This window comes from Pseudomonas sp. TR47, from assembly GCF_044143025.1.
GTDB classification, from domain to species: Bacteria; Pseudomonadota; Gammaproteobacteria; order Pseudomonadales; family Pseudomonadaceae; genus Aquipseudomonas; species Aquipseudomonas putida_E.
The window spans coordinates 168,595-225,674 of record NZ_JBHFCS010000003.1 but is presented as its reverse complement, the minus strand read 5'-3'; the positions used below and the strand labels follow the sequence as shown (position 1 = coordinate 225,674).

46 protein-coding genes, 1 pseudogene and 1 riboswitch (2 of these 48 only partly in view) are annotated in these 57,080 nt (G+C 62.7%); of the genes and pseudogenes, 24 read left to right on the top strand and 23 right to left on the bottom strand.

Going from position 1 to position 57,080, the window contains the following annotated elements:
* The 4 genes in view from ACEWE8_RS05140 to ACEWE8_RS05125 are tightly spaced (at most 57 nt apart) and all read left to right on the top strand, a layout consistent with a single transcriptional unit that may run on beyond the window.
* On the top strand, positions 1-284 hold the 3' portion of the coding sequence (locus tag ACEWE8_RS05140) for a methyl-accepting chemotaxis protein (protein WP_218176341.1). It extends 1,741 nt beyond the left edge of the window; 284 of the gene's 2,025 nt are visible here — the last part of the coding sequence; the start codon falls outside the window, past its left edge; its stop codon occupies positions 282-284.
* A gap of 9 nt (positions 285-293) precedes the next feature.
* Complete coding sequence (locus ACEWE8_RS05135; protein WP_046785028.1) at positions 294-5,183, top strand: Hpt domain-containing protein; 4,890 nt, start codon at positions 294-296, stop codon at positions 5,181-5,183.
* A complete protein-coding gene (locus ACEWE8_RS05130; RefSeq protein WP_012312419.1) occupies positions 5,176-5,637 on the top strand; it encodes a chemotaxis protein CheW in 462 nt (153 codons plus the stop codon). The genes ACEWE8_RS05135 and ACEWE8_RS05130 overlap by 8 nt, the downstream gene beginning before the upstream one ends.
* A gap of 57 nt (positions 5,638-5,694) precedes the next feature.
* Complete coding sequence (locus tag ACEWE8_RS05125; RefSeq protein WP_046785029.1) at positions 5,695-6,312, top strand: hemolysin III family protein; 618 nt, start codon at positions 5,695-5,697, stop codon at positions 6,310-6,312.
* On the opposite strand, the gene ACEWE8_RS05120 is transcribed toward ACEWE8_RS05125, so the two are convergent.
* The 3 genes from ACEWE8_RS05120 to ACEWE8_RS05110 form a co-directional block, all read right to left on the bottom strand.
* Positions 6,309-7,028, bottom strand: a complete 720-nt coding sequence (locus tag ACEWE8_RS05120; protein ID WP_046785030.1) for a 16S rRNA (uracil(1498)-N(3))-methyltransferase — start codon at positions 7,026-7,028, stop codon at positions 6,309-6,311. The two genes, ACEWE8_RS05125 and ACEWE8_RS05120, sit on opposite strands and share 4 nt — an antisense overlap.
* Before the next feature lie 171 nt (positions 7,029-7,199).
* Positions 7,200-8,606 carry an adenosylmethionine--8-amino-7-oxononanoate transaminase gene (locus ACEWE8_RS05115; protein WP_046785031.1) on the bottom strand — a complete coding sequence of 469 codons (1,407 nt, stop codon included), beginning with the start codon at positions 8,604-8,606 and terminating at the stop codon, positions 7,200-7,202.
* Positions 8,607-8,684: 78 nt separating this feature from the next.
* On the bottom strand, positions 8,685-9,176 hold the full coding sequence (locus ACEWE8_RS05110) for a hypothetical protein (RefSeq protein ID WP_046785032.1): 492 nt from the start codon (positions 9,174-9,176) through the stop codon (positions 8,685-8,687).
* A 209-nt stretch (positions 9,177-9,385) separates the two neighbouring features.
* Here ACEWE8_RS05110 and ACEWE8_RS05105 point away from each other — a divergent pair, with 209 nt between their 5' ends.
* The 3 genes from ACEWE8_RS05105 (at position 9,386) to ACEWE8_RS05095 (ending at position 12,447) form a co-directional block, all read left to right on the top strand.
* Positions 9,386-11,077, top strand: coding sequence for a flavin monoamine oxidase family protein (locus tag ACEWE8_RS05105; protein WP_046785033.1), 1,692 nt, complete (start codon positions 9,386-9,388; stop codon positions 11,075-11,077).
* Positions 11,078-11,285: 208 nt separating this feature from the next.
* Positions 11,286-11,837: a cytochrome b gene (locus ACEWE8_RS05100; protein ID WP_046785034.1), complete on the top strand. Its 552-nt coding sequence runs from the start codon at positions 11,286-11,288 to the stop codon at positions 11,835-11,837.
* Positions 11,838-11,868: 31 nt separating this feature from the next.
* Positions 11,869-12,447 carry a YceI family protein gene (locus ACEWE8_RS05095; protein ID WP_012312426.1) on the top strand — a complete coding sequence of 193 codons (579 nt, stop codon included), beginning with the start codon at positions 11,869-11,871 and terminating at the stop codon, positions 12,445-12,447.
* Positions 12,448-12,507: 60 nt separating this feature from the next.
* Here ACEWE8_RS05095 and ACEWE8_RS05090 read toward each other — a convergent pair whose 3' ends face one another.
* The 5 genes from ACEWE8_RS05090 to ahcY form a co-directional block, all read right to left on the bottom strand.
* A complete protein-coding gene (locus ACEWE8_RS05090; protein WP_046785035.1) occupies positions 12,508-14,418 on the bottom strand; it encodes a DEAD/DEAH box helicase in 1,911 nt (636 codons plus the stop codon).
* A 216-nt stretch (positions 14,419-14,634) separates the two neighbouring features.
* Positions 14,635-15,423 carry an ABC transporter substrate-binding protein gene (locus ACEWE8_RS05085; protein WP_046785036.1) on the bottom strand — a complete coding sequence of 263 codons (789 nt, stop codon included), beginning with the start codon at positions 15,421-15,423 and terminating at the stop codon, positions 14,635-14,637.
* Positions 15,424-15,499: 76 nt separating this feature from the next.
* Positions 15,500-16,576, bottom strand: a complete 1,077-nt coding sequence (locus ACEWE8_RS05080) for a hypothetical protein (RefSeq protein WP_046785037.1) — start codon at positions 16,574-16,576, stop codon at positions 15,500-15,502.
* A gap of 94 nt (positions 16,577-16,670) precedes the next feature.
* Entirely contained in the window at positions 16,671-17,516 is an 846-nt protein-coding gene (metF, locus tag ACEWE8_RS05075; protein ID WP_046785038.1) for a methylenetetrahydrofolate reductase [NAD(P)H], read from the bottom strand.
* Between the two features lie 165 nt (positions 17,517-17,681).
* Positions 17,682-19,091 (bottom strand): adenosylhomocysteinase, encoded by a 1,410-nt coding sequence (ahcY, locus tag ACEWE8_RS05070; protein WP_046785039.1) that lies wholly within the window; start codon positions 19,089-19,091, stop codon positions 17,682-17,684.
* A gap of 20 nt (positions 19,092-19,111) precedes the next feature.
* Positions 19,112-19,208, bottom strand: a riboswitch (S-adenosyl-L-homocysteine riboswitch).
* 179 nt (positions 19,209-19,387) lie between these two features.
* Between ahcY and ACEWE8_RS05065 the strand changes: the two genes are divergently transcribed.
* Positions 19,388-19,789 (top strand): acyl-CoA thioesterase, encoded by a 402-nt coding sequence (locus ACEWE8_RS05065; RefSeq protein WP_012312432.1) that lies wholly within the window; start codon positions 19,388-19,390, stop codon positions 19,787-19,789.
* A 51-nt stretch (positions 19,790-19,840) separates the two neighbouring features.
* Here ACEWE8_RS05065 and ACEWE8_RS05060 read toward each other — a convergent pair whose 3' ends face one another.
* Complete coding sequence (locus ACEWE8_RS05060) at positions 19,841-21,076, bottom strand: sodium:proton antiporter (protein WP_046785040.1); 1,236 nt, start codon at positions 21,074-21,076, stop codon at positions 19,841-19,843.
* A gap of 202 nt (positions 21,077-21,278) precedes the next feature.
* Between ACEWE8_RS05060 and ACEWE8_RS05055 the strand changes: the two genes are divergently transcribed.
* Complete coding sequence (locus tag ACEWE8_RS05055) at positions 21,279-22,112, top strand: EamA family transporter (protein WP_012312434.1); 834 nt, start codon at positions 21,279-21,281, stop codon at positions 22,110-22,112.
* 25 nt (positions 22,113-22,137) lie between these two features.
* On the top strand, positions 22,138-22,524 hold the full coding sequence (locus ACEWE8_RS05050; RefSeq protein WP_012312435.1) for an MAPEG family protein: 387 nt from the start codon (positions 22,138-22,140) through the stop codon (positions 22,522-22,524).
* A 49-nt stretch (positions 22,525-22,573) separates the two neighbouring features.
* On the opposite strand, the gene ACEWE8_RS05045 is transcribed toward ACEWE8_RS05050, so the two are convergent.
* The gene (locus ACEWE8_RS05045) at positions 22,574-23,725 is read right to left on the bottom strand and encodes a murein transglycosylase A (protein ID WP_046785041.1); all 1,152 of its coding nucleotides are present in this window, start codon (positions 23,723-23,725) and stop codon (positions 22,574-22,576) included.
* A 115-nt stretch (positions 23,726-23,840) separates the two neighbouring features.
* Between ACEWE8_RS05045 and ACEWE8_RS05040 the strand changes: the two genes are divergently transcribed.
* The gene (locus ACEWE8_RS05040) at positions 23,841-24,287 is read left to right on the top strand and encodes a cytochrome c (protein ID WP_046785042.1); all 447 of its coding nucleotides are present in this window, start codon (positions 23,841-23,843) and stop codon (positions 24,285-24,287) included.
* A gap of 92 nt (positions 24,288-24,379) precedes the next feature.
* On the opposite strand, the gene ACEWE8_RS05035 is transcribed toward ACEWE8_RS05040, so the two are convergent.
* From ACEWE8_RS05035 to ACEWE8_RS05020, 4 genes are all read right to left on the bottom strand, one after another.
* Complete coding sequence (locus ACEWE8_RS05035) at positions 24,380-24,775, bottom strand: DUF1090 domain-containing protein (protein ID WP_046785043.1); 396 nt, start codon at positions 24,773-24,775, stop codon at positions 24,380-24,382.
* Between the two features lie 132 nt (positions 24,776-24,907).
* Positions 24,908-26,611, bottom strand: a complete 1,704-nt coding sequence (gene ligB, locus ACEWE8_RS05030) for an NAD-dependent DNA ligase LigB (protein ID WP_046785044.1) — start codon at positions 26,609-26,611, stop codon at positions 24,908-24,910.
* A gap of 167 nt (positions 26,612-26,778) precedes the next feature.
* Positions 26,779-27,969: a methionine adenosyltransferase gene (metK, locus tag ACEWE8_RS05025; RefSeq protein ID WP_046785045.1), complete on the bottom strand. Its 1,191-nt coding sequence runs from the start codon at positions 27,967-27,969 to the stop codon at positions 26,779-26,781.
* Positions 27,970-27,988: 19 nt separating this feature from the next.
* Positions 27,989-28,981 carry a metalloregulator ArsR/SmtB family transcription factor gene (locus ACEWE8_RS05020; protein ID WP_046785046.1) on the bottom strand — a complete coding sequence of 331 codons (993 nt, stop codon included), beginning with the start codon at positions 28,979-28,981 and terminating at the stop codon, positions 27,989-27,991.
* A 226-nt stretch (positions 28,982-29,207) separates the two neighbouring features.
* Here ACEWE8_RS05020 and tkt point away from each other — a divergent pair, with 226 nt between their 5' ends.
* The 10 genes from tkt (at position 29,208) to ACEWE8_RS04970 (ending at position 39,465) form a co-directional block, all read left to right on the top strand.
* Positions 29,208-31,205: a transketolase gene (gene tkt, locus ACEWE8_RS05015; RefSeq protein WP_046785047.1), complete on the top strand. Its 1,998-nt coding sequence runs from the start codon at positions 29,208-29,210 to the stop codon at positions 31,203-31,205.
* Between the two features lie 157 nt (positions 31,206-31,362).
* Positions 31,363-32,424, top strand: coding sequence for an erythrose-4-phosphate dehydrogenase (gene epd / locus ACEWE8_RS05010; RefSeq protein WP_046785048.1), 1,062 nt, complete (start codon positions 31,363-31,365; stop codon positions 32,422-32,424).
* Between the two features lie 12 nt (positions 32,425-32,436).
* A complete protein-coding gene (locus ACEWE8_RS05005) occupies positions 32,437-33,600 on the top strand; it encodes a phosphoglycerate kinase (RefSeq protein WP_046785049.1) in 1,164 nt (387 codons plus the stop codon).
* A gap of 32 nt (positions 33,601-33,632) precedes the next feature.
* A complete protein-coding gene (locus ACEWE8_RS05000) occupies positions 33,633-33,851 on the top strand; it encodes a hypothetical protein (RefSeq protein ID WP_012312446.1) in 219 nt (72 codons plus the stop codon).
* A gap of 64 nt (positions 33,852-33,915) precedes the next feature.
* Positions 33,916-34,245, top strand: coding sequence for an MliC family protein (locus ACEWE8_RS04995; protein WP_046785050.1), 330 nt, complete (start codon positions 33,916-33,918; stop codon positions 34,243-34,245).
* Between the two features lie 101 nt (positions 34,246-34,346).
* The gene (gene fba / locus ACEWE8_RS04990; RefSeq protein WP_008093958.1) at positions 34,347-35,411 is read left to right on the top strand and encodes a class II fructose-bisphosphate aldolase; all 1,065 of its coding nucleotides are present in this window, start codon (positions 34,347-34,349) and stop codon (positions 35,409-35,411) included.
* Positions 35,412-35,608: 197 nt separating this feature from the next.
* Positions 35,609-37,729 (top strand): bifunctional diguanylate cyclase/phosphodiesterase, encoded by a 2,121-nt coding sequence (locus ACEWE8_RS04985; RefSeq protein WP_046785051.1) that lies wholly within the window; start codon positions 35,609-35,611, stop codon positions 37,727-37,729.
* Positions 37,730-37,768: 39 nt separating this feature from the next.
* Entirely contained in the window at positions 37,769-38,269 is a 501-nt protein-coding gene (locus ACEWE8_RS04980) for a M48 family metallopeptidase (RefSeq protein ID WP_046785052.1), read from the top strand.
* Positions 38,270-38,281: 12 nt separating this feature from the next.
* Positions 38,282-38,578 (top strand): helix-turn-helix domain-containing protein, encoded by a 297-nt coding sequence (locus tag ACEWE8_RS04975; RefSeq protein ID WP_012312450.1) that lies wholly within the window; start codon positions 38,282-38,284, stop codon positions 38,576-38,578.
* Positions 38,579-38,727: 149 nt separating this feature from the next.
* Positions 38,728-39,465: an ABC transporter substrate-binding protein gene (locus tag ACEWE8_RS04970; RefSeq protein WP_046785053.1), complete on the top strand. Its 738-nt coding sequence runs from the start codon at positions 38,728-38,730 to the stop codon at positions 39,463-39,465.
* Between the two features lie 23 nt (positions 39,466-39,488).
* Here the strand turns inward: ACEWE8_RS04970 and yccS are convergent, their stop codons facing one another.
* The 7 genes from yccS to ACEWE8_RS04935 form a co-directional block, all read right to left on the bottom strand.
* Entirely contained in the window at positions 39,489-41,672 is a 2,184-nt protein-coding gene (gene yccS, locus ACEWE8_RS04965) for a YccS family putative transporter (RefSeq protein WP_046785174.1), read from the bottom strand.
* A gap of 83 nt (positions 41,673-41,755) precedes the next feature.
* Positions 41,756-42,937, bottom strand: a complete 1,182-nt coding sequence (locus ACEWE8_RS04960; RefSeq protein ID WP_046785054.1) for an NAD(P)/FAD-dependent oxidoreductase — start codon at positions 42,935-42,937, stop codon at positions 41,756-41,758.
* Positions 42,938-43,067: 130 nt separating this feature from the next.
* Complete coding sequence (gene dbpA / locus ACEWE8_RS04955; protein WP_262982424.1) at positions 43,068-44,405, bottom strand: ATP-dependent RNA helicase DbpA; 1,338 nt, start codon at positions 44,403-44,405, stop codon at positions 43,068-43,070.
* 112 nt (positions 44,406-44,517) lie between these two features.
* On the bottom strand, positions 44,518-45,945 hold the full coding sequence (gene mdtD, locus ACEWE8_RS04950) for a multidrug transporter subunit MdtD (protein ID WP_039604767.1): 1,428 nt from the start codon (positions 45,943-45,945) through the stop codon (positions 44,518-44,520).
* Between the two features lie 74 nt (positions 45,946-46,019).
* A complete protein-coding gene (locus tag ACEWE8_RS04945; protein ID WP_367903674.1) occupies positions 46,020-47,351 on the bottom strand; it encodes a TldD/PmbA family protein in 1,332 nt (443 codons plus the stop codon).
* Positions 47,351-48,793 carry a TldD/PmbA family protein gene (locus tag ACEWE8_RS04940; protein ID WP_046785057.1) on the bottom strand — a complete coding sequence of 481 codons (1,443 nt, stop codon included), beginning with the start codon at positions 48,791-48,793 and terminating at the stop codon, positions 47,351-47,353. Before ACEWE8_RS04940 ends, ACEWE8_RS04945 begins: the two co-directional genes overlap by 1 nt.
* Before the next feature lie 30 nt (positions 48,794-48,823).
* Positions 48,824-50,626, bottom strand: coding sequence for an acyl-CoA dehydrogenase (locus ACEWE8_RS04935; protein ID WP_367903675.1), 1,803 nt, complete (start codon positions 50,624-50,626; stop codon positions 48,824-48,826).
* Positions 50,627-50,970: 344 nt separating this feature from the next.
* Here ACEWE8_RS04935 and ACEWE8_RS04930 point away from each other — a divergent pair, with 344 nt between their 5' ends.
* A complete protein-coding gene (locus tag ACEWE8_RS04930) occupies positions 50,971-51,699 on the top strand; it encodes a hypothetical protein (protein WP_144415439.1) in 729 nt (242 codons plus the stop codon).
* Positions 51,700-51,760: 61 nt separating this feature from the next.
* Here the strand turns inward: ACEWE8_RS04930 and ACEWE8_RS04925 are convergent, their stop codons facing one another.
* A complete protein-coding gene (locus tag ACEWE8_RS04925) occupies positions 51,761-52,168 on the bottom strand; it encodes a hypothetical protein (protein ID WP_158621129.1) in 408 nt (135 codons plus the stop codon).
* A gap of 539 nt (positions 52,169-52,707) precedes the next feature.
* On the opposite strand from ACEWE8_RS04925, the pseudogene ACEWE8_RS04920 reads away from it, so the two are divergent.
* Together ACEWE8_RS04920 and ACEWE8_RS04915 are read left to right on the top strand one after the other, a co-directional pair.
* Positions 52,708-52,948: pseudogene (locus tag ACEWE8_RS04920) on the top strand (hypothetical protein).
* A 93-nt stretch (positions 52,949-53,041) separates the two neighbouring features.
* Positions 53,042-53,305, top strand: coding sequence for a DUF3077 domain-containing protein (locus ACEWE8_RS04915; RefSeq protein ID WP_012312461.1), 264 nt, complete (start codon positions 53,042-53,044; stop codon positions 53,303-53,305).
* 170 nt (positions 53,306-53,475) lie between these two features.
* Here the strand turns inward: ACEWE8_RS04915 and putA are convergent, their stop codons facing one another.
* A protein-coding gene (putA, locus tag ACEWE8_RS04910; protein WP_046785059.1) for a trifunctional transcriptional regulator/proline dehydrogenase/L-glutamate gamma-semialdehyde dehydrogenase crosses the window boundary here: on the bottom strand, positions 53,476-57,080 show its 3' portion. It continues 349 nt past the right edge of the window; the window shows 3,605 of its 3,954 coding nt (coding positions 350-3,954); its start codon lies beyond the right edge, outside the window; the stop codon is at positions 53,476-53,478.

Below are 57,080 nucleotides of genomic sequence, written 5' to 3'. Positions count from 1 at the left end.
GTGCGCGCCTGGCGCAGGATGCCGGGGTGGCGCTGGCCGAAATCGAAGGGGTGTCGCAGAACCTCGCCGAACTTATCCACAGCATCTCCGACGCCGCCCAGTTGCAGACCTCTTCGGCAGGGCAGATCTCCCACACCATGTCGGTGATCCAGCAGATTACCGCGCAGACCTCCGCTGGCTCCGGCGCAACCGCCGACAGTATCCGCCACCTGGCGCGAATGGCCAGCGAGATGCGCCGCTCCGTGTCCGGTTTCACCCTGCCTGCACCTGCCGAGCGGCGCTGAGGAGTCATGATGGCTGCAGCAGTAAGCCCCGAGCGCCACGATACCGTCGCCCTGGCCTGGACCAAGGCGGCCATCCTCGATTGCCTGGGCCAGGCACGCCAGGCCCTTGAGCGCTTTGCCGGGGAGACGGACGATTTGTCCATGCTGGCGTTCGTGGTGGATAACCTGCACCAGGTTCACGGCTGCCTGCGCATGCTCGAACTGCGCGGTGCCACGCGCCTGGCCGAAGAGCTGGAGTTGCTGGCCAGGGCCTTGGCCGAGGGCCAGGTCAGCCCCCGCGGCGACTGCCTGGGCCCGCTGTTCCGCGGCCTTGAGCAACTGCCCTCGTACCTGGAGCGGCTGCGCGGAGCGCGGCATGACTTGCCGTTGGTCATGCTGCCGCTGCTTAACCAGTTGCGGGCTTGCAGGGGGGTAGAGCCCTTGGCTCAAGGCAGCCTGGTCAGTGGTGCGGCGCAGCGCTTTGCAGGCTCGGACGACCTGGCCAATCTAGACCTGTCGCTGGGCAATTGGCGTGAGCAGGTTCAGGCAGGGCCTGGGCGTGACGCCCTGCGTTCGGTGATCAGCGCATTGTGCGACGACCTGATGCGTATCAAGGAGCGTCTGGACCAGTTCGTACGCGGGGATCGTCAGCACAGCGAACAGCTGGACGCCCTGTTGGCCCCCTTGCGTCATGTGGCCGATACCCTTGCGGTCCTGGGCTTTCAGCAGCCTCGGCGGGTCATCATCGATCAGGTACTGGCCCTGCAGGCGTTGGCCCAGGGTGAACGCGTGGCGGATGACGCCGCACTCATGGATGTGGCGGGCGCCTTGTTGTATGTGGAGGCGAGCCTCAATGGCATGGTCGGCCCGCTGGAGCAGGGCGGGCAGGGGGGCTTGCCCGGCTCGGACCTGGCCGAGATTCGCCAACTGGTGTTGAACGAGTCGCTGAACGTGTTGCAGCAGGCCAAAGACCTGATCGGAGATTGCCTGGAGTCCGGTTGGCCGCGTCAGCGCCTGCAACCACTGCCGGGGTTGCTGCAGCAAGTGCGAGGGGCCTTGGCGATGCTGATGCTGCCGGCAGTTGCCGAAGTCTTGGCCGGTTGTGCAGGTTACGTGCACGGCTGGTTGCAGCACCTGGACGTCGAGCCGCCGCCGGAGGAGCTTGACCACCTGGCCGATGCCCTCAGCGCCAGTGAGTGTTACCTGCAATGGCGGGTGGCCGACCCTCTTGCCGATGCCCAACCTTTCCTCGACAGGGCGCGCGCCAGCCTGGCGGCGCTCGGTGTGCAGTGCTCGCTTGGCGAAGGCGTCATTGCCCAGGACGGCAGTACCGACGGGGTTGATGACGAGTTGCGCGAGGTTTTCCTTGAAGAGGCCGGCGAGCTGCTGCCGCAGATCGAGCGGCACTGGTTGCGCTGGCGCGCCGACAACAGCCTGCGGGATGCCTTGCTGGAGGTGCGCCGGGACTTGCATACGCTCAAAGGCAGTGGCCGGATGGTCCATGCCCAGGCGGTCGCCGAATTGGCATGGGGCGGTGAGCACCTGCTCAACCGGGTACTGGAAGGGCGTATGGCGCTGGCCCCGGAGGGTGTGGTGGCCCTGCAGCAGGTCGTGGTTCATTTGCCCGACCTGCTGGCTGACTTTGCCGCCGGCCAGATGCCACAGGTGACCGAGATCGAGCAGCTGGCGAGCCATCTGCATGCGCTGGCGGAAAACGATTCGCCGGCAGGTGCCGAAATCGATGGCCTCGATCCGCTGTTGCTGGACATATTCCGTAATGAAGCGCAGGGCCATCTGGCCAGCCTGGAGGCATTTCTGCAGGGCGCCGGGGGCCATGACACCGATGTCAGCGACACCCTGCAACGCACCTTGCATACCCTCAAGGGTAGCGCTGCGATGGCCGGCGTTTTGCCGATCGCCGAGCTGGCCACCGCGTTCGACCGGCTGGTACGCGAATACCGGGGCCACCACTTGCCTTTGCAAATGGCCGAGCTGGAATGGCTGGAAGCGGCGCGCGCACTGTTGCACCTGGGCCTCGCGCAATTGGGCAGCAGCCCGCTGGCTCCCATTCCGGGCGCGGCGCAGTTGATCGAGCAGGTCGGTGAGGCCGTGGACATGCGCTTGGCCAGCTTGCATGAGGAGCCGCAGCATGGGCGCCGGGGCAAGCGTGATCCACAGGTGATCGCCAGCTTCCTCGCCCAGTCGATGGACATTCTGCTGGATGCCGAGGCCCTGTTGTCGCGCTGGCAGGAGCAGCCTGGGCAACGCCAGTCGCTGGACAGCTTGCTCGATGAGCTGACCACCCTCTGTCACGGTGCGCACCTGGCCGACCTGAGGCAGATGGACGATGTCTGCGAAGCGTTGCTGGACCTGTATGGCGCGGTGGAAGAGGGCAGCCTTGCTGCTGATGAACGCTTCTTCGCCCAGGCACGGCAAGCCCATGGGGTACTCCTCGACATGCTCGACGAGATCGCTGCCGGCCAGGAACCGTCCGCCCGCCCAGCCTGCATCGACGGCTTGCGTGGCTTGCTGGACGACGCACTGGCACCCGATGCTACCGGCCTGGTGGCACCCGGGTCGGTCACGCGCCTTGATGGTCCCCCGGCACTGGCCGAAGAGGCCGAAAACCAGGGCGACAAGGAGCTGCTTGAAGTCTTCCTCGAAGAAAGCTCTGACATTGTTGAAAGCGCCGCCGCCGCACTTGCGCGCTGGCAGGCCGACCCGCGCAACAGCGCCGAGGTGGACAACCTGCTGCGTGATTTGCACACACTCAAGGGCGGGGCGCGCATGGTGGAAATCGCCGCCATCGGCGACCTGGCCCACGAACTGGAGTTCTTGTACGAACTGCTGGCTGCCGGGCGCTTGCCGCCTGGTGCCCCGTTGTTCGCCCTGTTGCAGAACTGCCATGACCGCCTGGCGCACATGCTTGACGCCGTGCGCCTGGGGCAGCCGCTGCATGCGGCTACCGCGTTGATCGACTACATCCGCAACTTCAGCAGCGCTGCCCTGACCGACAGCGCTGCCGGGCAGGCCCCGGCCGGGGCTGCACCTGCCGACGCACCTGCCGCTACGCCGGAGCGGGCTCCCGGTGACCTGGTCAAGGTGGACGCCGAACTGCTCGATGACCTGGGCAATCTGGCGGGTGAGCACTCGGTCATCCGTGGGCGTATCGAGCAACAGGTCAATGACGCCCAGTTCGCCTTGAGCGAGATGGAAACCACCCTGGAGCGCATGCGCGACCAGTTGCTGCGCCTGGATATGGAAACCCAAGGGCGAATCAGCAGCCGTCAGCCGTTCGAAGGTGACGCCTACGAGGATTTCGACCCGCTGGAAATGGACCGCCATTCCCAGCTGCAGCAATTGTCACGGGCGTTGTTCGAATCGGCTTCTGACCTGCTTGACCTGAAAGAGACGTTGGCCCAGCGCGCGCAGGAGGCGCAGGCCCTGCTGCAGCAGCAGGCGAGGGTGAACAGCCAGTTGCAGGAAGGCCTTACCGCCACGTTGATGGTGCCGTTCGAGCGCCTGGTGCCGCGCCTGCAGAGGGTGGTGCGCCAAGTGGCCAGCGAGTTGGGCAAGCAGGTCGAGCTGGTGGTCGGCAACGCCGAAGGCGAGCTTGATCGCAGTGTGCTCGAACGTATGGTTGCACCTTTGGAGCACATGCTGCGCAATGCTGTCGATCATGGCCTTGAAACCCGTGAAGCGCGTTTGGCTGCCGGCAAGCCTGAGCTGGGCACCATCCAGCTGAATTTGCTCCATGAGGGCGCCGATATCGTCATCGAGATGACCGACGACGGTGCCGGCGTGCCGCTGGAGGCTGTGCGGCGCAAGGCGATCAAGCGTGGCCTGCTGGACCCCCAGGCACACCTGAGCGACCACGAGATACTGCAGTTCATCTTGCGCCCGGGGTTTTCCACCGCAGAGAAAATCACCCAGATTTCCGGGCGTGGGTTGGGCATGGACGTGGTGCACGAAGAGGTCAAGCAACTGGGCGGCTCGATGAGTATCGAGTCGGCGCAGGGCAAAGGTGCGCGCTTTCTGATTCGCCTGCCGTTCACCGTGTCGATCAACCGTGCGGTGATGGTCCACCTGGGTGAGGAGCAATATGCCATCCCGCTCAACACCATCGAAGGTATCGTGCGCGTGCCGCCGGCCGAGCTGGCTCTCTCTTACCAGCGGGATGTGCCGCGCTATGGCTATGCTGGCCATGAATACGATTTGCGCTACCTGGGCGAGTTGCTGCAAGGCCTGCCACGGCCAAGCCTTCTGGGCCAGAGCGTGCCGTTGCCGGTGTTGCTGGTGCATTCGCAGGAACAGTCGTTCGCCATTCAGGTCGATAGCCTGTCGCCGAGCCGCGAGATTGTGGTGAAGAGCCTGGGCCCGCAGTTCGCCGCCGTGCCTGGGTTGTCTGGCGCGACCCTGCTCGGTGATGGTCGGGTGGTACTGATTCTTGATCTGCTTGGCCAGTTGCGCGGCCAACAGCGTCGCCTGGCGCGGCTGCCGGGGGGTAGCGGGGTGCAGCGCACGCTGTTCGGCCCGGCGCCGCGCCGGGCGTCGCTGGTGATGGTGGTGGACGATTCGGTGACCGTGCGCAAGGTCACCAGCCGCCTGCTGGAGCGCCATGGCATGAGTGTGCTGACGGCCAAGGACGGTGTCGATGCCATGGCGTTGCTGGAGGAGCACCGCCCGGATGTGTTGCTGCTGGACATCGAAATGCCGCGCATGGATGGCTTTGAAGTGGCTACCCGTATTCGTCGCGACGAGCGCCTCAAAGACCTGCCGATCATCATGATCACCTCGCGCACCGGGCAGAAACACCGCGACCGGGCCATGGCCATCGGCGTCAACGACTACCTGGGCAAGCCTTATCAGGAGTCGGTGCTGCTGCAGAGTATCGCCCATTGGAGCCAAACCCATGCTTGAGTTGATCGCAGGCCAGCGCAGCAGCCTGACCGGCCTGCTGTTGCCCTTGGGCGACCGAACCCTGGTGTTGCCCAATGTGGCGGTGGCCGAGCTGATCGGCCAGCGCAACCTGGTGTGCCAGCGTGCCGAGCCGGCCTGGCACCTGGGGTGGATCGATTGGCGCCAGCAGCACCTGCCGCTGATCGGCTTCGAGGCAGCGTGCGGTGGTGAAACTCCGTGCGGCGAGCGGGCGCGTATCGTGGTGCTGAACGCTTTGGGCGATACCGGGCTGCGATATCTGGCGGTGTTGCTGCAGGACATTCCACGCTCGTGCAAGCTCGACAGCCAGCTCAATTATGTGGATGTGGCGCTGGGTAGCCTGGAATTGGCGGCTGTGCAGGTGGGCGAGCAGGTGGCACGGGTGCCAGACTTGGTTGGGCTGGAAAGGCTGGTGCGTGACGCGCAGCTGCAATGACTGAAGCTGTAAGCTTGCAGCTTGAACCTTGCAGGTGCTTGGGAGGTCTGTGTTTGCATGTATCACGGTGAACGCTTCAACGCTTGGACCCATCTGGTCGGTGCCGTTCTGGCCTGCATCGGCGCCATCTGGCTGATCGTCGCTGCAGGCCTGCAGGGCGACCCCTGGAAGATCGTCAGCTTCTCCATCTACGGCGGCACGCTGTTGCTGCTCTACAGCATCTCGACCCTCTACCACAGCACCCGCGGCCGGGCGAAGGTGATCATGCGCAAGCTCGATCACCTGTCCATCTACCTGCTGATCGCCGGCAGCTACACACCCTTCTGCCTGGTGAGCCTGCGCGGGCCTTGGGGCTGGAGCCTGTTCGGGGTGGTCTGGGGGCTGGCGGTGATCGGCATACTGCAGGAAATCAAGCCACGCTCGGAGGCGCGGGTCCTATCGATCATCATCTATGCGGTGATGGGGTGGATCGTGCTGGTGGCGGTCAAGCCGCTGCTGCAAAGCCTGGGCACCGCCGGCTTTGCCTGGCTGGCGGCGGGCGGTGTGTTTTACACCGTGGGCATCATTTTCTTCGCATTTGACAGCCGATTCCGCCACTGGCACGGCATCTGGCACCTGTTCGTCATCGCTGGCAGCCTGATGCACTTCGTGGCGGTATCGCTCTACGTGCGTTAAAAATCGCCCCACAGCTGTTGCGCCACCGAAAGGGCCACCACCGGCGCTGTTTCAGTGCGCAACACGCGAGGGCCAAGGCGGGCAGCTTGGAAGCCTGCCCCCTTGGCCTGTTCGACTTCGGCATCGCTCAAACCACCCTCGGGGCCAATCAGGAACGCCAGGCGTGCCGGTTTGTCATGACTGGTCAGCGGCTCTGCGACAGGGTGCAAGACCAGTTTCAGGTCAGCATCGCTGCCCTTGATCCAGTCGGCCAAGGTCACCGGTGGGTGGATGATCGGCAGCGTCGAGCGGCCGCATTGCTCGCAGGCGCTGATCGCGACCTGGCGCCAGTGGGCGAGGCGCTTGTCGGCGCGCTCGTCTTTGAGGCGCACTTCGCAGCGTTCGCTGACGATCGGGGTGATTTCATTGGCACCCAGTTCGGTGGCCTTCTGGATGGCCCAGTCCATGCGCTCGCCGCGGGAAAGGCCTTGGCCGAGATGAATGTGCAATGGCGACTCGGCCTGGCCGGCAACGGCCTGGTCGAGGCTGACGCGCACGGTCTTCTTGCCCACTTCGAGCAATTGGCCCAGGTATTCCTGGCCGCTGCCGTCGAACAGTTGCACGGCAGCGCCGGGGGCCATGCGCAGTACGCGGCCGATATAGTGGGCCTGGGCTTCGGGCAGGTCGTGCTCGCCGAGGCTCAGGGGGGCGTCGATGAAGAAGCGGGACAGTCTCATGGTTCTGCTCAGGAAGAAGGTTGGACATCGTCCTTGTAGGCGCGGCCTTGTGTCACCAAAGGGCCGCACAGTAGCTCCGGTCATTTGGCGGCGCTGCTGATCCTTGGGGCTGCTGTGCAGCCCGTTCGCGACGCGAAGCCGCTCCTACAAGGCGTTGCGATTGCTGTGCTGTTAGCCCGGATCGCGGAAGTCGGGGTGGAAGTTTGCCGGTACCGCCACGCTGACGCTGTCTCGCGTGGCAATATCGATGCCTTCACTGGCCACCTCGGCAAGGAAGTCGATCTGCTCGGGCGTGATCACGTACGGCGGCAGGAAGTACACCACGCTGCCCAGCGGGCGCAGCAGGGCGCCGCGGGTCAGGGCATGCTCGAACACTTTCAGGCCGCGGCGCTCCTGCCACGGGTAGGCGACCTTGCTCGCCTTGTCCTGGACCATTTCGATCGCCAGGGCCATGCCGGTCTGGCGGATTTCGGCAACATGGGCATGATCGGCCAGGTGCGCAGTGGCGCTGGCCATGCGTGCGGACAACGCCTTGTTGGCCTCGATGACGTTGTCCTGTTCGAAGATGTCCAGGGTCGCCAGGGCCGCCGCGCAGGCCAGCGGGTTGCCGGTGTAGCTGTGCGAATGCAGGAACGCGCGCAGGGTCGGGTAGTCGTCGTAGAACGCCTGGTACACCGTGTCGGTGGTCAGGCACGCGGCCAGCGGCAGGTAGCCGCCGGTCAGCGCCTTGGACAGGCACAGGAAATCGGGGCGGATGCCAGCCTGCTCACAAGCGAACATCGTGCCGGTGCGCCCAAAGCCCACGGCAATCTCGTCGTGGATCAGGTGCACGCCATAGCGGTCGCAAGCCTCGCGCAGCAGCTTGAGGTAGACCGGGTGGTACATGCGCATGCCGCCTGCACCCTGGATCAACGGCTCGATTATTACCGCCGAGAGGGTCTCGTGGTGTTCGGCCAGGGTCTGTTCCATGGCTGCGAACATGTTGCGCGAATGTTCTTCCCAGCCCATGCCCTCGGGGCGCAGGTAGCAATCCGGGCTGGGGACTTTGATGGTATCGAGCAGCAGCGCCTTGTAGGTCTCGGTGAACAGTGGCACATCGCCCACCGACATGGCGGCGATGGTCTCGCCGTGGTAGCTGTTGGTCAGGGTGACGAAGCGCTTTTTTGCCGGCTTGCCGATGTTCTGCCAGTAATGGAAGCTCATTTTCAGCGCCACTTCGATGCACGACGAGCCATTGTCGGCATAGAACACCCGGTCCAGACCGGCAGGCGTCATCGCGACCAGGCGCTCGGACAGCTCGATCACCGGCTGGTGGCTGAAGCCCGCGAGGATCACATGCTCCAGCTGGTCGACCTGGTCCTTGATGCGCTGGTTGATGCGCGGGTTGGCGTGGCCAAACACATTGACCCACCAGCTACTGACCGCATCCAGGTAGCGTTTGCCTTCGAAGTCCTCGAGCCACACGCCTTCCCCGCGCTTGATCGGGATCAGCGCAAGCTGCTCGTGGTCTTTCATCTGGGTGCAGGGGTGCCACAAGACCTTCAGGTCACGCTGCATCCACTGATCATTGAGGCCCATTGGCACTTCTCCTGGCGTTACGGCATGTTTGACCGCGTAAGCCTAAGCAATGCCGGGAGGCAGGACAACCGCTGCGGGTCAATGACGACAGGTGCGGGTCCATTCGAGCTTGCGGATATGCACGGTGCCGGCTTTGGAGGTGGAGATGGTCAGGCGTCGAAACGGCCCGGGGAGGTGCTGGTAGCAGGGTTGAGTGCAGAAATGGCCAGGCATGAACTCGGTGTATCCGCTGCCCGAAAGCGTCAGCCAGTAAAAATTGTGCGGGGTCGGGGCAATCCCGTCCCAATCGACGCCCTCGGTATCCATGAGCATTGTCACATCTTCGAAATGCTGGTCGCTGACGACGTAGCATTCCAGGCGTAGGCTTTCGACTTCCTGGCTGAAGCTGATTTCCACTTCACTCTGCTCGCCAATCACCAGCTCGGTGCCATCTTCACCTTTGAAGGCTTCATGAACACCGGCCCATGAAGTGCCATTGCTGCGGATACGCAAGCCTGAGGGCGTCAGTAACGTTTGTTTGTGCCACAGGAGCTGCCTTTTGATGTGGGCAAAATGCTCCTCATAGATCATGCGCAGTTCCTTTTGTCGGTTTTTCCAGTCACCCAGACCAGCGTTGCGCAAGGGCAGCAGGCTCGTCTACTGACAAAAATGCCAGTTGCCAAAAGGACTTGATGGCGCTGTGGTGGCAGGGTCGGCATACCTGACGTATTCTTAACGCATCATCTCGGGGCGTCTTTGCCTCTTCCCATTTCTGTAACGTCAACTCGGAGTTCGCCATCATGGCTGCTGCTTGGGTGCGCCTGTGCGCGTTGGTATTGATCGGTGTGTCCAGCGGCGCCGCGCTGGCAAAGGACAAGACACCTTCGGCAATCGTGGTGGGTGGCGGCCTGGCAGGCCTGACGGCAGCCTACGAGCTGCAGAGCAAGGGGTGGCAGGTGACCTTGCTGGAAGCCAAGGCGGGTATGGGCGGCCGCTCGGGCCTGGCCACCAGTGAGTGGGTCGGCAACAGCAAGGCTCAGCCGGTGCTCAACCAGTACCTCGAGCGTTTCAAACTTGAAACACTGCCCGCGCCTGAGTTCGTACGTACTCCAGGGTATCTGATCGACGGTGAGTACTTCAGCGCCAGCGACCTGGCTACCAGGCAGCCGGCTACCGCCCAAGCCCTCAAGCGCTACGAGAAGACGCTCGATGACCTGGCCCGTTCGATCGATGACCCGCTCAAGCCACAGGCGACCAGTACGCTGTTCGCCCTCGACCAGATGAACGTTTCCACCTGGCTCGACAAGCTGCAGTTGCCCAGCACTGCACGGCAGCTGATCAACCAGCAGATCCGTACCCGCTACGATGAACCGTCGCGTCTCTCACTGCTTTACTTCGCCCAGCAGAGCCGTGTCTACCGCGGCGTCAGCGACCGTGACCTGCGTGCCGCCCGCTTGCCTGGTGGCAGCCCGGTACTGGCCCAGGCTTTCGTCAAGCAGCTGAAAACCATCAAGACCAGCTCGCCAGTCACCTCCATCGTCCAGGACAGCGGCGGGGTCACCGTCAAGGTCGGCAGCGCCAGCTATCAGGCCGATTACCTGGTCATGGCCGTACCGCTGCGTGCCCTGGCCAAGATCCAGATCACCCCTGGCCTGGACACCCAGCACGTCGCGGCGCTGAGGGGCACCAACTATGGTTGGCGCGATCAGCTGCTGCTCAAATTCAAGCAGCCAGTCTGGGAAAGCCGCGCGCGCATGTCTGGCGAAATCTTCAGCAACGCAGGCCTTGGCATGCTATGGATCGAGCCAGCACTCAAAGGTGGCGCCAACGTGGTGATCAACCTGTCGGGTGACAACGCCCGTCTGCTGCAGGCCTTCGGTGACAAACAGATGGTCGACCAGGTATTGATCCGCCTGCATGCCTTCTATCCAAAGGCCCGTGGCGCGTTCACCGGTTATGAGGTCAAGCGCTACAGCGCCGACGCCGGGACTGGCGGTGCTTACCTGGCTTTTGGCCCCGGGCAGATCAGCAAGTACTGGCGCCTGTGGGAGCGCCCGGTGCAACGCATTGCATTTGCCGGTGAGCACACCGACGCGCTGTACCCAGGCACCCTCGAAGGTGCCCTGCGCAGTGGCCAGCGTGCCGCCAGCCAGGTGCAGGACCTGCTGGCCGGCAAGTCGTTCGACCCCGTCAAAGCTGCCCCTGTAGCGGCAACTGCTGGGTCGCAGAAGGACAAAGGTGGGTTCTTCTCCAACATGTTTGGTGGTTCATCCGACAAAGAAGACAACGCCGAAAAGGCACCTGCCAAAGCCGAGCCGGTAAAGGCCGAGGAGGCGCGGGTGGACAAGCCTGGTTTCTTCTCGCGGCTGTTCGGCAGCGCTGGCAAGCCCGAAGCCAAGGCTGCTCCGGCGCCTGTCGAGGCAAAAAAGGCCCCAGCCAAATCGGAGCCTGAAACACAGGCCGTTACCCACTCCCAGGCCAAGGCTGGCTGATGGGTGATCGCCTGGCCCTGTCACCGTCAAGCGGACGGCAGGGCCAGGGCTGACAACCTGGAATTACCCGCTATCGTTAATGTTTCCTTAATAGCCAACTCGGACAATTACTATCGGATTTATCGATAATCCAAAGCAATTTTTTGTGCTTTTATTCGATACGTTACGCGTTAGTCTGTGCATAGCTTTCACGGGGAAACACGGCATCATGCAACTGCGCAATTCACCCTCTCGCTATGGCGTGGTCAGCATCCTCCTGCATTGGGGCGTTGCGCTGGCGGTCTTTGGCCTGTTCGGTCTTGGTCTGTGGATGGTCGGTCTCGATTATTACAGCCCTTGGCGCAAGGCAGGCCCGGACCTGCACAAGAGCATCGGCCTGGTGCTGCTGGCTGTCATGCTTGTGCGTGTGCTGTGGCGCTTCATCAGCCCACCGCCGCCGGCGCCTGCCAGCCACGGGGCATTTACCCGCCTGGCCGCCAGGTTGGGGCATTTGGCGCTGTACACAGGCCTGTTCGCGGTGATGATCGCCGGCTACCTGATCTCTACCGCCGACGGTGTCGGTATTCCGGTATTTGGCTTGTTTGAAGTACCTGCCCTTGTCAGTGACCTGCCTGATCAGGCAGACCTGGCCGGCGTTATTCATTTGTGGCTGGCGTGGGGCCTGGTGATTTTCGCCGCGCTGCATGCCCTGGCTGCCCTGAAGCACCATTACATCGACCGTGACGCGACCCTGGTTCGCATGCTGGGCCGCAAAGCTTGACTCTCAACCTCAATTGCAAGGAACTGAAAGGATGTTGAAAAAGACTTTTGCCGCTCTGGCGCTCGGTACCGCTCTGCTCAGTGCTGGTCAGGCCATGGCCGCCGAGTACAAGATCGACAAGGAAGGCCAGCACGCGTTCGTCGACTGGAAAATCAGCCACCTGGGCTACAGCTTCATTCACGGTACCTTCAAGGACTTCGACGGCAACTTCACTTGGGATAGCGCCAAGCCTGAAGCCAGCAAGATCAGCGTCGATCTGAAAACCGCCAGCCTGTGGTCGAATCACGCCGAGCGCGACAAGCATATCGCCAGCGCTGACTTCCTGGACGTGAAGAAGTACCCGGAAGCGAAATTCGTTTCCACCGCCGTCAAATCGACCGGCGAAAAGACCGCGGACGTGACCGGTGACCTGACACTGCATGGTGTGACCAAGCCTGTGACCTTCAAGGCCACCTTCAACGGTGAGGGCAAGGACCCATGGGGCGGTGAGCGTGCGGGCTTCAACGCTACCACCACGCTGAACCTGAACGACTTCGGTATCAAGGGCCCTGGCGCAACCTCGCAGACCCTGGACCTGGACATCAGCGTCGAAGGTGTGAAGCAGAAGTGATCATTGCCTGAGCAATAAAAACGCCGCCCCATGGGGCGGCGTTTTTATTTGCCGGTAGCGTTAGCCGCCTTTGCGGGTCAGTAACGCAGGCCGCTCACCACGTGGGCGGCTTGGCAGGTCTTCCAGTTGCTCAGGCGTTGGGAAACGATCGAGCTTGGATTCCTTGCGGATGATCACAGGCTGGTTTTGCGGCTCTCGCGAGCTACGTACTGCCGGCTCCTGACGGGATGCGTCATCACGGCCGGCCGAACGGTTGCGGCCACCACCGTTGCTATCGCGGCGCGCATCACCTCCCTTGTTGTTGCGCGGCGGGCGTTTCTCGCCACTGGCGCTGCGCGGCTGGCCGCCGTTACGCCCTTGGCCACCACCACTGTTACTGCCACCACTGTTGCTGCGCCCAGGGTTGGCCTGGCCTTGGCCAGCGCCGGCATTGGCACCCGGGCGGCGGTTGCGGCCCTGGTTCTTGGCATTCTGGTAGGGGCTGACGTAGTCGGCACGATTACCGAAGTTGTCGATTTCGTCGTCCAGGAATTCATCCGGAGCACGGTCGGCCGGTGCCTTAGGTACAGTGTTCTGGCTGGCTTGCTGTTGGCGCGGCTTCTTGTCACGCGGCTTGCGCGGCTGTTGCTGCTTGTCGGCGGACTTTTCCTTGTCGGCAGGCTTGTCGGCGGCCTGCTGCTTGGCCTTGCCTTTATCCTTGCCCTTGTCCTTGCGGCCGCCACTGCCATCTTTGCCACCGTCACCACGGGCCTGCTGATTGCGCCCGCCGCGACCGTTGTTCTGCGGGCGTTCACGCACCTCAGGCTTCTCGGCCTCCACTTGGCTTGGGTCGAAGCCCATCAGGTCGCCATCGGCGATCTTCTGCCTGGTGACCCGCTCAATGCTCTTGAGCAGTTTTTCTTCGTCCGGCGCGACCAGGGAAATGGCCTCGCCCGAGCGGCCGGCACGGCCGGTGCGGCCGATACGGTGAACGTAGTCTTCTTCGACATTGGGCAGTTCGAAGTTGACCACATGCGGCAGTTGGTCGATGTCCAGGCCACGGGCGGCAATGTCGGTGGCGACCAGTACGCGTACGCTGTTGGCCTTGAAGTCGGCCAGTGCCTTGGTACGAGCGTTCTGGCTCTTGTTGCCGTGGATGGCCGCGGCGCTCAGGCCGTGCTTTTCCAGGTACTCGGCCAGACGGTTGGCACCGTGCTTGGTACGGGTGAATACCAGTACCTGCTCCCAGGCGCCGAGCGTGATCAGGTGGGCCAGCAGCGCGCGCTTGTGGCTGGCGGGCAGGCGGTAGACGCGCTGCTCGATACGCTCGACGGTGGTGTTCGGTGGGGTGACCTCGATGCGCTCAGGGTTGTGCAGGAGCTTGTCGGCCAGGTCGGTGATGTCTTTGGAGAACGTCGCCGAGAACAGCAGGTTCTGCCGTTTGGCCGGCAGGCGGGCGAGGACCTTCTTGACGTCGTGGATGAAGCCCATGTCGAGCATGCGGTCGGCTTCGTCCAGGACCAGGATTTCCACGTGGGCCAGGTCGACGCGGCCTTGCCCTGCCAGGTCGAGCAGACGGCCCGGGCAGGCCACCAGGACGTCGACACCCTTGGCAATGGCCTGGATTTGCGGGTTCATGCCAACGCCGCCGAAAATGCAGGCACTGACCAGCGGCAGGTCGCGAGCGTAAACCTTGAAGCTGTCGTGTACCTGAGCCGCCAGTTCGCGGGTCGGGGTCAGGACCAGCACGCGCGGTTGGCGCGGGCCGTGGCGCTGGGATTTGTCCGGGTGGCCTGCCGGGAACAGGCGCTCAAGGATCGGTAGGGCGAAACCGCCGGTTTTACCAGTACCTGTCTGTGCGGCGACCATCAGGTCGCGGCCTTGCAACACGGCGGGAATCGCCCGCTGTTGCACCGGAGTCGGCTGGGTATAGCCCGCAGCCTCGATAGCGCGGACAAGTGCCTCGGAGAGACCGAGGGAAGCAAAGGACATGGGCAATCCTGTTCTGTGGGGGCTGGGCCCGTAGGGATATTCTGCCTGGCGCGACGGGCATCGGTGAGATGCGATCGCGTCCGGTCCAGCTGGGCTTTCACTGCACATCCGGAAAACGGAGTTAGGACGCAAGGTGCGTCGGTGCCGATCGGGATGCCTGTTGCGAGGCCGAGCGTCCGGGCGTGAGCCGGGCGGGAAGGCCCGAGTATAACAGAGCTATCGCTGTGTGCTGCTTTCCTGCTGCTCAACGGTGTGAGGAAGGTGGTCAGTGCTGCCGATATAGCGTTCGATTATCGCTAGGTAAGCGGGCTCCTGCTTGAAGCGCCGCAGCCCTTCGGTAAACGCCAGCGCCAAGGCATCGCGGCCAGGTTTGCGTGCCAGCCCCAGGTATTGCGCTTGACGGCTGATGACCAGTGGCAGTTCCTCTACCTGTTGCTCCAGGCCGAGTTGGCGGCGCAGGTAGCGCCCGACCAGGCGGTCGGTAACCAGCAAATCGATGCGCCCGAGCACCAGCTTGCCAAAATTGGCTTCGTGGCTTGGCGCCGCTTCACGCCGAAAGCCTGATGCATCGTTGAACTGTGCTCCATAGGCATAGCCCGGTGAGGTGCCGACAGTCAGGTCGGTGAGGTCGCTCAGTCGGGTTATGGCATGGCGACGGCGGCTGGATTGATACAGCACGAATTCGACATCCGACATGGGCTCCAGCGGGTAGACCATGTATGCCTGGCGCGAGTCCACTTTGAAGATGTCCATGACCCCGTCGGCCTGGCCCTGTTCGATCATGGCCAGGCATCGCTTCCAAGGCATGAATTCCCACTCCAGCTCGACACCCAGGCGCCTGAACACCTCAGTGGTGACTTCGTAATCTATGCCCTTGGGCTGGCCGTTGTGCTGGTACACATAAGGCGCCCAGTCATCGGTAACCAGGCGCAGGCGTTCGGCCTGCGCCATGGGGCTCAGGCAGGCGAGCAGCAGGATGCAGAAGAAGCGGACGATGAACGGCATGAGGCGAGATTACGCGCTCGGCTTGGGTAAGGCCAGTTGCAGGCGCTGAGGCAGCACCTTCGCGGGAGTAGTACGCTCAACGCTGTGCGGACTGCAGCAGATGCGCTTCGATTTCCTTGCGTTGGGCGCCGAGCGAGAGGCGCAGGCATGGGTGGCGCAGGCACTGGCGTAATTGCTCCGGCTCCATCGGGCCATAACGCTCATTGAGATTCTGCAGTGCCTTGTCCCACCAGGCGGGTGCGCAGGCACGGTCAAATTCGTTGGGGTAGGGGTAGCTGCCATACAACAGTTCGCGGGCAAACTGGCGCTCGCGGCTGGGCAGCGTCAGGCTCATGGCCTTGTAACCCAGGCGTTGCAAGGTCGGCGGGCGCGGCAACTGGTCATTCACCAACAGCACGTCGGCCAAGGCGGCGGCGCTAAGTGGCTGGTCTGCGTGCTTGCGCAGCCAGGCCTGTATCTTGGCCCGGAACTGAGCCTTGCGGCTCCAGTAGTGATGGATGACATCGGTGCATTCAGCCAGCGCCAGCTTGCGGTAGGCGGCGACCGCCAGGCAGAACTCTTCCAGCGTATAGGCCGTGCGAACCAGTGGATGGAATTCGTCCATCATCGCGATCGAGTGGTCCAGTATCCCCGCATCTTCTGCAGTCAGGCCAATCACCCCGGAGTTGACCATAGGCATCTGGCCGTCTGCCAAGCCCCGCGCCTGGAGAATGTTCTGCAGGTTCTGGTAGAGCAGGCACTGCTGATTTGCGCCGTAGCGCCCGCCGATCGCGTTGCACAGCAGGCTGCCGGCTTTGACCCGCTGGAACAGGTTCAGCGGCGACTTGCGGAAGAATGTGTCGGTGTCGATCAGCACGGCCTGCGAATGCTGCTGGAGAACTTGGCGCAACACGACATGCTTGCTGCGGAAATGGTAGCCGTGAGGTTCGTTCCAGGCCTTGCGCGTTGCCTCATCGAGCAGATGAACGGTAACCGGCAGCTTGCCGTAGGGCTCGGGGTTGTCGGTGTAGACCTGTATATCCATGGCCTCGCCCGCAGCCGTGCCCAGGTGGGCCAGGGCGCTGACGATGCTGAAGCAGGCTTCCTGATGATAGGTGGCAGGGCCGAAGGCCAGGTAAACCAGTTGAGGGCGCTGGGGTGTGAGATGTTGCATGGCTGGCAAGACCCGTCTGAACCGGAAATGAAATAAGGCCTTAGTCTATGACTAAAGCCTTAAGCATTTCTGAATAGGATTTTACCAAATGATTTCAGCGAGGCAGCTTCAGGTTGTTCCAGATCGCCAGGCTCGCCTCTGCCTGGTTCAAGGTGTAGAAATGCAGGCCCGGTGCGCCGCCTTGCAGCAGTTGTTCGCACATGCGGGTGATGACTTCTTCACCGAAGGCCTGGATGCTGGCGGTATCGTCGGCATAAGCTTCCAGCTGCTTGCGGATCCAGCGCGGGATTTCGGCGCCGCAAGCGTCGGAGAAGCGCGCCAGCTTGCTGTAGTTGGTGATCGGCATGATGCCGGGCACTACAGGAATGTCCACGCCCAGCTTCTGTGCGCGCTCGACAAAGTATAAATAGCTGTCGGCGTTGAAGAAGTACTGGGTGATGGCGCTGTCGGCACCGGCCTTGACCTTGTGCACGAAGTTGGCCAGGTCGGTTTCGAAGTTGCGTGCCTGCGGGTGCATTTCCGGATAGGCGGCCACTTCCAGGTGGAAGTGATCAGCGGTTTCCTGGCGGATGAACTCGACCAGGTCGCTGGCATATCGCAGTTCACCACTTGCCATGCCCATGCCCGACGGCAGGTCGCCACGCAGGGCGACGATGCGCTTGATGCCGGCAGCCTTGTATTGGGCGAGCAGCGCGCGCAACTCGTCCTTGGTGTCGCCGACGCACGACAGGTGCGGGGCGGCAGGCACCTTCACTTCGCTTTCCAGCTGCAGCACGGTGTTCAGCGTGCGGTCGCGGGTGGAGCCACCGGCACCGTAGGTGCAGGAAAAGAAGTCCGGGTTGCAGCCAGCCAGCTGGCGGGCAACGCCCATCAGCTTTTCATGACCGGCGTCGGTCTTGGTCGGGAAGAATTCGAAACTGTAGCGGCGTTCTTGTGACATCACTCGTTCCTCAAGCAGCAAGCTTCAAGCGGCAAGCTGCAAGTAAAAGCCAGATCGGTGATGGCCGATCTGGCTTGGCATCGTTCAAGATCGTGGGTGCTGGAGCTGCAAGCGGCAAGGGCACGGTCTGCCTTTTCTTGCCGCTTGCAGCTTCAAGCTTGCCGCTTAGTAGCGGTAGGCGTGCGGCTTGAACGGGCCTTCGACAGTCACGCCGATGTAGTCGGCCTGTTGCTGGGTCAGCTTGGTGACCACGCCGCCGAAGCCGCGGACCATTTCCAGGGCCACTTCTTCGTCGAGCTTCTTGGGCAGTACTTCAACGGTCAGGCGTTCGGCTTTCTTCTCGGCCGAAAGGTCAGCGAACTTCTGCTCGAACAGGAAGATCTGTGCCAGTACCTGGTTGGCGAACGAACCGTCCATGATGCGGCTTGGGTGGCCGGTGGCGTTGCCCAGGTTCACCAGGCGGCCTTCGGCCAGCAGGATCAGGTAATCGTCGTTCTGCGGATCGAAGTCGCCAGCGCCGGTACGGTGGATCTTGTGGACCTGCGGCTTGACCTCTTCCCATGCCCAGTGCTTGCGCATGAAGGCGGTGTCGATCTCGTTGTCGAAGTGGCCGATGTTGCAGACCACGGCGCGCTTCTTCAGGGCCTTGAGCATGTTGGCGTCGCAGACGTTGACGTTACCGGTGGTGGTGACGATCAGGTCGATCTTGCCCAGCAGGGCCTTGTCGATGCTGGCTTCGGTGCCGTCGTTGATACCGTCGATGAACGGCGAGACCAGCTCGAAGCCGTCCATGCACGCCTGCATGGCGCAGATCGGGTCAACTTCGGTGACCTTGACGATCATGCCTTCCTGGCGCAGCGACTGCGCAGAACCCTTGCCCACGTCACCGTAGCCGATCACCAGGGCCTGCTTGCCCGACAGCAGGTGGTCGGTACCGCGCTTGATGGCGTCGTTCAGGCTGTGACGGCAGCCGTATTTGTTGTCGTTCTTGCTCTTGGTGACCGAGTCGTTGACGTTGATCGCCGGGACCTTCAGCTCGCCTTTGGCCAGCATGTCCAGCAGGCGATGCACGCCGGTGGTGGTTTCTTCGGTGACACCGTGGACGCGGTCCAGCACGGCCGGGTACTTCTTGTGCAGCAGCTCGGTCAGGTCACCGCCGTCGTCGAGGATCATGTTGGCGTCCCATGGCTGGCCATCCTTGAGGATGGTCTGCTCCAGGCACCACTCGTACTCTTCCTCGGTTTCACCTTTCCAGGCGAACACCGGGATACCGGCGGCAGCGATGGAGGCTGCGGCCTGGTCCTGAGTGGAGAAGATGTTGCAGGACGACCAGCGCACTTCGGCACCCAGGGCAACCAGGGTTTCGATCAGCACGGCAGTCTGGATGGTCATGTGGATGCAGCCCAGAATCTTCGCACCCTTGAGCGGCTGCTCAGCGAGGTACTTGCGACGCAGGCCCATCAGGGCAGGCATTTCCGATTCGGCGATGATGGTTTCGCGACGACCCCAGGCGGCCAGGGAGATGTCTGCGACTTTGAAATCGGTAAAACCTGCAGGCGTGTTTACAGCGCTCATGAGAGCCTCCATTCGTAGTGTGCGAATGGGCGCCGTTGTGCGTTCAGCGTCCGCGGGAGCGGACAACGCCCCATCCGAGCCTGACAGGATGACCCTGCTGCAGCGCCCCTCGGACAGGTGGCGGGCATGGCACCGCGGCGGGTGGCCATGTGAATCGGCGCAGATTATAGCCTTGGCGGGAGTCATCGCCCAAGGTTTTCTGTCGATTAATAGCGACGATAGTCGATGATCAATGGAGCGGCGCCGGCCGCTCTGCCATCATTACCGCAAGTTAGCCAAGCAGGTCAGGAGTACAGATGAACTTTCACACCCGCAAATGGGTAAAACCCGAAGACCTCAACCCCAACGGCACACTGTTCGGCGGCAGCCTGTTGCGCTGGATCGACGAAGAGGCGGCGATCTACGCCATCGTCCAACTGGGCAACCAGCGTGTGGTGACCAAGTACATGTCGGAGATCAACTTCGTCAGTGCCTCGCGCCAGGGCGACATCATCGAGCTGGGCATCACCGCAACCGAGTTCGGCCGCACCTCGATCACCCTCAAGTGTGAAGTGCGCAACAAGATCACCCGCAAGAGCATCCTGACTGTCGACAAGATGGTCTTCGTCAACCTGGGCGAGGATGGCCAGCCGGCGGCCCACGGGCGCACCGAGATCAAATATGTTCAGGACCAGTTTCCGGACAGCGCGGTGGAATAACGTGATGGGGCTGCTTCGCAGCCCTTTCGCCGGCAAGACGGCCCTGGGTTTTCACGGTTGTGCGCTGACCTTGCGCACCACCCGCCCGATGCTCAAGCCCTGCACCAGGATCGACGACAGCACCACGATGTAGGTGATCGACAGCAGCAGGTCACGCTCCTCGCCCAATGGCAGCGACAGTGCCAGGGCTACCGAAACGCCACCGCGCAGGCCGCCCCAGGTCAGTACCCGCACGGTGCCTTTGGGCATGCTGCGCCAGCGGCGCAAAAGCACGATCGCCGGGGCCACGGTCAGCAGCCGCGACAGCAGCACCGCCAGCGCCAGCACGCTGCCAGCCGCCAGGTGCAGCCAGTTGAACGGCAGCAGCAACAGCTCCAGGCCGATCAGGGCGAAGAGCAGGGCGTTGAGCATGTCGTCGATCAACTCCCAGAAACCGTCCAGGTAGCGACGGGTCATGTCGTTCATCGCCAGGTTGCGCCCCAGGTTGCCGATGATCAGGCCGGCCACGACCATCGCGATCGGTGCCGAGACATGCAGCTCGTAGCACATCGCCGAACCACCGATGACCAGCGCCAGGGTCAGCATGACCTCGACCTGATACTGCTCGACGCTTTTGATCATGCGGTAGGTGGCGTAACCGAGCAGCCCGCCAAACACCGCCCCGCCAATGGCTTCGCGGGCGAACAGGATCGCTGTGTCAGTGATGCTTGGCGTTTCACCCAGTTGAATGATGCCCAGCAGGACAGTGAACACCACCACGGCGGTGCCATCGTTGAACAGTGACTCGCCGACGATGGTGGTCTTCAGCGGCTTGGAGGCGTTGGCGGTCCGCAGGGCCCCCAGCACAGCGATCGGGTCGGTGGGCGAGATCAGTGCACCGAACAGCAGGCAGTAGATCAGCGGCACCTGCCAGCCGAACATCGCAAAGACCCAGTGCGACAGAAAGCCGATCACCACGGTGGCGATCAGCACGCCGAGCGTTGCCAGCAGCCCGATCGGCCAGCGGTAGCTGCGCAGATCGGTGAGGTTGACGTGCAGTGCGCCGGCGAACAGCAGAAACGCCAGCATCCAGTGCATCAGCAGGTCATTGAAGTCGATCTGGTTCATCAACCCTTCGACGCGTTCTTCAAGGCCCGGGAAGCCGATCAGGCTAAGCCCCTGCAGCATCAGCGAGAACAGCAGTGCCGTGACCATCACGCCGATGGCGGGTGGCAGGCCGATAAAGCGGTAATTGACGTAGGTGAGGAGTGTTGTGAGGCAGATAAACGCAGCAACTAATTCAAGCATCCCAAATCCTGTAACAATGGCTTCCAAGTCGTAACCCGAATGGCTCGGGCAGTTCTTTGATGATCTGGCGAGGGTTTCGGGACACAGTTTTTGACCTGGCTGGCTGGTTTCGTTCCGCATTTGATGCAGAACCGCCTCGCGCCCATTGTCACTACCAAGGCTATATATTCAGTGGCTGATAACGTCACAAGGACCTGAAGGCGTGCTGGCAACTTCCCTGGTATTGGTCGCAGCCCTGCTGCACGCGACCTGGAACACCCTGATCAAATTCAGTGGCGAGCGCTTGCTGGTGATCGCCAGCATGGACTCGGTAGCCCTGGCCTTTGCCGTGCTCGCAGTGGCCTTCGTGGACCTGCCGCCTGCCGAGATCTGGCCTTGGCTGATCGCCTCGGCATTGGCCGAGCAGTTGTACCGATTCCTGCTGATCCAGGCATATCGGGTAGGCGATCTGGGGCTGGTCTATCCTCTGATGCGTGGCTTGTCACCGCTGGTGGTGCTGGGGCTGACCCTGGCGTTCGCCGGCGAGTCGCTCAGCCAGCAGCAAATCATCGGCATATTGCTGATCCCGTGTGGCATGGCGTGCCTGCTGTGGCAGGGAGGTGGGGGTGAGCGCCTGCCCTGGTCGATGCTGCCAGTGGTGGCGCTGATCGGCCTGTGCATCGGTTGCTACACCTGGTTCGACGGGCAGGCCGTGCGGTTGTGGGGCAAGCCCTGGGACTACCTGGTATGGCTGACCCTGCTCAGTGCCTGGCCTTTTCCATTGCTTGCCGGTGTGGCACGGCGGGGGCCGTTCGTGCTGTTCTGGCGCACCCAGTGGCGCTTGGGGTTGGCAGTGGGCTTTTGCGTGTTGTTCAGCTACGCGCTGGTATTGTGGGCCATGCATCTGGGTTCGGTGGCCGAGGCGGCGGCCTTGCGCGAGCTGAGCGTCATCCTGGTGGTACTGCTGGGCATGCGCTACCTCAAAGAACCTTTTGGCGGCCCGAGACTCCTAGCTTGCGGGCTGGTACTGGCAGGCATGCTGGTGATGAAGCTCTAACCTAACGACTGAAGGAGTCCTGTCCATGACCGTTGCCCTGTGGTGCATCCTGATCGCATTGTTCCTGCCGCCGCTGTGCGCCTTGATCGCCAAGGTGAGCAGTGGCCGTTTCGGCTTGAAGGACAATCACGACCCACGCGCCTTCCTCGACACATTATCGGGTCTGCCACGGCGTGCCCATGCCGCCCAGCAGAACAGCTATGAAGCGTTTCCGGCATTTGCCGCGGCGGTGCTGGTGGCCGATATCGTGGGCAATGCCGAGCAGGTGACGCAGGACGTGCTGGGGGTCTTGTACATCACCAGTCGGCTGCTTTACATCATCTGCTATCTGGCGGACTGGGCGGCTTTGCGCTCGCTGGTGTGGTTCGCCGGGGTGGCCCTGATCGTGTCGTTCTTCGTCGTTTCGGCCTGAAGCCTGGCTGCCCTCCTCGCGTGCGAGCCGCGAGGAGGGCAGCAGCCAGTCAAAGGACTTTGGGTACTTCAGGCAGTGGCTTGCCCTTTGGCCATAGCATCCAGATCTGCCCCTGCTGCTTCATGTTCCCCGCCAGTTCGCCGGCCTCAGGCCCGGTGCCCCAGAACAGGTCCGCACGCACTTCGCCGGTAATCGCGCCACCCGTATCCTGAGCGCCCACCGGCCGAACCACCGGTGTGCCGTCCGGGCGCGTGGTGGACAGCCAAAGCAGGCTGCCCAATGGAATGACCTTGCGATCGATGGCCACGCTGTAGCCTGCGGTAAGCGGCACATTCAGCGAGCCGCGCGGGCCTTCGTTGCTGTCAGGGCGGGTGCTGAAGAATACATAGCTGGGGTTGCTCGCCAGCAATTCAGGCACACGCTGCGGATTGGCCTGAGCCCAGGCATGGATGGCGCCCATGCTCACGTCTTCCTTCTTCAACTGGCCCTGCTCGATCAGCCAGCGACCTATCGGCCGGTACGGGTGGCCGTTCTGGTCCGCGTAGCCCAGGCGCAATTGACGGCCATCTTCCAGCTTTACCCGGCCAGACCCCTGGATCTGCAGAAACTGCAGGTCCATCGGGTCGGTCAACCACGCCAGTACCGGGGCCTTCACGCCGTCCCGGTAGATCACCTCGGCGGTGTCATAGGGCTTGAGCACGCGGCCGTCGAGGCGGCCTCGCAGGCGCTTGCCCTTCAGTTCCGGGTAAACGCTGGCCAGGTCGACCACGATCATGTCATCGGGGATGCCATACACCGGTACATTGGCCGCTTCGGTGCGTGTCAGGCTGCCGGGGTAGACCGGTTCGTAGTAGCCGGTGATCAGGCCATTGGCGTTGTTCTCGGCCGAGCGCAGGCCATAGACCTGCAATTGCGCTTGCAGGAACGTGCGCACCTGGGGCGCCTCCAGGGCAATCGGCTGTGCTGCTTCGCACGTGGCGGCCCACACCGGATCACGCTTGAGCTTTTCACAGCCAGTGCGCCAGGCGTTGAAACCCGCGACCAGGTCGCTGTCGCTGACGCTGGGCAGGTCGGCCCAAGCTGCAGGGGTGTAAGTAGCGACGGCGTGGGGTTCGGGCTTGGCGTTTTCGCCGCCGTTGCAGCCGGCCAGCAAGGCCAGGGCCGGCAGCGCCCAGGCGAGATGGCGCAGAGCAGATTTCATGGTTGAATCCTTGGAGGGCAGCAGCGGATGGCTGCCCATAGTGTTCGTAAGGGTATTGGTCTTTGCATGGCAGGCGAGGATACTGGTGGCCCTTTCCTCTGCCAATGTGACTGTGATGTTCAAATGTTTCACCGCCATACTGCTGATCAGCCTGTCCCTGGTGGCCTGCGACCGTGTCGATCCTAACTCACCCTTGGGGCAGCGCAAGGCGATCTTCAAGCAGATGCTCAAGACCAGCGAGGACATGGGTGGCATGCTGCGCGGGCGGTTGCCGTTCGATGGGGCTAAGTTTGCCGAGGGTGCGGTGAAACTCGATAGCCTGGCCCATGCGCCCTGGCAGCATTTTCCGCAGGTAAAGGATGATGGCGACAGCAGTGCGCGGCCCGAGGTCTGGGAGCGTCAGGCGCGCTTTCATGACTTGGCGCAAGCGTTGGAAGGGGTGACAGGCGAGTTGCTGGCGGTGACACGCAAGCAGCCACTGGACGCGGCGATGCTCAAGGCACCTATGGACAAGGTCGAGGCAGCGTGCAAGGCCTGCCATACAGAGTTTCGCAACCACTGAGGCATGGTCGACCAGAGGCCTGCAGGGCCACTGGTCGAGTGCCGGGCCGGTGTCCCGGCAAGCCCTGTAGGCCGTAGGCTAGTTGTCAGCCTTCAGCGCTCCAGGTCTTCGACAGCTTCCTGCAACTCCTTTTTCGCCTCGGCAAGTTTGTCTTTGCGCTTGTTGATGCGCTCCGGGTCGCCCTTCTTCATGGCCTTGTCCAGGTCCTTGGTACGCTGGTTGACCTCGTGGCGCGCCTCGAGCACCTTCTGTTCGCGCTCTTTGCGCAAGCCGGCATCGGTGCAGTTCGCATCGACTTCGCTCAGCGCTTTTTCCAGGCCGGCCTGTTGGTTGCTGTTGTTGTGGGCCTTGGCCTGTTCGATCTGTTCAACAATCGCTTGGCGCTTGGCTGCGCAACCGGTGAGCGCGGGTTGTTCTTTGGCGGGCTGGGCGGCGTTAGCTGAAAAAGCCAGCGTTGCCAGCACTAAAAGGGTGGAAATACGTTTCATGAAAAGCCTCTTGAACGGGGCGGGGCAGCAGAAAGTGGGGAAATCCTGCCTTGGTTTTACCGATTTATAAACCCTTGGCAGGTTTTTCCAGGCTCAGATTCGGAAATCCCCTTACAGGTCTTTGCGCATTCGCTAGTGGGATTTGGCCTCTTCAGCCATGTGAAAACCGTCGACGCCATTGTTCCCCAGATGTGTTGCAATGCGCTGTACTTCTCCCTGGGCGAAGAAGTCTGCGAGCTGCCTGGCGCGTGTTTCACCGATGCCGGGCAAGGCTTGCCATTCGCTGGGGGAACGGCTGGCAAGCGCCGGCCAGTACTCATGCTCAGGCACGTTGCCGTGGGCAGGCACGCCAAGGCCCCTCAGCCAATGGGCGAAAGGCCTGGAGCGGGCGATGTCGAAACCGCGTTGCAGCCGCATGGCTTTGACTTCACTGATGCCCGGCACTTGTTGCAGTTGCTGGGCATCGAGCGCCAACCAGTCCGTAAGCGATGTGACCAGGCCCGCGTGCACCAGCAGCCGCCAGGTGCCCGGGCCGGCGCCTGGCATGGCCAGCCCTTGCTTGCCCCCGAGCCAGGCCAGGCGGGCGATGAACTGCTCTTCACACCCCTCGCCGGCTTGCCAGCAACTGTGAGGACCGTATCTTCCAGGTACAGGTACCGTCAGCGGTTGTCGCTCGACAGCGCGGTGGACCACCTTTTCGAAACGTGGAATGGTCAGCCCGGCTAGGCTGATCGCCACCCGGTCGCCTGGGCGAATGTCCAAGGTTTGCCAGCGGGCCATGGAGCCGAGGCTGACTTGGCTGATCCGGCGGTCGTCCAGGGTGACCGGCTGCAGCTTGAGCACTGGCGTCACCCTGCCGGTGCGGCCGATTAGAAAGTGTACGTCGCGCACCTCTGCCAGCGCCTGGGCGAAGGGGTATTTCCACGCGGCGATCCAATAGGGGGCGTTGGGCCGCCAGCGGGCGGCTGGCGGGCGGCTGTCCTGGCGCAGAATCACGCCGTCGGTGGCAAAGGGCAGCGGTGAGCGATACCAGTGCAGGCGCCAATGGGTAGCTTGCGCGGGGGTGTCGATAGCTGTGCTGAAACGCTGACTGTCGGGGAACCCCCAGGCTGCAAGTTGTGTGAGGCGCTCGCCCTGGTCGTCCGGCCCATGCGGCCAGTCCCAGACGAACAGGCCGATGCTCGCGCCCAGTTCCGGGCCAAGCTGCTTGCGCGCCAGCATCCCGGCCACGCTACCGCGCGCATTGCTGCTGCCTGCCTCAGCTTGCACGTGCGCTTGCAGGCGCAGGTAGAACTCGCCTTGCAATACGACGTCCAGTGGCTGAGGCAATTGCCGGGTGATGCTGCCGAGGTCCTTGATGTGGCGGCTCCAGTCATGCCCTTGGAGGCCGTCACCACGGCTGAGTAGCTGTACAAGCCGGCCTTGGCGATAGACCAGTGAGACCGCCACTCCGTCGACTTTCGGTTGCACCCACACGCCCTTCTTGCCGGTCATCCAGCGTGCAACGCCAGCTGCGTCAGGGAGTTTCTCGACGCCGGTGTGGGCAACGGGGTGGGCAATGGGGCCGCGTGCGCTGGCCAGTGGGTTTGGGCCTGTGGGTTCCTGGCCAAAGCACTGTTGCAGGTGCAGCAGGTGGTGTCGGGCCTGGTCGTAGAGCTCATCGGCTACGAGCGCTATACCCTGGCGGTGGTAATGGTCGTCCCAGTTGGCCAGGGTGGCGCGCAGTTGTGCAACTTCGGTTCTGGCTTGCTTGGCATTCCAGTCCGGACAGTGGCCGGCTTGGGCGATGGATGTGTGGAGCAGCAACAGGGCTGCGAGACCCAGGAAAGGTGACATGGCCAGCATCCTTGCGTGGCGGAGTGGAGTGTTCAGGCTAGGCAAGCGTGGCGGAGGTTGGCGGGTTCAGTTGTCAGGTGATGTGTCGAGGGGCGATGCCATGGAAACTACAAAAAAGCCCCTGCCGATCACTCGGCAAGGGCTTCGATGCATCGCTGCAGGAGAAATTACAGGCCGGCAGCATCACGCAGCGACTGGGCGCGGTCGGTGCGCTCCCAGGTGAAGGTGGTGAAGGTGTCGTCGCCGACAGTCTTCTGCTGCGGGGTACGGCCGAAGTGGCCGTAGGCAGCGGTTTCCTGGTACATCGGGTGCAGCAGGTCGAGCATCTTGGTGATGGCGTACGGACGCAGGTCGAAGCACTCACGCACCAGCTGGATGATCTTGTCGTCCGAGACCTTGCCGGTACCGAAGGTGTTGATCGAGATGGAGGTCGGCTGGGCTACGCCGATGGCGTAGGACACCTGAATCTCGCAACGTTCGGCCAGGCCGGCGGCGACGATGTTCTTGGCCACGTAACGGCCGGCGTAGGCGGCGGAGCGGTCGACCTTGGACGGGTCCTTGCCGGAGAACGCGCCACCACCGTGACGGGCCATGCCGCCGTAGGAGTCGACGATGATCTTGCGGCCGGTCAGGCCACAGTCACCCACCGGGCCACCGATGATGAAGTTGCCGGTCGGGTTGATGTGGTAATGGGTGTCCTTGTGCAGCAGTTCGGCAGGCAGGGTGTGCTTGACGATCAGCTCCATCACGGCTTCCTGCAGGTCTTTTTGCGAGACTTCAGGGTTGTGCTGGGTCGACAGGACCACCGCGTCGATGCCGACTACCTTGCCGTTTTCATAGCGGCAGGTGACCTGAGACTTGGCGTCCGGGCGCAGCCAAGGCAGCAGCCCGGATTTGCGCGCTTCGGCCTGACGCTCGACCAGGCGGTGCGAGAAGCAGATCGGCGCCGGCATCAGCACGTCGGTTTCGTTGCTGGCGTAGCCGAACATCAGGCCCTGGTCACCAGCGCCCTGGTCTTCCGGCTTGGAGCGGTCGACGCCTTGGGCGATGTCCACCGACTGTTTGCCGATGATGTTCATCACGGCGCAGGTGGCGCCGTCGAAGCCGACGTCGGAGCTGTTGTAGCCGATGTCGATGATGACTTTGCGCACCAGCTCTTCCAGGTCGACCCAGGCCGACGTGGTGACTTCGCCGGCGATGATGGCGACACCGGTCTTGACCAGGGTTTCACACGCCACGCGGGCGTATTTGTCCTGGGTGATGATGGCATCCAGGACCGCGTCCGAAATCTGGTCGGCGATCTTGTCCGGATGCCCTTCGGACACGGACTCGGAGGTGAAAAGGGAGTATTCGCTCATCTCGACGGGTTCCTAAAATTTACCGATGGTGTGTGTCGCCAGCCGTCCGCTGAAAATGGCGGACCTGTATCTGGAAACCGTTACGCAAGCCCACATAGAGGCTGTCCCCCGGGGCCAGCCCGGCAGCGTTGGCCCAACGGGCCAGGTCGTCCTGTTCAAAACCAAGCCAGAGATCGCCGCAGGCTTCCCGCGCCCAATCCTGATCGTGGCTGCACAGTTCGGTGACCAGCAGGCTGCCGCCTGCCTTCACCCGTTTGGCCAAAAGGCGCAGGGCCAGGGCCGGGTCGCTGAAATGGTGCAGGACCATGTTCAGCACAACGCAGTCGGCTTCCACATCCGTTGCACCCAGTGCATCGGCCAACTGCAGGTTTACATTATCCAGGCGTTCGCGTTCGCAGACCTGGCGCGCCAGCTCGAGCATGGTCGGGCTGTTGTCCAGGGCTGTGACACAGGCGAAGCGCCGGGCCAGGTCGGGCAAAAAGCCGCCGTCGCCGGGGCCGACTTCCAGCGCGCTGGCAGTCGGCTCGAAATTCAGTGTGTCGAGCAGCGCCAGCAGGCTTTCGCGGTACTGCGGCAGGCCGGCGATCAGGTCCTGCTGGGCGCGGAACTTTTCTTCCACGCGCAGGAAAAAGTCCTGGCTGGTGGCGGCGCGGCGTTGTTGCACCTGGGCGATGCGCGCCTGCACGTCCAGCGGCAGTGCCAGGTCGTCGACCTCTTCGAGCAGCGCGGTGTGCAGGCGGCCGCCCAGGCGGTGGCTGTCGGGCAGGGCCCTGCGGTAGAAAACCGCATTGCCTTCGCGGCGCGTAGCCACCAGCTCGGCCTGGGCCAAAACCTTGAGGTGATGGCTCATGCCCGACTGCCCGATGTCGAAAATCTGTGCCAGCTCCAGGACGCCGAACGAGTCGCTGGCCAAGGCGCGCAGGACATTCAGGCGCAGTTCGTCGCCACTGGCTTTGCACAGGGCTGCCAGTGTGTCGCTTCGCTGAGGGATCGGTTGCGCACGGAGGTTCATGACGCGGCAGTCTAGACAGGCATCGTTGCCCTAGCAAGACCAATATCAAAAAGTTTTGATATTGGCGATGAGCTGCAAGAAATAGAGCCTTGCGCGCACGGTTCGGCTTTCTCTTGCTGCTTAAAGCTTGCCGCTTGCCGCTTAAATGTTTGCCCCCAGCCCCCCAGTGGGGGAAAATGGCCGCCTTTTTCGTTACACCACCTATTCAAGCCCCAGGAGATAAGCGATGCCCAGCCGTCGTGAACGTGCCAACGCCATTCGTGCCCTCAGCATGGATGCCGTGCAAAAGGCCAACAGCGGCCACCCAGGTGCCCCCATGGGCATGGCGGATATCGCCGAAGTGCTTTGGCGCGACTATCTGAAGCACAACCCGAGCAACCCGAGCTTCGCCGACCGTGACCGCTTCGTGCTGTCCAACGGCCACGGCTCGATGCTGATCTACTCGTTGCTGCACCTGACCGGCTACGACGTCACCCTCGACGACCTCAAGTCGTTCCGCCAGCTGCATAGCCGTACCCCGGGCCACCCCGAGTTCGGCTACACCCCGGGTGTGGAAACCACCACCGGCCCGCTGGGCCAAGGTTTGGCCAATGCCGTGGGCTTTGCCTTGGCGGAGAAAGTGCTGGGTGCCCAGTTCAACCGCGATGGCCACAACATCGTCGACCACAACACCTACGTGTTCCTCGGCGACGGCTGCATGATGGAAGGCATCTCCCACGAAGTCGCCTCGCTGGCCGGCACCCTGGGCCTGAACAAGCTGGTGGCCTTCTATGACGACAACGGCATCTCCATCGACGGTGAAGTGGAAGGCTGGTTCACCGACGACACGCCCAAGCGCTTCGAGGCCTACAACTGGCTGGTGATCCGCAACGTCAACGGCCACGACGCCGACGAGATCCGCACGGCTATCGAGACTGCGCGCAAGAGCGACCGTCCGACCCTGATCTGCTGCAAGACCATCATTGGTTTCGGCTCGCCCAACAAGCAGGGCAAGGAAGACTGCCACGGTGCTCCGCTGGGCAACGACGAAATCGCCCTGGCCCGCAAGGAACTGAACTGGAACCACGCTCCGTTCGAAGTTCCTGCCGACATCTACGCCGAATGGGACGCCAAAGAAGCAGGCGCCAAGGCTGAAGCCGAGTGGAACACGCGGTTCGATGCCTATGCCGCCGCCTTCCCGGAACTGGCCAGCGAACTCAAGCGCCGTCTGAGCGGTGATCTGCCAGCCGACTTCTCCGAAAAGGCCGCTGCCTACATCGCTGAAGTCGCTGCCAAAGGCGAGACCATCGCCAGCCGCAAGGCCAGCCAGAACACCCTGAATGCCTTCGGCCCACTGCTGCCGGAATTCCTTGGCGGCTCGGCCGACCTGGCCGGCTCCAACCTGACCCTGTGGAAGGGCTGCAAGGGTGTGGACGCCAACGACGCCAGCGGCAACTACGTGTTCTACGGCGTGCGCGAGTTCGGCATGACCGCGATCATGAACGGGGTTGCCCTGCACGGCGGCCTGGTGCCTTACGGCGCGACGTTCCTGATGTTCATGGAATACGCCCGTAACGCCGTGCGCATGTCCGCCCTTATGAAGCAGCGCGTCATCCATGTGTACACCCACGACTCCATCGGCCTGGGCGAAGACGGCCCGACCCACCAGCCGATCGAGCAACTGACCAGCCTGCGCAGCACGCCGAACCTGGACACCTGGCGCCCGGCCGACGCAGTCGAGTCGGCTGTGTCCTGGAAGCACGCCCTGGAGCGCAAGGACGGCCCATCGGCGCTGATCTTCTCGCGCCAGAACCTGCAGCATCAGGACCGCGACGCCCAGCAGATCGCCGATATCGCCCGCGGCGGTTACGTGCTCAAGGACTGCGCCGGCGAGCCCGAGCTGATCCTGATCGCCACCGGTTCGGAAGTGGGCCTGGCCGTTCAGGCGTTCGACAAGCTGACCGAGCAGGGCCGCAAGGTGCGTGTCGTGTCGATGCCGAGCACCAGCGTGTTCGACGCACAGGATGCGGCCTACAAGCAGTCCGTACTGCCGCTGCAAGTGGGTGCCCGCATCGCCATCGAAGCGGCTCATGCCGACTTCTGGTACAAGTACGTGGGCCTCGAAGGCCGTGTCATCGGCATGACCACTTACGGTGAATCGGCTCCGGCCAGCGCACTGTTCGAGGAGTTCGGCTTCACCCTGGAGAACATCCTGGGTACTGCCGAAGAGCTGCTGGAAGACTGATGCAACCCTGGAGGGCTTGGCCCTCCATCGCGACGCAAGGCCGCTCCTGCAGTTACCGCGCAGCCTCGATGTTGGCGCGGTGCCTGTAGGAGCGGCCTTGTGTCGCGATGGGCCGCAACGCGGCCCCAACAGCCACCATGCGTTAGCGAGCCCACCAATGCCCCACCCGCGTCCCTACAAAGTTGCACTCAACGGTTACGGCCGCATCGGCCGCTGTGTCCTGCGCGCACTGTTTGAGCGTGGGGCAAAGGCTGGCTTCGAAATCGTTGCATTGAACGACCTGGCCGACCAGGCCAGTGTGGAATACCTGACACGCTTCGACTCCACTCACGGCCGATTCCCCGGCGACGTGAAGGTCGACGGCGACTGTCTGCATATCAATGGTGACTGCGTGAAGGTCATGCGCAGTGCCACCCCCGAGGGCGTCGACTGGGCCGCCCTGGACATCGACCTGGTGCTGGAGTGTTCCGGCGCCTATCACACCCGTGCCGATGGCCAGCGCTTTCTTGATGCCGGTGCGCCGCGTGTGCTGTTCTCGCAGCCCATGGCCAGCGAGGCCGATGTGGATGCGACGGTGGTCTACGGCATCAACCAGGCTTGCCTGACCGGCACCGAGCGCCTGGTGTCCAACGCCTCCTGTACCACCAACTGTGGCGTACCGCTGCTGCGGGTATTGGACCAGGCGTTCGGCATCGAGTACGTACAGATCACCACCATTCACTCGGCAATGAACGACCAGCCGGTGATCGACGCCTACCATCATGAAGATTTGCGCCGCACGCGCTCGGCTTTCCAGTCGGTGATCCCGGTGTCCACTGGCCTGGCGCGTGGTATCGAGCGCCTGCTGCCGGAACTTGCCGGGCGAATACAGGCCAAAGCGGTACGCGTGCCGACCGTCAACGTGTCGTGCCTGGACATCACCCTGCAGACCGCCCGTGACACCAGTGCGGTCGAAGTCAATCGGGTGCTGCGCGAGGCGGCGCTGGATGGCCCGCTCAAAGGCTTGCTGGCTTACACCGAATTGCCCCACGCCAGCTGTGATTTCAACCATGACCCGCATTCGGCGATCGTCGATGCCAGCCAGACACGCGTCTCGGGCCCCCGCCTGGTGAACCTGCTGGCCTGGTTCGACAACGAATGGGGTTTTGCCAACCGTATGCTCGACGTTGCCGAACATTATCTGCACGTCGTCCACCCAACCCGCACCAAACAGCCCTGAAGGACTGCATTCATGACCGTGTTGAAGATGACCGACCTCGACCTGCAAGGTAAACGCGTATTGATCCGCGAAGACCTCAACGTGCCTGTGAAGGACGGTGTGGTAACCAGCGACGCGCGTATCCTGGCTGCGCTGCCGACCATCAAGCTGGCCCTGGAGAAGGGCGCGGCGGTAATGGTCTGCTCGCACCTGGGCCGCCCGACCGAAGGTGAGTTCTCGGCCGAGAACAGCCTCAAGCCGGTTGCCGACTACCTGAGCAAGGCCCTGGGCCGCGACGTTGCACTGGTCGCCGACTACCTCGATGGCATCGAGGTCAAGGCCGGTGACCTGGTGCTGTTCGAGAACGTTCGCTTCAACAAGGGCGAGAAGAAGAACGCCGACGAGCTGGCGCACAAGTACGCGGCCCTGTGCGACGTCTTCGTCATGGACGCCTTCGGCACCGCTCACCGTGCCGAAGGCTCCACCCACGGCGTCGCCAAGTTCGCCAAGGTCGCTGCGGCAGGCCCGCTGCTGGCCGCCGAGCTGGACGCCCTGGGCAAAGCCCTGAAGGCACCGGCCAAACCAATGGCGGCCATCGTTGCCGGCTCCAAGGTTTCCACCAAGCTGGACGTGCTGAACAGCCTGAGCTCGGTTTGCGACCAGTTGATCGTTGGTGGCGGGATCGCCAACACCTTCCTGGCCGCCGCCGGCCACCCGGTGGGCAAGTCGCTGTACGAGCCTGACCTGGTGGAAACCGCCAAGGCCATCGCCGCCAAGGTCAGCGTACCGCTGCCAGTCGACGTGGTGGTTGCCAAGGAGTTTGCCGAGAGCGCCGAGGCCACCGTCAAGGCCATCGCCGACGTGGCCGCTGACGACATGATCCTGGACATCGGGCCACAGACTGCGGCCAATTTCGCCGAACTGCTGAAGTCGTCGAAAACCATCCTGTGGAACGGCCCGGTCGGTGTGTTCGAGTTCGACCAGTTCGGCAACGGCACCAAGGTACTGGCCAAGGCTATCGCCGAGAGCGCCGCATTCTCCATCGCTGGCGGTGGCGATACCCTGGCAGCCATCGACAAATATGGCGTCAGCGCCGAGATCTCCTACATTTCTACCGGTGGTGGTGCATTCCTCGAGTTCGTCGAAGGCAAGGTACTGCCGGCCGTGGCGATCCTTGAAGAGCGGGCAAAAGCCTGACAATGGCGGCGCCTGGCAAAGGGAGCGACCTGATGGTCAAGCAATTGCCTGTGATCTTGCTGGCTGGTTTGCTGAGCGCATGCTCCAGCAGCCCGTCCTCGGACAACGATCCGGCGCAGCCGCCCAAGGGCGGCTGCTACCAGTCTGAGTGGCAGGCCGAGACCGTGCCGGTAATCAGCAAGCGCGTGGGCCCGGAAGGCCTGGAAAAGTATGACGAAGACCACCAGCGCAAGGCGCCTGGCTGCCCATGAACCGATGCGCTTCGTCGGAGCAGGCAACCAAGCGACCATTGTGTGGTCATCTAGAGGATATGCAATGAAAGCGCTGATGGCCTTGATGGCCCTGGCGACACTGGCAGGATGCTCGCTGCTGCAGCCGGCGCAACCCGCCCCGGCAGCCGCCTGGACCCGTTGGGTCTGTGACAGCCAGACCGAAGTGCTCTGGCGCTTCGCCGATGCACAACAGGATTCGGTCGACGTGCGCCTCGGCGGCGGCGACCAGGTCTACCGGCTCAAGTCCGAGCCGAGTGCGTCGGGCGCGATGTACAGCGATGGCGTGCTGGCCTTCCACACCAAGGGCGAGGAAGGCCTGGTGTACTGGGTGGCAACCAACGATCTGATTGGGCGGGGCTGCAAGGCACCGTGACTGGCCGGGCCGCACCGGTGGCCCACACTACTTGAACAGCAACCGCCCCTGCGGCAGGCTTGCACGAAACAAAACGACGCTTGTCGGGAGAGAGATACACAATGGCACTCATTAGCATGCGCCAGATGCTGGACCACGCCGCCGAGTTCGGTTACGGCGTTCCAGCTTTCAACGTCAACAACCTCGAGCAGATGCGCGCCATCATGGAAGCGGCCGACAAGACCGACTCCCCAGTGATCGTCCAGGCTTCGGCCGGTGCCCGCAAATACGCTGGCGCGCCGTTCCTGCGTCACCTGATCCTGGCCGCCATCGAAGAATTCCCGCACATCCCGGTGTGCATGCACCAGGACCACGGCACCAGCCCTGACGTGTGCCAGCGCTCGATCCAGCTGGGCTTCAGCTCGGTGATGATGGACGGCTCGCTGGGCGAAGACGGCAAGACCCCGACCGACTACGAGTACAACGTCCGCGTCACTCAGCAGACTGTCGCCATGGCGCACGCCTGTGGTGTTTCGGTCGAAGGCGAGCTGGGCTGCCTGGGTTCGCTGGAAACCGGCATGGCCGGTGAAGAAGACGGCATCGGCGCCGAAGGCGTGCTGGACCACAGCCAGATGCTCACCGACCCGGAAGAAGCCGCCGACTTCGTCAAGAAGACCCAGGTGGATGCCCTGGCCATCGCCATCGGCACCAGCCACGGTGCCTACAAGTTCACCAAGCCGCCAACCGGTGACGTGCTGGCGATCGACCGCATCAAGGAAATCCACAAGCGCATCCCCAACACCCACCTGGTGATGCACGGTTCTTCCTCGGTACCGCAGGAGTGGCTGGCGATCATCAACCAGTACGGCGGCGACATCAAAGAGACCTACGGCGTACCGGTCGAAGAAATCGTTGAAGGCATCAAGCACGGCGTGCGCAAGGTCAACATCGATACCGACCTGCGTCTGGCCTCCACCGGTGCCATGCGCCGCCTGATGGCGCAGAACCCGAGCGAGTTCGACCCGCGCAAGTTCTTCGGTGAAACCGTGAAAGCCATGCGCGATGTGTGCATCGCACGTTACGAAGCCTTCGGCACCGCCGGTAATGCCTCGAAGATCAAGCCGATCTCCCTGGAAGGCATGTTCCAGCGTTACCTGAAAGGTGAGCTGGCCGCCAAGGTCAACTGATCACAGGCCGCCTTAAAAAGACCCACAGAAATGTGGGTTTTTTTATGGCTGAATGCCCGGCAAACGACCGTTAGTCGACTACCCTTACCTTTAGTCACTGATAGCGTTCTGATTGCATTGCGTGTTACACACTCGAGTCTAGAGTGTTAAACCGGATCCAGATGCAAGTCGAAGTCGGTCATAAAAGAGAAAGCAGCATGGATGGCGCTTACCCTCAACCACCGGATGGCAACTCGGTTCTCCTGGTGGTGGACGATTACCCTGAGAACCTCATAAGCATGCGAGCCTTACTGGCCCGCACAGACTGGCAGGTGCTGACAGCAGGTTCAGGGACGGAAGCCTTGAGCGCCTTGCTGGAGCACGAAGTCGACCTTGTCTTGCTCGACGTGCAGATGCCCGAAATGGACGGTTTCGAGGTTGCCCGGCTGATGCGTGGCAGCCACCGTACCCGGCTGACCCCGATCATCTTCCTCACCGCCAACGAGCAGTCCGATGCCGCCGTGCTCAAGGGCTATGCCAGTGGTGCGGTGGATTACCTGTTCAAGCCGTTCGACCCGCAGATCCTCAAGCCCAAGGTGCAGGCGCAACTGGACCAGCAGCGCAACCGGCGCATGCTGCAACGCTTGACGCGCGAACTGGAGGCGGCCAGGGCGTTCAATGCGTCCATCCTGGAGAATGCCGCCGAAGGCATTCTGGTGGTCGACGCCCACGGCAACATCAGCTTTGCCAACCCGGCGATCTCACGCTTGCTCGATGCCCCGGTCGAGCAATTGCAGGGCGTGCAGTTACTTGAGTTGCTGCAACTGCCCAATGCCACCCTCTGGAGCGAATCGGATTTCCATCAGGCCTACCAGTCACGGCAGATCTTCCGTGTACACGACGCCCACCTGCGCACGGCAGGCGGTCATCTGGTCCCGGTGGCATTGTCCTGCGCACCGCTGCCGGCCGATCAGCAGGCGATGGTGGTGACGGTGCTGGACATGTCGGCGGTGCGCAATTTGCACCAGCAGCTCGAATACCAGGCGGTCACCGACCCGCTTACCGGCCTGCTCAACCGCCGTGGGTTCTATCAGGCCGCTGAAAGCGTGCTGCTGCGCAACGAACGCTCAGACAAGGCCCAGGCCTTGATGTACATGGATTTGGATGGTTTCAAGCGGATCAATGACTCGCTCGGCCACGAGGCCGGGGACCGGGTACTGGGTTGGGTTGCCGAGCAGCTCAAAGACTGCCTTGGTAGTGAGGCGCTGCTGGCACGCATGGGCGGCGACGAGTTCACGGCGCTGTTCGATGGCCTGCCGTATCCGGAACAAGCCGGCCGCTTTGCCGAGCAACTGCTAGAGCGTATGTCCGTCCAGCGCCAGGTGGCCGGCCTGGATGTCTGCCTGGGTGTCAGCATCGGCATTGCCACCTTCCCGGACTGCGGTGCCACTGTCGAAGGCCTGTTGCGTGCCGCCGATGCGGCGATGTATGCGGCCAAGCAGGCTGGGCGCGGGCAGTACCGCTTCTATGACCAGGAGCTCAATGGCCGGGCGCGGTCACGGCTGATGCTTGAGGACAGCGTGCGGCACGCCGTCGAGTCGCAAGGCTTCAACATGGTGTACCAGCCCCAGGTCGCTTTCGCCGATGGTCACCTGCGCGGTTTCGAAGCCCTGCTGCGCTGGCAGCACCCCAGCGTCGGCGATGTACCGCCGGGGCTGTTCATCCCTTTGCTTGAGGAGGCGCGACTGATAACGCGCCTGGCCAGCTGGATCTACCGCCAGGGGGCGGCGCAGCGTCAGGCCTGGTGTGAGCGTTTTGCCCCGGATCTGGTGCTGGGTATCAGCCTGAGCCGCGCTCAGTTCGCCATGCCTGGGCTTGTCGATGAGCTGCAGCGGGTGATACAGGATTACCGGCTCAACCCGGCGCAACTGGAAGTGGAAGTTGCCGAGACCTCACTGATGTACAACATCGACGCGGCGATCAAGCAGATCCACCGCCTGCGCGAGCTGGGAGTGCGCGTGGCGCTGGACGACTTTGGTGCTGGTGACTGCTCGCTGCGCATGCTGCGCGACCTGCCTGTCGACACCTTGAAGCTGGACCGCCACCTGGTGGCGCGCCTGCCCGATTCGGCGCCGGACGCCGCCTTGGTGCGCAGCGTCATCGGCCTGTGCGCCGAGTACAACGTCACGGTCATCGCCGAAGGCGTGGAAACTGCGGCCCAGGCTGCTTGGCTCAAGGCAAACGGTTGCGCCTACGTGCAGGGCTTCCTTGTCGCCCGGCCGATGACCGCCGCCGATGCCAGCGGCTTTCCGGCAATTTTTCCCTGGCCGCAGTCCTGATTGGCTAGAATCGGCATTCGTTACGCCGAATGTCATGCCATGACCGTATTACGCTATTTGCAAGCTTACCCGCCGCACCTGCAAGAGCAGGTGCAGCAGATGATCGACAGCGACCGCCTGGGCGACTACCTGCAACGCCGCTATCCCGGTCGCCATGAAGTGCAGAGCGACAAGGCGCTGTACGGCTACGCCCAGGATCTGCGCCAGCAATACCTGCGCAGTGCGCCAAGCCTGGACAAGGTACTGTTCGACAACCGCCTGGACCTCACCCACCGTGCGCTGGGGCTCAATACTGCGGTGTCGCGGGTGCAGGGTGGCAAGCTCAAGGCGAAGAAGGAAATTCGCATCGCCTCGCTGTTCAAGGAGGCGGCGCCGCAGTTCCTGCGCATGATCGTGGTACATGAACTGGCGCACCTGCGCGAGCGTGACCACAGCAAAGCCTTCTACCAGCTTTGTCAGCACATGGAGCCGGACTACCACCAACTGGAATTCGACCTGCGCGTCTACCTGACCTATCGGGAGCTGCCGGGTAACCTGTAAGGATCACGCAGCATGGATGTGAGCAAGACCAAGAGCAGTTTCTATCGCCGCCTGTACGTGGCCTGGCTGATCGACAGCCAGACCGCTACCAGCGTGCCAGCCTTGATGGAAGCCACCGGGATGCCGCGCCGCACCGCGCAGGACACCATCGCTGCGTTGGCTGACCTGGACATTGTCTGCGAGTTCGAGCAGCAGGAGGGGGCGCGCAACCATGCCGGGCATTATCGCATCCATGACTGGGGTGCGATCGACAAGCAGTGGATCATCCGCCATCTGCGCCAGATCAGGGAAGTGCTCGGCTACCCGTAAATGCGGGGGGCTGCCTGCTTCGGCCAAAATAGAGGCTAATTGACACTATTGGCCGCTGCCCTGTGCGGCGGCTTTGTGTAGTCTCATGACCTGCGTTATCGAAGACCGCCATCAACAGCCTGTGCCTACCACTGCAAAAGGACTTGAGCATGCGGCCACTGCTTTGCGTTCTGGGATTGTTGGGTGTGATGCTGGCTGGGCCAGCCTTGGGCCAGGGCAAACTACGGCTGGTGGCCGATACCTGGCCGCCGTTCACCGATGCCGGCATGCCCGGTGGTGGCCTTGCCACCAGCATCGTCACCACGGCGCTGGCGCGTGCAGGTTACCCCAGCGAGTACGAGGAAGTACCGTGGGCGCGGGCGCTGCTCGGGGTTAGCGAAGGCCGTTACGACGTACTGATCAATGCCTGGTACAACGATACGCGTACCCGCATCGGCCAGTTTTCCAAGGCCTACCTGACCAATCGCATCCGTTTGCTCAAGCGCAAGGGCGACAGCTTCCGTTACAGGCGCCAGGCTGATCTGTATCCCTACAGCATTGCCGTGGTGCGTGATTATGCCTACTCACCCGAATTCGATAGCGACACCCGCTTGCACAAGGTGCCGGTACGCAACTTTTCCTCCGCCGTGCGCATGCTGGCGGCAGGGCGGGTGGATCTGGCAGTGGAAGATGAGTTCGTGGCGCGCTACAACCTGCAGCGCGAACCCGAGCAGGTGCGTGATGGGGTAGTGCTGGTCGAACCCGCGCTGGGCGAGAACACCCTGCATATTCTGGTGAGCCTCAAGCACCCTGAGCATCGGCAGATCGTCGAGCGGTTCGAGCGCAGCATTGCAGCGATGAAGGCAGACGGCAGCTATGCACGGCTTCTGCGCCAGCATGGCTTTTGATGTGCAGCGCAGGCAACGAACAATCAGGCCGGTGAGCCCTCTTTGATCAGGTGCGCGGCCAAGGTCCGCAACGGCCCCAACTGCCGGCAGATCAGCGCCAACTGGGTCTGCACCAATCGTTGATGTTCATCCAGTTCCTCAGGCATCTGCTCCAGCGTATTGGCCAAGGCTTCTTCGGCATCGCTGTGAATCGCCACGGGTAACCGCGCGGCCAGGCCGTTGGCGATTTCGTCGAGGCTGGCGGCCAATGCCTGCCCCGCCCCCTCGATCAACTGTTCATGGACCTCTGCCGGCAGCGCCGTATCACGGTGTGCCCCCAGCCCTGAGAGGTAGCTGAGCAAGGTATGCGACAGCACCAGGAAGCGGAAGCCCACATCGGCCTCCTTACGGAAGTGCCCCGGCTCCATGAGCATGTTGGCCAGCGTGGTGGACAGCGCCGCGTCAGCGTTGTGTGCGTTGCGCCGGGCCAGGCGGTAAGCCAGGTCATCGCGCTTGCCGTGGGCATACTGCTGCATGATCTGACGCAGGTACACACTGGCGCAGGCCAAGGTGTTGGCCAGTGCCTTGTTAAGGCGACGGCCCTGCCAGTCGGGGAGGAACAGGAACACGGCGAGAATGGCGATCAGGCTACCGACCAAGGTATCGAACAGCCGTGGCAGGAACAGGCCGTAGCCATCGCCGATCTGGTTGAAGCAGAACAGGATCATCAGCGTGATCGCCGCCGTGGCCAAGGTGTAGCGGGTGGTCCGGTTGACGAAGAACACCACCCCGGCCACCACTGCGAACGCCGACTGGATGAGCGGATTCGGGAACAGGTCGAACAGGGCCCAGCCCACGGTCAGGCCGATGGCTGTGCCGAAGATCCTCTGCACCAGTTTGCGCCGGGTGGCGCCATAGTTGGGCTGGCAGACGAACAGGGTGGTGAGGATGATCCAGTAGCCTTGGGTCGGGTGGATCAAGTGCACCATGCCGTAGCCCACCGACAGCGCCAGCGACAGGCGCAGGGCATGGCGGAACAGCAGCGAGGTAGGTGTGAGCTGGGTGCGCAACCGCTTCCACACATCCTTGAGGTTGCGTGGCGAACGGTCGAGCAGGCTGCTGTCGCTGGCGTCGGCCAGGCTGTCGGGGTTGCTGGCGGCGCCAAGCAGGCGGTCCAGCGTGGCCAGGTTTGCGGCCAGGGCGCGTAGTGAGCGCAACAGGCCACGCCAGGCCGGGTTGTTCTGGTTACGCAGGTGCTCAAGCGAGGCATTGAGGTCCTCGAGGGCCTCGGCGAAGCCGGTGGCCAGAACGAACGGCTGGCGCAGCCGGATCGAGCGTGCCAGTTCCTGGCAGGATGCCCCTTGTTTGCGCAGCAGGCGCTGGCAGCGGAACATCACATCACTGTGGAAGAACGCCTCGGTGAGGGCGTTGTAAGGGTAGTGCGAGGCGCTCACCCTTTCGTGGATGTCCTGGGCCAGGAAGTACAGCTTCAGGTAGCGGCTGACCTTGGAGTTGGGCTGGCTATTGCCCACCCGGTGTAGAATGATTTCCTTGGCGGCATTCAGCGCGGCCACCACCTTGCCGTTTTGCTGGGCCAATGCCAGGCGCTGGGCTTCGACATCGAGTGTGCGAATCGGCTCGAACAGGCTGGCCTTGAGCTTGAGGTAAGTGCCCAGTTCGAAGAACAGTTTGGCCAGGCTCTGCTGTACCGGTTGGTTGGAGAACAGCGCCTGCCACAGCACCGAGAGCAGACCATACCAAGCGGCACCGGCCACCAGCAGCAGCGGTTCATGCCAGAAGTCGCTGACTTCGCCGCCGCGCTGGTCCACGCCGATCATGGTGTACACCGACAGAATCAGCGTTGCCGATGCGATCGCTCCGTAGCGTTCACCCAATGCGCCAAGCATGGTCAGGGAGAAGGCGGCCAAGGCCATGGAAACGGCGAAGATCCAGGGGTAGGGGAACAGCAGTTCCACCGAAAGCGCGGCAATGGCGAAACACAGCAGGGTGACGAGCAACGCGCTGAGGCGGCCTTGCCAGCTATCGTCGGTCTCGGCCAGGGCGCTGGCGATGATGCCGAGGAACAGCGGGATGAGCAGGCTCATCTCGTTCTGGTACCAGCACCAGGCCATGCTGCCGGTGAGCGCGATGGTCACGCGGATGGCGTAGCTGAACTTGTCTTGACCCCACAGGCGACGCAATGACTGACGGAACGAGCTCGATGACATGATGGCCTGCTGGCAGTGATCGATTGAATGCATTGCGGCACGGACCAGCAAGAAGCGTTCCGTGCTGCTGAATGGATTCTACTCTACACGAACTGTGCTGCAGCGTTGGCCGATGCCCAGGCCCATTGGAAATTGAAACCGCCCAGGTGGCCGGTGACATCCAGCACTTCACCGATGAAATAGAGGTTGGGGCTCTTCAGCGATTCCATGGTTTTCGACGACACCTCACGGGTATCGACGCCACCCAAGGTGACTTCGGCGGTGCGATAGCCTTCGGTACCTGCCGGTACCAGCTGCCAGGCTGCCAGTTTGTCGGCGATCTGCGCCAGCTCCGCCGGGGTGTACTGCTTCATCGGCTTTGACTCGAACCACTGCTCGGCCAGCAGGTTGGCCAGTTTGCGGGTGAACACCTCGCCCAATACGGTCTTGAGTTCCGCGTTGGCGCGCTCGGTCTGCTGCTGTTGCAGCCAGGTCAGGGCATCACGGTCGGGCAGCAGGTTGATTTCGACCGTGTCGCCGGCCTCCCAGAACGACGAAATCTGCAGGATCGCCGGGCCGCTGAGGCCGCGGTGGGTGAACAGCAGGTTTTCGCGGAAGCTGGTGCCGTTGCAGCTGGCTGTGCAATCGAGCGAGGTGCCCGACAGCTCGGTGCACAGTGCCTTGAGCTGGGGCTCGGTAATGGTGAACGGCACCAGGCCTGCGCGGGTCGGCAGCAAGGTATGGCCGAACTGGCGCGCTACCTGATAGCCGAAGCCGGTCGCGCCCAGCGTTGGAATCGACAGGCCTCCGGTGGCGATCACCAGCGATTGGCAGGCAAACTGGCCGGCGCTGGTTTGTAGCAGATAGCCGCTTTCGGTCTTCTCGATATGCTCGATGCTGGTTTGCATGCGCAGTTCGGCACCGGCTTCGTCGCATTCGGCCAACAGCATGTCGAGGATGTCGCTGGCCTTGTTGTCACAGAACAGCTGGCCGAGCTTCTTTTCGTGGTAGGGCACGCCATGCTTGGCCACCAGCTCGATGAAGTCCCACTGTGTGTAGCGGGCAAGGGCCGACTTGCAGAAGTGTGCGTTCTGGGAGAGGAAGTTGGCCGGCTCGGTGTACAGGTTGGTGAAGTTGCAGCGCCCGCCACCAGACATGAGGATCTTCTTGCCTGGCTTGTTGGCGTGGTCGAGCAGCAGCACCCGGCGGCCACGGCGGGCGCTGAGCTGGGCGCACATCAGGCCGGCGGCGCCGGCGCCGAGGATGATCACGTCGGTGGTGTGCACGGGGTACCTCATAAAGAGTGCTGGGGCTGCTGCGCAGCCCTTTCGCGACACAAGGCCGCTCCTACAGGCGTACGCAATCCATTGGAGCGGCCTTGTGTCGCGAAGGGCCGCAAAGCGGCCCCCAAAGATTTCAGAGAATGCGAACTTTCAGGGCGCGGCCCTTGATCTTGCCGCTGTTCAGGCGCTGCATCGCCTGCTTGGCCAGCGCCCGCTCCACCGCCACGAAGGCCTGGAAGTCGAAGATGGCGATCTTGCCCACCTGCTTGCCCGGGATGCCGGCATCACCGGTCAGCGCACCGAGGATGTCACCCGGGCGCAGCTTGTCCTTGCGGCCAGCGGCGATGCACAGCGTGGTCATGACCGGCAGCAGCGGTTCGCCACCTTTGTTCTTCAGGCTGTCCAGCTGGTCCCAGCGCAGCGGGCTCTTCTGCAGCGCCTCGATGGCCTGGGCCCGATGGCCTTCGGCCGGAGCGACCAGGCTCACGGCAAGGCCTTTCTCGCCCGCGCGACCGGTACGGCCGACGCGGTGCACGTGGATCTCGGCATCGCGCGCCAGCTCCACGTTGATGACCATGTCCAGGCCATCGATATCCAGACCGCGGGCGGCTACATCAGTGGCCACCAGCACCGAACTGCTGCGGTTGGCGAACATGGTCAGCACCTGGTCGCGGTCGCGCTGCTCGAGGTCGCCGTGCAAGGCCTGGGCCACGATGCCCTTGGCGGTGAGGTGGGCGACCACGTCCTCGCACTGCTGCTTGGTGAAGCAGAACGCCACGCAGGACTGCGGGCGGTAGTGGCCGAGCACGCGGGTGACAGCCTCCAGGCGCTGTTGCGGGTCGATTTCGATGAAGCGCTGTTCGATCTGGTTGTCGGTGTGCAGGCTCTCGACCTTGACCTGCTGCGGCTTGCGCATGAAGTCGGCGGCCAATTGCTCGATACCGGCGGGGTAAGTGGCCGAGAACAGCAGGGTCTGGCGGCGCGGCGGGGTCTTGCCGATGATGCTGGCGATAGCGTCGAAAAAGCCCATGTCGAGCATACGGTCGGCTTCGTCCAGCACCAGGGTATTGAGCCCGTCGAGCACCAGGGTACCTTTGTCCAGGTGCTGCTGGATGCGCCCTGGGGTGCCGACGATGATGTGCGCGCCATGTTCCAGCGAAGCGATCTGCGGGCCCAGCGAGACGCCACCGCACAGGGTGAGGATCTTGATGTTGTCTTCAGCGCGGGCCAGGCGGCGCAGCTCTTTGGCAACCTGGTCGGCAAGCTCGCGGGTGGGGCACAGTACCAGTGCCTGGCAACCGAAGTAGCGCGGGTTGATCGGGTTGAGCAGGCCGATGCCGAAGGCGGCGGTCTTGCCGCTGCCGGTCTTGGCCTGGGCAATCAGGTCCTGGCCCCTGAGGATGACGGGCAGGCTCTGGGCCTGGATCGGCGTCATCGAGGCATAGCCGAGGGCGTCCAGGTTGGCCAGCATGGCGGGGGACAGCGGCAAGGTGGCAAAAGCGGTGGATTCGGTGGTCACGAGGCGGGCCTGCGTTGCGAAGCGAAAAATGCCGCATAGTCTACCAGCCTCGTGGCCATTCGCCCTAAGACTCCATGTGCGGTTCCGGACGACGGGCACGCCTTCCGTCCGTCGGCGACAGCTGCAGGAAGATCGCCGCCGCCAGCATGGCCATGATACCGATGGTCACGAAGGTCAGCTGGAAGGCGCCCAGGGTGGTTTCCACACCATCGGCATTGCCGGCTGCAGTGAAACCGCCCAGCAGTGCGCCTGCGCAGGCCACGCCCAGGCTCAACGACAGCTGCGCGACCACCGACAGCAGGCTGTTGCCGCTGCTGGCGCTGGCATCGTCGAGGTCAATCAGGGTTACCGTGTTCATGGCGGTGAACTGCATGGAGTTCACCGCGCCCAGCAGGGCCAGTTGCACCAGCAGTACGGCATACGGGGTCTGCCCGTCGACCAGCCCCAGGCTGGCCAGCAGCAGGCCGAGCAGCACGGTGTTGCCGGTGAGGACGATGCGGTAACCGAGGCGTTCGATCAGCGGCCGGGCAACGGACTTGGCGACCATTGCCGCCGCCGCCAGCGGGATCATGCTCATGCCGGCCTGCGCCGGCGAATAGCCCAGTGCCACCTGCAGCAGCAACGGCACCAGGAAGGGCAGGGCGCCGCTGCCCAGGCGTGCGAACAGGTTGCCCAGAATACCGATGGCGAAGGTGCGTACCCGGAACAGGCTGGGCGAGAACAGTGGCTCGGGATCGCGCCCGGCGCGCAGCCAGTAGGCCGCCAGGCAGGCCATGCCGGCGAACAACAGGAGCATCACCCGCAGGTGCGGCAAGTGCAGCTCGCCCAGGCCTTCCATGGCGATGGTGATCAGCACCATCGCCGCGCCAAACAGGATGAAGCCTGGGCCATCGAAGGTGGTGCGTTCGGCACCGCGCAGGTCGGGGATGAACTTCCACACGGCGTAACAGCCCAGCGCGCCCACGGGCAGGTTGAGCAGGAAGATCCAGTGCCAGGTGAGGATCTCGACCAACCAGCCGCCCAACGTCGGGCCTAGCAGTGGGCCCAGCAGGCCGGGGATGGTGATGAAGCTCATGATCCGCACCAGCTCGCTACGTGGATAGGCGCGCAGCACCACCAGCCGCCCGACCGGCAGCATCAGTGCGCCGCCCAGGCCCTGCACCACACGGGCGAAAATCAGAAAGCCCAGGCTGTTGGCCATGGCACACAGCAGTGAACCGAAGCTGAACAGCACGATGGCGCTGAAGAAGATACGCTTGGTGCCGAAACGGTCGGCGATCCAGCCCGAGGCGGGGATCAGCAGGGCCACGGTGAGCATGTAGGCGATGATCACACCCTGCATGCGCAGCGGGTTCTCTTCTAGCGAGCGGGCCATGGCCGGCAGTGCGGTGTTGAGGATGGTGCCGTCCAGGGATTGCATGAAGAAGGCGATCGCCACTACCCAGGGGATCCAGCGGGCGGTGACAGGGTCCAGCGGAGTGCGTTCGGGCATATGAACCTCAATGTTCAGTGTTGCCTGTCCTGGCCTCATCGCAGGCAAGCCGGCGAGGAGGCCGGGATAGCCGATCACAATGTCAGGGTCAGCCCTTTGACCAGCGCCCCCGGCAAATGACTCGAACCGGTACTGCGCTGTCCATAGGTGCTGGTCGACAGGATCATCTCTCGCTCACAGGTCAGGTCTTCCAGCTGGCTGCCCAGCAGACTGTACAGGCTGTCATCGAAACGCATGGTGCTTACCGGCCCCTGAATCTGGCCGTTTTCCACCCAGAAGGTGGCGAAGCGGGTGAGCCCGGTCATGCGCGCAGCCGGCAGGTCCGAGTAGTTCAGGTACCACAGGTTGCTGATGTACAAGCCAGTACCCAACCGCGCCAGGATGTCTGCGTTGGCAAGATTCCCCGCTGCAAGGCTGAGTGCGCAGGGCGATTCGTAGCTGTCCGCGCCATTGGCAAGCAGCTCGAACTCGGCGGCACTGCGGGCACTGACCAGCCTGCCCAGCGCTTGCCCTTCCCTTATCAGTGGTACGTCCTGACGCGGCGAACCCTCATCGGAAAACGCCGGGCTCAACGACCCGCTGACCTGCTCGTGGAAACACACCAGCGGGCTCAGCCGGGCATCGCCGCTGTACAGGCGCTGCAACGCACTGTTGCCAGTGGCCAGAGACTGCGCAGAGAAACCGCCCCAGCACAGCATGCCGGCGATTTCGTCCATCGCGGCAGGCGCAAGATAGGCGCGGTAGCTACCAGGCTTCAGGGTAATTGCCGGGCGGCCGAGGAAGCCCAGCTGTTCGCGGGCCTGGCGCAGGCGGGCGGTGAATTCGTCGGCATTCCACACCTGGCCGGCATAATTCGCCTTCACGGCCTGGCCGTTACTGTGGAACAGGCTCCAGTCGAAGTTGAAACTGTTGGCCTGGTGCCAGCCGAAGGCTCCGTAAGAGCTGGCAAAGCCCCTGCAGATCGGGCCGGCGGCATAGATCCCAACCAGGTCCAGGTCGCCTGCTTCGCCGTCGAGCAGCGCCAGTACTTCGCTCAACTCAGGCAGCGCCTGATCCTGCAGGCTGTGGCTGTGCCAAGCGCTCTGGTCCAGGCGCAGGTAGGGGTCCGCAGGCAGAAGGGGCAGCGTCTGGCGCAGCTGTTCAAGGGCTTCGCCCAGGCGCTGACGGTCCACTTGCGCATCGCCGCTCAGGGTCACTTGCTGTTCAGCCTGGCGCCCGTCGCGGATCAGCCGCAGGTGCGCACTGGCCTGGCTGACCTCGCCGGCCTGGCGCACCTTGGCATGGTTGAAACGCACGAATTGCGATTGTTCAGCGCTGTAGCCCAGGGTGAACTGTTCTTCTGCATGTTTCACTTCACGCAAGGCACTGACCAGTTGTTCGAAAGCATGCTGTGGTGTTGCGCTCATCAGGCGTCCCCCCCGAATACGTCGATCTGGCGGAACATGCAGGCCGGAGCGGCATGGCCCACCCGCACCACCTGGTTGGGTTCGCCCTTGCCGCAGTTGGGCGTGCCCAGTACCTGGAAGGTGCTACGGTCACCAACCGCCGCGAGGTTGCGCCAGAACTGCGCGGAGATGCCGCGGTAGTTGGGGTTTTTGACGATGCCTTTGAGCTCGCCGTTTTCAATCAACTGGCCCCATTCACAGCCAAACTGGAACTTGTTGCGCGCATCGTCGATGGACCAGGAACGGTTGGTGCGCATCAGGATGCCGTGCTCGATTCCCTGAATCAGTTGTTCAAGGGTTCGATCACCCGGCTCGACATTGAGGTTGGCCATACGGTCGATCGGTGCGCGGTTCCAGCCGCAGGCGCGGCTGTTGGCCACGCCATCGAGCCCGGAACGGAACTGCGACAGCGCGCCGCCCAGCGGGCGCAGCAACAGACCGTCACGGATCAGGAACTGCTTGCTGGCCTGGCTGCCGTCGTCGTCATGGCTGTAGCTGGCGAGTTCCTCCCCGATGGTCGGGTCGAAGGTCACGTTGAGCAGTGGCGAGCCGTATTGCAGGTGGCCGAAATCACTGGCTTTGACGAAGCTGGTGCCAGCGTAGTTGCGCTCGTCGCCGAGGATGCGGTCCATTTCCAGTGGGTGGCCGATCGACTCATGGATCTGCAGCATCATCTGGTCTGGCATCAGCAGCAGGTCACGCTGGCCACTGGGTGTGTTGGCCGCCAGCAGCAGCTGCAGCGCCTCGTCGGCCACATGCTGAGCAGCACCGACCAGGCCGCAGCGTTCGATGATTTCGAAGCCACCCTGCTGGCCGAAGTTGTCCCGGCCCAGGCTACGGGTCTGGCTGTCCTGGCCGTCGCTGGCGGTGACACTCAGCCCCGGGAACAGGAACCGCTGAGCATGGCGCAGTTCGGCACCGGCGGAGTTCAGGTAGGTCTGCTCGACCAGGCTTTGGCTCAGGCTGGTCTGCCAGTCCACCAGGCGGCTGTCCTTGGGTATGCTGGCTGATTCGGCGGCGAGCAGGCCCAGGCAGTCGGCGAGGCTGGGCAGTGGGCGGTCGAAATTTGGCGAAACATGGTCGTGGCGCGAGCTGGGCACCGGCTGGTCGCGCAGGTCAAGCAGGCTGTGCCTGGCGATCTGCCGGGCCATGGCTTCGGCATGTTCCAATGCTCGTTGTAGCCCTTGCTGGGACAGATCGGCGGTGGCCGCGTAGGCCTCTACGCCGTTGACCCGCACCGTGAGCATGGCGCCCTCGTCCTGGCTGAAGAATGGCGGTTCGGCCACGTTACGGCGTACCGAAAGCGCCTGGTGGGACTGTTTCACATGGCGCAGGGAAAACAACTCGGCCGTGCTGCGCAGCGTGGCAAAGCGCTGGCGCAGCAGGGCGCTGGAATCGAACATGGAAAACCTCCGTGTGCACGGTGGCTCCCCCTAGAACCACCCATCTTGCATGGCCAGGCAGGTATCGTCGCGTGCCTCGAGCAATGCCAGCTCATTATGGCAGCCTGGTACCTCCCAGGTCAGGAAATAACGGGCTGCCTGCAGTTTGCCCAGGTAGAAGTCGCGGTCTGCGGCATTGCCCTTGAGCAGGCCCAGCTCGGCATGTATCGCTTGTTCCAGCCAGCGCCAGCCGATCACGCAATGGCCAAAGGCCTTGAGGTACAGGGCCGAGTTGGCAAGGGCGCCGGCAGTCTGGCCATGGGCCAGATCACCCAGCAGGCCGAGGGTCACGGCTTGCAGGCGAGTGACCAGTTGCTCAAGCGGTTGGCGCAAGGCATCAAGGTTCGGGTGGTGGCTGGCGCGCTCACCGGTACTTGCGATCAGGCGAATCAGTTGTTTGAGGCCGGCTCCGTTGTGCTGTGCCAGCTTACGGCCCAGCAGGTCGAGTGACTGGATGCCTTCGGTGCCCTCGTGGATCGGGTTCAAACGGTTGTCGCGGTAGTATTGTTCTACCGGGTATTCGCGGGTGTAACCGTGGCCACCCAGGATCTGGATGGCCAGTTCGTTGGCCTTCAGGCAGAAGGTCGAAGGCCAGGATTTGACAATTGGCGTCAGCAGGTCGAGCAACGCTTGTGCCTGCTGGCGTGCGCTTTCGCCATCAGCCGTCTGGGTGTCGTCGAACAGGCGCGCTGCGTACAGGCCCAGGTCGAAGGCGCCTTCCACGTACGCCTTCTGTGCCAGCAGCATGCGTTTCACATCGGTGTGCTCGATGATCGGCACCGCCGGGCTGAGAGGGTCCTTGCTGTCCGGCAGCCGGCCTTGAGGCCGCTGGCGGGCATACTCCAGCGAATACAGGTAGCCGGCGTAGCCGAGCATCACTGCGCCCATGCCAACACCGATGCGTGCCTCGTTCATCATCTGGAACATGCAGGCAAGGCCCTGGTGTGGCTGGCCGACGAGGTAGCCGACGCACTGACCGTTGTCGCCGAAGTTCAGTGCCGTGGAGGTGGTGCCGCGCCAACCCATCTTGTGGAACAGCCCGGCCAGCAGTACGTCGTTGCGCCCGCCACAGCTGCCATCCTGATTGACCAGATACTTGGGCACGATGAACAGCGAGATGCCTTTCACACCGGGTGGCGCGTCCGGCAGCTTGGCCAGGACCATGTGCACGATGTTTTCCGACAGTTCGTGGTCACCACCGGAGATGAAGATCTTGTTGCCCTTGATCCGATAGCTGCCATCCCCGGCGGGTTCGGCACGTGTGCGGATGTCGGCCAGGGACGAACCTGCATGCGGCTCTGTCAGCGCCATGGTGCCGAAGAACCGGCCTTCGATCATTGGCTGCAGGAACAGGTGTTTTTGCTCGTCGCTGCCGAAGCTTTCGATCAGGTTGGCCGCGCCCATGGTCAGGAAGGGGTAGGCCGTGGTACCAGCGTTGGCGGCCTGGAAGTGGGCGAAGCAGGCCTGCGAGACCAGGCTGGGTAGCTGCATGCCGCCGACCTCGAAGTCGCGATTGGCGTTGAGGAAGCCGGCCTTGAGGAAAGCATCGACGGCAGGCTTGACCTCGGGGATCAGTTCAGCGCGGCCGTCCACGTAGCGCGGCTCGTTTTCGTCGGCCTTGCGGTTGTGCGGGGCGAAGTACTTTTCGGCGATGGTGCGCGCGGTGGTCAGCGCCGCGTCGAAGGTTTCGCGGCTGTGCTCGGCAAAGCGCGGGCGCTGGGTGAGGGCTTGGGCGTCGAGCACTTCGTAGAGTTCGAAGGCCAGGTTGCGGGGGCTGAGCAGGGTCTCGGGCATGGGGGCGGTCCTTGAGCGGGCTTGAGGCGAGTCTAGGATTGGCCGAATAAGACTGGCTACCATGATTGATTGAGATGATGTTCAGTCAAAAATCCTCGCATTTGGAGCCTCTGATGTTGGTTGACGGGGGAAGGGGCTGGGTTGAGTGAGCGTCAAGGCCACCCGTTCGCAGCAAATCTTGAAGCACGTGTGAGATCAAAAGGCATTCATCTGTCAGCCTTGGCACCTTTTAAGCTCTGCTATTCCACTGACTGCATGAAAAATTTGAGGCGTCAGAGGCGTGCTTGTAGAAGGCGACAGGAATATTCCTACGCGCTGCGCCGAAATCTCCTACGACCGCAGTGATGGAAAATGAGGTAGATATTGATTCTTCACTGTGGAGGAATTCTATGGACAGGATTTGTGAGTGGCGCGACGTTTGGAAAGAAGATTTAGAGAGGGTTGAAGACCCTTTTTTTGCTTGTTCGGTAGTTCAGAGGGCTTTGCTGGAAAATACGACCCTGCGTGGATTGTGTGACTTCCAGAAAGCATGTGATTTGCCTCTGGGGCGTCCTTTGCTGCAGGATGATATCTGGCGAGCTTTGAAGCTGGTGGAAGACGGCAGGTGGTTCCTTATTCGGGAGCAGCCAATTTCTCCAATTGATGTGTCGCGTTACCCTCGTTTGAGATGGGCGGAATCAAAGCTGGATTTACTGCTGTCTGAGAGTAAATACCCAGAAGCTGATGGCCCTGGCAAGTGGAAAACATTTAGTATTGATACAGATTTATTGTGGTCTGGGGTGGCGTTGGCCGCAAACTTTTTAACATCCCGAGGTGACGAGGGACGTCTTTTTTCGAGCGAGGGGAAAGACTATGCTAATACCCGTAGATTGGTAAGTCAGAGGTGGGTGCCATTAGGCGAAAAGGAGCGGAGCTTCGCCAGACTATCGGCTACACATCGATATGGGGATGTACGACGGATAACGCAAAACTATGTACAGGCAGATGATGCCTGGGCGATCACGGGGGAGTCCTGGCACTGGCGTCCTGTGGTACCTGACGAGGAGTATGAATATAGAATAGGGGCCTATTGATGGTGTCAACTACCAATAAGCAGCGAGCTCTATATTTGCTTTGGGCAAGTATGGATGCGTTTTATATTATTTTGTACATCTTGCGTAATATCGCCCGAGGCGCAATACCTTTTTTGTCGGATTTGAATAGTGGTCTTGACGTAGTGCGGAGTTGGGGTGGTTCAGGCATTGTGATCTGGGCCGGGCTGTTTTTACAGTTTTCAGTTATTGTTACATGCGTGGGTTTTTTCAGGTGTAAAAAAATCGTGGTGTTTTTGGCGCTGGTGCAGATGCCATTCAGATTTTTTTTCATCGTTCCGTCAGTTTCGGTGGTTTTGCTCTTGCCTATGGTCGTTGCTGGCATCAATAACTGGATATGGGTTGGGTTGTTGCTTGCTTCAGAAGCGTTTAAGGGGTGGAGTATCTGGTGGCTTTGGCGTAACTCTGGGGCGCGCATGGTGGAAAGATAGCGTGGCAACTGCTCGGCCATGGTTGCCCGCTTTGTGGTTTGACGGTATTTCCCTGTTGGCGCGGCTGCCGCCCCGCATTCCTTCGCTCATGCGACAAGGCTGACAACCATGGCCTCACAGGCATGGCCACGTTGCAACAAATGTGAGCAGCCTTGTGCTGCGCAGCGCCGCGCGGGCGGCGCTCGGCCTCACAGGCGCTGAAAAGGGTGAGGCGCGAACACCTGCCAGTCTCACCGCATTCCGGCCAGTTTCGGCAGATCATTTTAGGTTTTCACCTATTCCATGTAGTCCATTTCCCAAACATACTCCCAACCCCCTCCAAGCCATTGCGGTGCTCTGGGTAGGGCCCTAGTCTCGGGTGGTCGCTGCCGAATCAGTGACCGGCTTTGACAGGCCGCTTAGGTCAAACCGAATCGCTTTGCCTTTATGGCAGCTGTGCATGGGGCACTTCGTGTGCGCCGGGTTTTGGTTTGCCTACCGGTCTGTCAACCCATGTACAGCTGCCACCCTCTTGTTTGACAGCAGGTGTGTAGTGGCCTTTATCACTAGGTGAACCATGATGCTGAAGATAGTCCCCGATCCACCCTAACGCCCATTCCCTTGAAGACACCCTGATCCAGGCCACGGATCACGCGCTGTGTGCCGCAACCGTGGTGCACCACGCCATGCAGCTGCAGCCCAGGTCGCCGGCTTCGATCCTGATGATGACCACGATGCATGAACTGGAGGCGCTGCGGGCTTTGCTTGAGTCTGCATTGGTTCAGGTGCAGATGCCCGCTGAGGCCAGACCTGTGCATTGAGGCTGCGTAATGTGTTGCCTGGGCTGGCCTCTTCGCGGGTTCACCCGCGAAAGGGCCAGGCCAGGCAGTCGAGAATTATCAGGGGATTGAACAATGACAACAGAAGACACCCAGTTCACCGTCGGCAAGACCACCTTCTACCAGGGCGAGAATGGCACACATCCACTGTTTCGCATCGAGCCGGGTATCCCGTGCCGGGATGCCCGAGAGCAGTCTTCGGAGTTGATGGGCTATGTGCGCGAACTGACCATTACCGGGTTGATGGATGAGAAACCGATGATGCTCTGGGCTGCGCATTATTTGAGTGCGATGGCCAAGGCACTGATGGATGATGCTGAGTTGGGGATGAAGCAGTGAGGGCCTGGCTTCAGGCTGCATGAAGGCCCCAATGTATTCGCCGCAGCAGTTTCAGCGCCTGTGAGATCGAGCGCCGCGCGGGCGGCGCTCGATCTCACAGGCGCCAAACATCTCAAGATATGCGCCCATAAAAAAGGAGAGCCGAAGCTCCCCTTTTTTATCAACAGCAATCAGCCAATGGTCATCAAGCTGGCATTCCCCCCCGCCGCCGCGGTGTTCACACTCACCGCCCGCTCAATCACCAGCCGCTCCAGCGCAATCTGGTGATCCCCGCTGGACAGCCCGTGCACACCGACGATCGCACCAGCACGCTTGGCCACCTGCTGGCACACGCTGCGCAGCTGGTCCGAATCGCCATGGTGAATCACGGCGTCGAACGCCACTTCATCCTTGTTCCAGTCCGCCACCAGCTTGACCTTGGCCTGCAGCTCACGCGGCAGGCGGGCACGCAGGGCTTTGCCAGGCTCGCTGTCTGCCCACACCGCCGAGCTGCCGACGGCCAGTACTGCGGCCAACTGCGCCAGCAGGTCAGCCTCGTTGTCGGCCAGGCACAGCACGTGCTCGCGTGGCAGGATGGTGTAGCTGTTGCGCTCGCCGGTCGGGCCTGGCAGCAGGCGGGCGATGCCGCTCTGCGACTGGCTGGCGAACTGGCTGCAAAGCGCGGCCAGGTCAGCTTGCTGGTTGCTCTCGGCCCAGGCCTTGAGGCTGTGCAGCGGCTTGATCAGCTGATCGTGCAGGGTACGGTCCGGTTTGCCTTCGCCATCCTGTTGCTGGAAGTGACGGCCAATGGCGTCTGCCGGGCGGGTGGACAGCAGGCGGTACAGGTACAGCGGGCCACCCGCTTTCGGGCCGGTACCGGACAGGCCTTCACCACCGAACGGCTGCACGCCCACCACCGCACCAACGATGTTGCGGTTGACGTACATGTTGCCGGCGTTGGCGTTCTCCACCACCTTGGCGATGGTCTCGTCGATGCGGGTATGCACGCCGAGGGTCAAGCCGTAGCCGGAGTTGTTGATCTGCTCGATCAACTGGTCGAGGTTGCGGCGGTTGTAACGCACCACGTGCAGTACCGGGCCGAAGATCTCGCGCTTGAGCTCATCGAAGCTCTCCAGCTCGATCAGCGTTGGCATCACGAAGGTGCCACGCTTGGTTTCAGCAGCATCGGCGATGGCGACCTGATAAACAGGGCGGCCTTTTTCGCGCATGCCCTGGATGTGCTTCTCGATACCGGCCTTGGCTTCGGCATCGATCACCGGGCCAATGTCCACGGCCAGGCGGTCCGGGTTGCCCAGGCGGCTTTCGGCCATGGCGCCTTTGAGCATCTCGATCACGCGGTCAGCCGAGTCTTCCTGCAGGCACAGCACGCGCAGGGCCGAGCAGCGCTGGCCGGCACTGTCGAAGGCCGAGGACACCACGTCGATCACCACCTGCTCGGTCAGCGCCGAGGAATCGACGATCATCGCGTTCTGGCCACCGGTTTCGGCGATCAGCGGGATCGGACGGCCCTGGTTGTCCAGGCGCCCGGCGACGTTGCGCTGCAGCAGGCGCGCCACTTCGGTGGACCCGGTGAACATCACGCCCTTGACGCGTTCGTCGCCGACCAGGCCGGCACCAACGGTTTCGCCGCGCCCTGGCAGCAGTTGCAGCACGCCTTCCGGAATGCCGGCTTCGAGCAGCAGGCGCACAGCCTGGGCTGCGATCAGCGGGGTCTGTTCGGCTGGTTTGGCCAGTACCGGGTTGCCGGCAGCCAAGGCTGCGGCCACCTGGCCGGTGAAGATGGCCAGCGGGAAGTTCCACGGGCTGATACACACCACTGGCCCCAGTGGGCGGTGGGCGTCATTGCTGAAATCGTTGCGCGCCTGCACGGCGTAGTAGCGCAGGAAGTCAACGGCCTCGCGCACCTCGGCGATGGCGTTGGCGAAGGTCTTGCCGGCCTCGCGGATGAGCAGGCCCATCAGCGGCTGGATCTCGGCTTCCATCAGGTCAGCGGTGCGCTCCAGAATCGCTGCGCGCTCGGCGGGTGGAGTGGCCTGCCAGATGGGGGCGGCATTGAGCGCGCACTGGATGGCGTTGTCGACGTCGGCAACGGTGGCTTCCTGCACGTGGCCGACCACGTCGCGATGATCTGCCGGGTTCAGTACCGCTGTGGCAGCGCCTTCGCTGGCGGCGCAGGCCAGCAATGGGGTGGCTTTCCAGTCATTGTGGGCCGTGGCCAGCATGGCGCAGGACAGCGACGCCAGGCGGTGTTCGTTGGCCATGTCGATACCGGCCGAGTTGGCCCGCTCACTGCCATACAGGTCACGCGGCAACGGGATGCGCGGGTGCGGCAGGCCGATGCTGCCTTCCTGGGTGGCCATGCGCTCGATACTGGCGACCGGGTCGGCGACCAGTTCCTGGATGGAGATCGAGTGGTCGGCGATACGGTTGACGAACGAGGTGTTCGCGCCGTTTTCCAGCAGGCGGCGCACCAGGTAGGCCAGCAAGGTTTCGTGGGTGCCGACCGGCGCGTAGACGCGGCACGGGCGGTTAAGCTTGCCTTCCGAGACCTTGCCTACAACCTGCTCGTACAGCGGTTCGCCCATGCCGTGCAGGCACTGGAATTCGTACTGCCCCGGGTAATAATTCTGACCGGCGATGTGGTAGATAGCCGACAGAGTGTGTGCGTTGTGAGTAGCAAATTGGGGATAGATGGCTTCCGGTACCGCCAGCAACTTGCGGGCGCAGGCGACGTAGGAAACGTCGGTGTACACCTTGCGGGTGTAGACCGGATAGCCTTCCAGGCCCTCGACCTGGGCGCGCTTGATTTCGCTGTCCCAGTAGGCGCCTTTCACCAGGCGGATCATCAGGCGGTGACGGCTGCGTTTGGCCAGGTCGATGACGTAGTCGATCACATACGGGCAGCGCTTCTGGTAGGCCTGGATGACGAAGCCGATCCCGTTCCAGCCGGCCAGCGAAGGCTCGAAGCACAGGCGCTCGAGCAGGTCGAGCGACAGCTCCAGGCGGTCGGCCTCTTCAGCGTCGATGTTCAGGCCGATGTCATATTGCTTGGCCAGCAGAGTCAGCGACAGCAGGCGCGGGTACAACTCTTCCATCACCCGCTCGTATTGAGCGCGGCTGTAGCGTGGGTGCAGTGCCGAGAGCTTGATCGAGATGCCCGGGCCTTCGTAGATGCCGCGGCCGTGGGAGGCCTTGCCGATCGAGTGGATCGCCTGCTCATAGGAGGCCAGGTACTTCTGCGCATCATGCTCGGTCAGCGCGGCTTCGCCGAGCATGTCGTAGGAGTAGCGGAAGCCTTTGGACTCGAAGCGGCTGGCATTGGCCAGCGCTTCGGCGATGGTCTCGCCGGTGACAAACTGTTCGCCCATCAGGCGCATGGCCATGTCGACGCCCTTGCGGATCATCGGCTCGCCGCTCTTGCCGATGATGCGGGTGAGCGAGGTGGTGAGGCCGGCTTCGTTGTGGGTGGAAACCAGCTTGCCGGTCAGCAGCAGGCCCCAGGTGGCCGCGTTGACGAACAGCGACGGGCTGTTGCCCAGGTGCGGGTGCCAGTTGCCGCTGCTGATCTTGTCGCGGATCAGCGCGTCACGGGTGCCTTTGTCGGGGATACGCAGCAGGGCTTCGGCCAGGCACATCAGCGCCACGCCTTCCTGGGACGACAGCGAGAACTCCTGCAGCAGGCCCTGGACGATGCCGGCGCGGCCACCGGCGCTCTTCTGGTTGCGCAGCTTTTCGGCGATGCCGGCGGCCATCTTGTTGGTCGCCTCGGCCAGGG

Excerpts from the sequence above, each read along its gene's own strand:
- ACEWE8_RS05115 (WP_046785031.1), bottom strand. The coding sequence starts at position 8,606 with ATGGGCCTCAATGATCAGTGGATGCAGCGTGACCTGAAGGTCTTGTGG.
- ACEWE8_RS05110 (WP_046785032.1), bottom strand. The coding sequence starts at position 9,176 with ATGATCTATGAGGAGCATTTTGCCCACATCAAAAGGCAGCTCCTGTGG.
- ACEWE8_RS05050 (WP_012312435.1), top strand. The coding sequence starts at position 22,138 with ATGACCGTTGCCCTGTGGTGCATCCTGATCGCATTGTTCCTGCCGCCG.
- ACEWE8_RS04915 (WP_012312461.1), top strand. The coding sequence starts at position 53,042 with ATGACAACAGAAGACACCCAGTTCACCGTCGGCAAGACCACCTTCTAC.
- ACEWE8_RS05085 (WP_046785036.1), bottom strand. The coding sequence starts at position 15,423 with ATGCCGTTCATCGTCCGCTTCTTCTGCATCCTGCTGCTCGCCTGCCTG.
- epd (WP_046785048.1), top strand. The coding sequence starts at position 31,363 with ATGCCCCACCCGCGTCCCTACAAAGTTGCACTCAACGGTTACGGCCGC.
- ACEWE8_RS04975 (WP_012312450.1), top strand. The coding sequence starts at position 38,282 with ATGGATGTGAGCAAGACCAAGAGCAGTTTCTATCGCCGCCTGTACGTG.
- ACEWE8_RS04945 (WP_367903674.1), bottom strand. The coding sequence starts at position 47,351 with ATGAGCGCAACACCACAGCATGCTTTCGAACAACTGGTCAGTGCCTTG.
- ACEWE8_RS05130 (WP_012312419.1), top strand. The coding sequence starts at position 5,176 with ATGCTTGAGTTGATCGCAGGCCAGCGCAGCAGCCTGACCGGCCTGCTG.
- ACEWE8_RS04995 (WP_046785050.1), top strand. The coding sequence starts at position 33,916 with ATGAAAGCGCTGATGGCCTTGATGGCCCTGGCGACACTGGCAGGATGC.
- ACEWE8_RS04985 (WP_046785051.1), top strand. The coding sequence starts at position 35,609 with ATGGATGGCGCTTACCCTCAACCACCGGATGGCAACTCGGTTCTCCTG.
- ACEWE8_RS05035 (WP_046785043.1), bottom strand. The coding sequence starts at position 24,775 with ATGAAACGTATTTCCACCCTTTTAGTGCTGGCAACGCTGGCTTTTTCA.
- ACEWE8_RS05105 (WP_046785033.1), top strand. The coding sequence starts at position 9,386 with ATGGCTGCTGCTTGGGTGCGCCTGTGCGCGTTGGTATTGATCGGTGTG.
- ACEWE8_RS05045 (WP_046785041.1), bottom strand. The coding sequence starts at position 23,725 with ATGAAATCTGCTCTGCGCCATCTCGCCTGGGCGCTGCCGGCCCTGGCC.
- ACEWE8_RS05135 (WP_046785028.1), top strand. The coding sequence starts at position 294 with ATGGCTGCAGCAGTAAGCCCCGAGCGCCACGATACCGTCGCCCTGGCC.
- yccS (WP_046785174.1), bottom strand. The coding sequence starts at position 41,672 with ATGTCATCGAGCTCGTTCCGTCAGTCATTGCGTCGCCTGTGGGGTCAA.
- ligB (WP_046785044.1), bottom strand. The coding sequence starts at position 26,611 with ATGTCACCTTTCCTGGGTCTCGCAGCCCTGTTGCTGCTCCACACATCC.
- ACEWE8_RS05120 (WP_046785030.1), bottom strand. The coding sequence starts at position 7,028 with ATGAGACTGTCCCGCTTCTTCATCGACGCCCCCCTGAGCCTCGGCGAG.
- ACEWE8_RS04940 (WP_046785057.1), bottom strand. The coding sequence starts at position 48,793 with ATGTTCGATTCCAGCGCCCTGCTGCGCCAGCGCTTTGCCACGCTGCGC.
- metF (WP_046785038.1), bottom strand. The coding sequence starts at position 17,516 with ATGTCACAAGAACGCCGCTACAGTTTCGAATTCTTCCCGACCAAGACC.
- ACEWE8_RS04935 (WP_367903675.1), bottom strand. The coding sequence starts at position 50,626 with ATGCCCGAGACCCTGCTCAGCCCCCGCAACCTGGCCTTCGAACTCTAC.
- dbpA (WP_262982424.1), bottom strand. The coding sequence starts at position 44,405 with ATGCTGGCCAACCTGGACGCCCTCGGCTATGCCTCGATGACGCCGATC.
- ACEWE8_RS05080 (WP_046785037.1), bottom strand. The coding sequence starts at position 16,576 with ATGCAACATCTCACACCCCAGCGCCCTCAACTGGTTTACCTGGCCTTC.
- fba (WP_008093958.1), top strand. The coding sequence starts at position 34,347 with ATGGCACTCATTAGCATGCGCCAGATGCTGGACCACGCCGCCGAGTTC.
- tkt (WP_046785047.1), top strand. The coding sequence starts at position 29,208 with ATGCCCAGCCGTCGTGAACGTGCCAACGCCATTCGTGCCCTCAGCATG.
- ACEWE8_RS05005 (WP_046785049.1), top strand. The coding sequence starts at position 32,437 with ATGACCGTGTTGAAGATGACCGACCTCGACCTGCAAGGTAAACGCGTA.
- ACEWE8_RS05090 (WP_046785035.1), bottom strand. The coding sequence starts at position 14,418 with ATGTCCTTTGCTTCCCTCGGTCTCTCCGAGGCACTTGTCCGCGCTATC.
- ACEWE8_RS05125 (WP_046785029.1), top strand. The coding sequence starts at position 5,695 with ATGTATCACGGTGAACGCTTCAACGCTTGGACCCATCTGGTCGGTGCC.
- ACEWE8_RS05095 (WP_012312426.1), top strand. The coding sequence starts at position 11,869 with ATGTTGAAAAAGACTTTTGCCGCTCTGGCGCTCGGTACCGCTCTGCTC.
- ACEWE8_RS04980 (WP_046785052.1), top strand. The coding sequence starts at position 37,769 with ATGACCGTATTACGCTATTTGCAAGCTTACCCGCCGCACCTGCAAGAG.
- ACEWE8_RS04925 (WP_158621129.1), bottom strand. The coding sequence starts at position 52,168 with ATGGCCGAGCAGTTGCCACGCTATCTTTCCACCATGCGCGCCCCAGAG.
- ACEWE8_RS05000 (WP_012312446.1), top strand. The coding sequence starts at position 33,633 with ATGGTCAAGCAATTGCCTGTGATCTTGCTGGCTGGTTTGCTGAGCGCA.
- ACEWE8_RS05020 (WP_046785046.1), bottom strand. The coding sequence starts at position 28,981 with ATGAACCTCCGTGCGCAACCGATCCCTCAGCGAAGCGACACACTGGCA.
- ACEWE8_RS04970 (WP_046785053.1), top strand. The coding sequence starts at position 38,728 with ATGCGGCCACTGCTTTGCGTTCTGGGATTGTTGGGTGTGATGCTGGCT.
- metK (WP_046785045.1), bottom strand. The coding sequence starts at position 27,969 with ATGAGCGAATACTCCCTTTTCACCTCCGAGTCCGTGTCCGAAGGGCAT.
- ACEWE8_RS05065 (WP_012312432.1), top strand. The coding sequence starts at position 19,388 with ATGAACTTTCACACCCGCAAATGGGTAAAACCCGAAGACCTCAACCCC.
- mdtD (WP_039604767.1), bottom strand. The coding sequence starts at position 45,945 with ATGCCCGAACGCACTCCGCTGGACCCTGTCACCGCCCGCTGGATCCCC.
- ahcY (WP_046785039.1), bottom strand. The coding sequence starts at position 19,091 with ATGAGCGCTGTAAACACGCCTGCAGGTTTTACCGATTTCAAAGTCGCA.
- ACEWE8_RS05100 (WP_046785034.1), top strand. The coding sequence starts at position 11,286 with ATGCAACTGCGCAATTCACCCTCTCGCTATGGCGTGGTCAGCATCCTC.
- ACEWE8_RS05060 (WP_046785040.1), bottom strand. The coding sequence starts at position 21,076 with ATGCTTGAATTAGTTGCTGCGTTTATCTGCCTCACAACACTCCTCACC.
- ACEWE8_RS05040 (WP_046785042.1), top strand. The coding sequence starts at position 23,841 with ATGTTCAAATGTTTCACCGCCATACTGCTGATCAGCCTGTCCCTGGTG.
- ACEWE8_RS04930 (WP_144415439.1), top strand. The coding sequence starts at position 50,971 with ATGGAAAATGAGGTAGATATTGATTCTTCACTGTGGAGGAATTCTATG.